Here is a 55206-nt window from a genome sequence, read left to right as displayed (position 1 = left end):
CACCTGGATTTTGGTGTCCGGATGGCGCCATATCTCATGGTCGCCCTTGGCGGGCCTATAATATTCGTAACCGGCACTACGCAGGATCTTCTTCAAGCGCGGGCCGATTTCGACCATCACGCGGCCTGGACGATGTCCGATACGTGGACTTCCATATCGATCCGAAGCTCTTCTTCGGTCTCGAGGAAATCGGGCACGAGCAGTTTCAGGCGCTCGCGCAGGGCTTCAATGGTGTCGGCCTCGGTGACGATCCCGGCATCGGTGGTCGAACTGGCCCACCAGACGCCGGCGTCGTCGTCGCGAAAAACCTCGAACTTCACGATCCGCATGGTCCGCTCCTTTCGGCGCGAGACCATAGCACGCAGCGCAGCGAAACTCACCGCCCTCAGAACCGTAGCCTTCTCGCCCGCTTGACCATCGGGATCTCGTGGATCTTGTCGAGGAGTTCGTCCGTGATCGCCTCGTCGAGCGCAACATAGCAGATCGCGTCGCCGCCGGGCTTGTCGCGGCCGAGCGCGAAGGTCGCGACATTGACCCCGGCCTCGCCGAGCAGCGAGCCGAACTGGCCAATGAAGCCCGGCTTGTCTTCGTTGCGGACATAGAGCATGTGCGGGGCGAATTCGGCATCGACCTGGATGTCGCGGATCTCGACGATGCGCGGCTTGCCGTCCTGGAACACCGTGCCGGCCGCATGGCGCGGCATGTCCTCGGCATCCACCACGATGCGGATGACGCTTTCGAGATTGCCGGCGACCTCGCGGGTCATTTCCTCGACGACGATGCCCTTCTCCTTGGCAACCATGGCCGCATTGACCATGTTGATCTCCGGCAGGAAGGGCCGCAGAACGCCGGTGATCGCGGCGGCCGAGATCGCCTTCAGGTTCAGGCTCGCGACCGCGCCCTCATATTCGATGCGGATGCCCTTGACCGGGGCCTCGGTGAGCTGGCCCAGGAAGGAGCCGAGCTTTTCGGCCAGCGCCACGAAGGGCTTGATCCGGGGCGCTTCCTCGGCCGAGATCGAGGGGAAGTTCACGGCGTTGGTGATCGCGCCCTTGAGCAGATAGTCGCTCATCTGCTCGGCGACCTGCAGGGCAACATTCTCCTGCGCCTCGTTGGTGGCGGCGCCGAGATGGGGCGTGCAGACGACGTTCTCCAGCCCGAACAGGGGATTGCTCTCCGCCGGCTCGACCGAGAACACGTCGAAGGCGGCGCCCGCGACATGGCCGCTCTTGATGAGATCGGCCAGCGCCTGCTCGTCGACGAGCCCGCCGCGCGCGCAGTTGATGATGCGCACGCCCTTCTTCGTCTTCGCCAGCGCCTCCGCCGAGAGGATGTTCTTGGTCATCGCCGTCATCGGCACATGCAGGGTGATGAAATCGGCGCGCCTGAGGAGATCGTCGAGCTCGACCTTCTCGACGCCGAGCGCGACAGCGCGCTCAGGGCTGAGATAGGGGTCATAGGCGATGACGCGCATCTTCAGGCCGACGCCGCGCTCGGCGACGATCGCGCCGATATTGCCGCAGCCGATCAGCCCCAGCGTCTTGGCGGTGATCTCGACGCCCATGAAGCGGTTCTTCTCCCACTTCCCGGCCTGCGTGGAGAGGTCGGCGGCGGGGATCTGGCGGGCGAGCGCGAACATCATCGCAATCGCATGTTCGGCGGTGGTGATCGAATTGCCGAAGGGCGTGTTCATCACGATGATGCCGCGCGCGGTGGCGGCGGGGATCTCGACATTGTCGACCCCGATGCCGGCGCGGCCGATCACCTTCAGCTTTGTCGCGGCCTCCAGCAGCTTGGCGGTGGCCTTGGTCGCCGAGCGGATGGCGAGGCCGTCATAGTCGCCGATCATCGACAGGAGCCTGTCCTTGTCCTTGCCGAGATTGGGATCGAACGTCACCTCGATGCCGCGATCCTTGAAGATCTGCACGGCGGCAGGCGAGAGGGCGTCGGAGATGAGAACGCGGGGGGCGGGGTTCGTGGTCATGGGGATGGCTTTCGGCTGGCGCGGCGCGCGGGCGCTCTGCGCTTGAATTCAGGGAAGGCACAAACAGCGCCGTCATCCTGGGCAAGCCGCGGAGCGGCGCAGACCGGGATCCATCCTAGGGCACCGCGGTGCTTTATGATGGATCCCGGGACTCCGCTCACGCGAAGCCCCAGGATGACGGGGAGAGTGTGGGGAGGGCGGGCGCCTCATCCGGTTGGAGATGGTCGGGTCAAGCCCGACCATGACGCAGCTGCTTACGCCGCCTTCTTCGCCAACCCCGCCTTCGCCTCGGCGAAGGCATAGGCCACCCAGGGCAGCAGCGCCTTGAGGTCGCGCGACTGGACGGTCGCGCCGCACCAGATGCGCAGGCCGGGAGGGGCGTCGCGGTAGTGGCCGAGATCGTAGCCGGCGCCGGCCTTCTCGATGATGCTCACCACCTGCTTGGCGAAGGCCGCCTGCGCGTCGGCCGGCAGTGCCGTCACGGCCGGGTCGGTGAAGGTCAGGCAGACGCTCGTGTTCGAGCGCGTCTTCGGCTTCACCGCGAGGAAGTCGATCCAGTCGTTCTCTTTCACGAATTTCGCGATGACGCGCAAATTGCCGTCGGCGCGCTTCACCAGGCCGTCGAGCCCGCCGACCTTCTTGGCCCAGGCCAGCGCATCGAGATAATCCTCGACCGCGAGCATGGAGGGCGTGTTGATCGTCTCGCCCGCGAAGATCCCCTCGATCAGCTTGCCGCCGGAGGTCATGCGGAAAATCTTCGGCAGCGGCCAGGCCGGCTTGTAGGTCAGCAACCGCTCGACCGCGCGCGGCGACAGGATGATCATGCCATGGGCGGCTTCGCCGCCCAGCACCTTCTGCCAGGAGAAGGTGGTGACATCGAGCTTGGGCCAGTCGAGCTTCTGGGCAAAGGCGGCGGAGGTCGCGTCGCAGATCGTCAGCCCCTCGCGGTCCTCCGCGATCCAGCTCGCATCGGGCACGCGCACGCCGGAGGTCGTGCCGTTCCATGTGAAGACGACGTCGCGGGTCTTCGTGTCGATCTTCTTCAGGTTCGGCAGCTCGCCATAGGGCGCCTCGATGGTGCGGACATCCGTCAGCTTGAGCTGCTTGACGGCATCGGTGACCCAGCCGGCGCCAAAACTCTCCCAGCTCACCATGTCGACGCCGCGCGCGCCGAGCAGCGACCACATCGCCATTTCGACGGCGCCGGTGTCGGAGGCCGGTACGATGCCGATTCGGTAATCGGCGGGCACCTGCAGCACTTCTCGCGTGAGATCGATCGCGCGCTTGAGCTTGTCCTTGCCGATCTTGGCGCGGTGCGAGCGGCCGAGCGCGGCGTCACCCAGGGCTTTGAGGGACCAGCCGGGGCGCTTGGCGCAGGGGCCGGACGAGAAATGCGGCACGCGCGGCAGCGCGGCCGGAGCCGTGTTCGTCATCGTTTGTCTCCATCCTTACAGATGGGCGCGCCACGGTGGGGTGGCGTGTCCCGTCGATGGGGGTAAGGGGGGAGGGGGCGGGGTGTCAAGATGGGCTGCTTCGGTTCGCTCGGCCCGCCTTTACACCTGCTCCGTCATTCCGGGGCTTCGCGCAGCGAAGAGCCCGGAATCCATCGTAAGGTTGGACGGTGCCCTATGATGGATTCCGGCGCTGCGCCGCTTCGCGGCTTGGCCGGAATGACGGTGCGAGTTCTGGATTGTCGGCGAAGATAGGGCGCCCGACGCACCGAAACCCCCGGCCGGCTGATCGCCGCGGGGTTTCGGGCTGGACGAAGCGTATCCAAGGGGATGCGCGGGGCGAGATGGCGTCGCAGTCGACGGCTGCGTGCCGATGTCGATGTCGAATGTCTGTGTCGAAGCAGCGCCAACAGCCGCCACCTCGCCCCGCGCACGGGTGTTTGATGCCGCCAGATCGCCTTCTGGTTATCCGTGTCACAGGTCGCGCGGCCTGACTCACCCGCGCGATGGCGATCCGCGCCTCCGCCGCCCTCAGCCCGCAACGGCCTCGACCGACGAAACCGCAAACCCCGCCCGGCCGCACGATGCCTCGCGACAGCCCCCTTGGTCGGGCGGAGCGAGGGGAGAATAGGCATGGGGCCCGGGGGGCGGGGATAAGAGTTGCGGCTCAACGTCATGCTCGGGCTCGACCCGAGCATCTCATGACCAGAAGCCTCCTGCGCCTCATCCTGCCTGAGATTCTCGGGTCTGCGCTGCGCTCCGCCCGAGAATGACGCGCCCTTCCCTTCTCCCCTTGCGGGAGAAGGTGCCCCGGCAGGGGCGGATGCGGGGTCGGGCCGACCTTGATCGGTTTTGCAAACGGCGAAAACCGGCCAGCGCAAAGCGACCCCTCATCCGTCTTGGCTTCGCCGAGCGCCCTTCTCCCGCAAGGGGAGAAGGGTTCCCCGCGCCCTTCGCCGCCGCGCACCGGAACCCCGACGCGAGAACCCTCTCCCGGAGGGAGAGGGCAGGGTGAGGGGATGGACGCTCTCCGTAGAGGGCTCGCCCTCACCGCCGCATGCGGTCGGCTCGCCGCTTCTCTGGTCGAGGGGCTGGAACGCGGCATCCTACCGTGAAAATAATGAAAACTACAGCCGCCCGATTTGAGAGGATACAGCTGCAACATTGATTCTTTTGATCCAGCGAGAAAATTCTCTGTCTAGTATGTCCACTCTCCCAATATGGCTTTGAAGGTCGTTCGTGCTTCTGTTGAGCGTATCAAATCGCGAAAAATTCGGTTCAAGACCTTTTTCGCCCTCTGTTTTTTGACGCTCACGATTCTCTTTTCGAACCATCTCAAACCAAATCAAAAACTCCCTCACATAACTAATGTAATCGCGATCAATATTTCTAATAAACCAATAGTAAACCGGAAATATGCCAGATGAAGAAAGTAGCAAATCTTTTGGAATAAACACGTCCGCCATAACATCAAGAACGTCAATAACACGACGACTCGCAAGCTCAAGCTTATCTCTATCAATAGAGCTGTTTTGCGCGAATTCATCAAGGTTTGTCTTCTTGGTCGCAGCTATCTGTTTTTCATACTCAAATAATAATACTTTAGCTGCGGCGTTTAAATCGCCGGCTCTCGTCACGCCAAATTTAATATTTTCTAAGAAAAAATCATGGTAAGCGAGCGTTCGGATAATTTCCGGAACCGGCCCTACAATTGCGTTACGAACCTCCGCGCCAGTTAGCGGTTTCGATCTATTCAGTCGTACAAATATATCATGAATATCCTTCTCATCTTCAGCAAATACGCTCATAATATCAAGAGAAGCATTTTCAAAATCATCTGCTACGGAGGGGTACACTCTTTTGAGGTCTTTTAAGCTAAGCCCAGACAGTTTTAGATCAGGGTGCTTTCGGTGCTTGAAATTCCCAGCAAGAGTTATTTTATTATCGAAAAAATCGAAAACAGCCTCAAGTCTCTGCTTTCCGTCAATAATGGCATAAGGTAGGCGAGCTAAATTTAGAGACGACTGACCAAATTGGAAATCAGCCAAATATAATTTTGGAACATCGAATCCGTTTATAATCGAGTCGACAAGATAAGATTTATCCGAATCGGACCACAATCTGCCTCTCCTTTGATACGGAGGATTGAAATCAATCTGAGAACGGTTCTTCGACCACCAGATCAGGGTCATTGGCTTGTGGGGCGAAATTCTTAGGATAGTCATGATAAATCCTCAAAAGCCAAAAGACCGCCGTAGCTCCAAAGATAATCCGTGAAGGTCCGGATAGACGGTAGAATCAGATACTCCCTTTCTGAAAAGCGATTCAGCTATTGAATCGACATGATCCTTTCCGATAATGATTTTTTGCAACGAACTATCTGGAAATTTTTCTTCTTTATAAACAACAGACATGCACTGCGTGCCTTTTCCAAACAAGGCAAACATACCTCTTTGCGCTACTATTCGCGCGCTATTATGAGTACCATGAATCATAACGGCGATATTCTTACGGTCGTCTATATCAACAACTGGACTATAACCTTTTACTTGCTCCTTAGTTGAATCTAATATTTCACCATTATACGAAATATCCTTGAGAGCCCATTTATTCCATAATATGGGATTCAGCATCCAAACAGCAACCGATTCCGAGACCTTGCTCTTTTTGTCCCTCTGTGCAGACGTTAGCGCAAAATATAGAGCGACGAATGGACTCTCGGTCCAGTCTAGCAACCTAGTGGGTATACCATAATGCTGCATATAAAACATTCTTTCCCACTCATCAGAAAATCCTTGCTGTACAAAAGGCGGTGATCTCTGCATAAATTTAGCAGAGATCTCTCTTTCCATTCTATGAAGATCTTCCGCTTTTTTTGTTTTGGGATGACGAAACAAACTAGGCGTTAGACTATAATTTTCTTTTCCTGACCCTCTATACCAAGCGGATTTGTGTGCTGACTGAAACGATTCGACAATATTCATTATTTCAGAAAATGTTTCAGCAGTGTGAGTAATGACTGTTCCAGGCATCTCGCTCCCCTTTAAGCACAGGGGTACCCAAACCGAGATGTATTGCAAGCGATAACGACGTATCCGCCGCCCTCTACCCCCTCCGTCTCCCACCCCGCTCCTCCCCAGCTCCCTTCGGCCGCGCCTCCACCCTCGGCCCCATCTCGTCCAGCGTCGGCACTTAAAGCACGAGGAACCCCTCTCCTGTAAGGAGAGGGGTAGGGGAGAGGTGACGGCCGCTGGACCAGCGAGACACAAACTTAACCGCTGCTGACCTCAGCCTCATGCGGCAACTGGCCGTCACCTCTCCCTGCCCTCTCCTTACAGGAGAGGGTTCTGCGTCGAGGTTCCGGCCGCCGCGCGGATGGCGGCGATGACGGCGTCGCGGTCGTTCAGCACCGCCTCGTTGCGAAAGCGGATGACCATGAAGCCGTGGCGCTCGATCTCCGCTGTGCGTGCCGCGTCGTAGTCGCGCTCGACATCATGCTGCGCGCCGTCGAGTTCGATGACGAGCTTGCGCTGGAAGCAGAGGAAATCGACGGTGTAACCGAGCAGCGGCACCTGGCGCTGGAATTTGAGCCCGTCGAGGCGGTGGGCGCGCAGGAGGCTCCAGAGGATGTCCTCGGGGGTGGTCGATTGCCGGCGGAGTTTTCGGGCGAAGGTTTGTCGCTCGGTTGCCATGGTCCCTCGCTGGTGAACCGGCCGTCACCTCTCCCCTGCCCCTCTCACTGATCTCGGGCCTGCCCGAGATCAGCACTCAGAGTGTCGAAGTCGGCAACAGCCGACTTCGATGCAGGAGAGGGGTTCCTCGCGCCTTATCCTCAGAGAGGATCGCCTTAACTCCGCCGCCGCCCACCGCGCTGCTCCCCAGCCCCCACCGGCCGCTGCTCCGTCCTTGGCCCCATCTCGTCGAGCGTCGGCTTTTTCGGCCGCGCCCGCGACACCGGCTTGCCCTCGCCGCCGCCGAAATTATGCGGGCCCATGTCGGCGTCGGTGGGTTTGCGGGCGCGGGTCGGCAGGTTGGCGCTGTCGCCGTAGGAGCGCTCGCCCTTGTAGCGGCCGGCGGAGGCCTCGACATCGCTCTGGCGGGCCAGCGGATCGTCGGAGATGGCGAGTTCGGTGGCCTGGAGGCGCTTGATCTCGTCGCGCAGGCGGGCGGCGGTTTCGAATTCGAGATCGGCCGCGGCCTCGCGCATGCGCTTTTCGAGATCGGCCAGCGCCGCCTTGAAGTTGTGCCCGGCGGCCGGCGTGGCCAGCCCGGTGTCGACGGTGACATGGTCGCGCTCATAGACCGAGCCCAGGATGTCGCCGATGGCGCGCTTGATCGTCTGCGGCGTGATGCCGTGTTCGAGATTGTAGGCGACCTGCTTCTCGCGGCGGCGCGCGGTCTCGGCCAGCGCGCGCTCCATCGAGCCGGTGATGTGGTCGGCATAGAGGATGACGCGGCCGTCGACATTGCGGGCGGCGCGGCCGATGGTCTGGATCAGCGAGGTCTCGGAGCGCAGGAAGCCCTCCTTGTCGGCGTCGAGAATGGCGACGAAGCCGCATTCGGGAATGTCGAGCCCCTCGCGCAGCAGGTTGATGCCGACGAGGACATCGAAGGCGCCCAGGCGCAGATCGCGCAGGATCTCGATGCGCTCGATCGTGTCGATGTCGGAATGCATGTAGCGCACGCGCACGCCGTTCTCGTGGAGATATTCGGTGAGGTCCTCGGCCATGCGCTTGGTCAGCACGGTGACGAGCGTGCGGTAGCCCTGCGCCGTGACCTCCTTGATCTCGTCGAGGAGATCGGCGACCTGGTGCTTGGCGGGGCGGATCTCGACGGGGGGGTCGATCAGCCCCGTCGGGCGGATGACCTGCTCGGTGAAGACGCCGCCGGTCTGCTCCATCTCCCAGGTGCCGGGCGTCGCCGAGACATGCACCGATTGCGGGCGCATCGCGTCCCATTCCTCGAAGCGTAAGGGTCGGTTGTCCATGCAGGAGGGCAGGCGGAAGCCGTATTCCGCCAGCGTCGCCTTGCGCCGAAAGTCGCCGCGATACATGCCGCCGATCTGCGGCACGGTGACATGGCTCTCATCGGTGAAGACCAGCGCATTGTCGGGCAGGTATTCGAACAGGGTCGGCGGTGGCTCGCCCGGCTTGCGGCCGGTGAGATAGCGCGAATAGTTCTCGATGCCGTTGCAGGAGCCGGTGGCCTCGATCATCTCGATGTCGAAGGTGCAGCGCTGGTCAAGCCGCTGCGCCTCGAGAAAGCGGCCCATCGAGTTGAGCTCGTCGAGCCGGCCCTTGAGCTCCTGCTTGATGCTCTTCACGGCCTGCGTCAGCGTCGGGCGCGGCGTGGTGTAGTGCGAATTGCCGTAGACCTTGACGAATTCGAGGTCGGCGGTCTTCTGCCCCGTCAGCGGGTCGAACTCGGCGATGCTCTCGATCTCGTCGCCGAACAGCCCGATGCGCCAGGCGCGGTCCTCATAGTGGGCCGGGAACAGCTCGATGACATCGCCGCGCACGCGGAAGCTGCCGCGGGTGAAGTCGTGCTGGGTGCGCTTGTATTGCAGCGCCACGAGATCGGCGATGAGCTGGCGCTGCTCGACGCGCTCGCCCAGCTTGATGCCGAAGGTCATCGCCGTATAGGTCTCGACCGAGCCGATGCCGTAGATGCAGGACACCGAGGCCACGATGATGACGTCGTCGCGCTCGATCAGCGAGCGCGTCGCGGAATGGCGCATCCGGTCGATCTGCTCGTTGATGGAGGATTCCTTCTCGATGAAGGTGTCCGAGCGCGGCACATAGGCCTCGGGCTGGTAGTAGTCGTAATAGGAGACGAAATACTCGACCGCATTGTCGGGGAAGAAGCTCTTGAACTCGCCATAGAGCTGCGCCGCCAGCGTCTTGTTGGGCGCCAGGATCAGCGCCGGGCGCTGCGTCTTCTCGATGATCTGCGCCATGGTGAAGGTCTTGCCCGAGCCGGTGACGCCGAGCAGCACCTGGTCGCGCTCCTGGCGGGCAATGCCGTCCACGAGCTCGGCGATCGCGGCCGGCTGGTCGCCGGCGGGCTCGTATTCCGAGTTCATCCGGAAGCGGATGCCGCCTTCGGATTTGTCGGGGCGGGGCGGACGATGCGGCGTCCAGGCCCGGCCGGGCTCGATGAAGGGGTTGCCGGTCTCCAGCAGCGTCTGCAGCGAGGTCGCGGTCGCGGCCGCCGCGCCCTCGGCGCCGAGAAAGGCGGAATCGGCTTTCTTGCCGAGCTTCTTGGTCGGCTTGTCGGCGCCGGGCCGCGCCTTGGCGCCGGGCACGTTTTTGCCGGGATCGGCCGCGTAGCCGGCCTGCGGCTTGTCGGAGAAGCCGGCCGCGCCGCCGGGCACGGCCTTGCCGCGATTGATCGCCGGGTTGAGCAGATCGGCGAGATAGCCTTCGAGCGGCTTCAACTCCTGGCGCGAGGCCTTGGAATTGGGCGTGCGCGCGCTGGAGGGCTTTTTGGCGGGTTTGGCTTTGGCGGGTGTGTCGGACATCCTGGCAATATGGGGCGTATCCCCGCCGCGCGCGAGAGGGCAAGGCGCATGGGAGGGCGCACTGGTGACGGGAGTTGGCAGGAGCATGGTGGCGCCATTCTCGGGCTTGCCCCGAAAATCCCGAGCCGGACGAGAAGTGGGCGCCGCCTCAGTGAGCCTCCAGCTCGCTGTGCGACTTCAGAGCCTTCGCTCCATCCGCCTGCCGGACCAGATAGGCCGGCTTGTCCTGCGAGGCGTTGCGGCGGATGCGCTTGCCCTTGATCGTGCGGCTGACGGGCTTGGTGAAGACCGCCTCGATTTCGCCCTCGGCGGTGCCGCTGCCCCAGTGCCAGCGGACGGCGGCGCCCTTGCGCAGCGGTTCTGTCATGCGGTGTCTCCGTGATCGCCGATCGTTGCCCGGTGCAACGCGCCGGGGCCGGCCGGGTTCACGGGCTGGAGGCGTCTTGCCCTGAGCCGTCGCGCGCTTCCAGCCACGCCACCATCCCCGCCGCCGCGGCGACACCCGTCGCGAAACAGCCCTGCAACAGATAGCCGCCGGTGGGCGCCTCCCAGTCGAGCATCTCGCCGGCGACGAAGACGCCCGGCAGGCGGCGCAGCATGTAGCCGGCATCGATCTCGGAGGCCTCGATGCCGCCGGCTGTCGAGATCGCGCGGTCGATCGGCATCGTCCCGGTCAGGCACAGGGGCGCGGATTTGATCGCCGCCGCCAGCGCCTCGGGCGCCTCGTCGAGCTTGCCCCCAACGCTGTCGCGCAGCACGGCCACGGCCGCGGGCGAAAGGCCCGCCGCCTTGCGCAGATGGTTGCTCAGCGTTTCGCCCGGGCGGCGCTTGCCGAGCTTTTCGGTCAGGCGGGCAATGTCGAGATCGGGACGCAGATCGATTTCGAGCCGCGCCGAGCCATCCCGGGCGATGGCCTCGCGCAACGGACCCGACAGGGCGTAGATGGCGCCGCCTTCAAGACCATGGGCGTCGATCATCGCCTCGCCAGCTACCTCTTTGCCGGCAAATCGAAGCGTGATCCGCTTCAGCGGTGCGCCCGCAAAGCGCTCGCGCAGTGTGTCCGACCACGTCACGGCGAAACCGCCATTGGCCGGGCGCAGCGGCGAAACGGCGACGCCCTGGCCCGCGAGCAGCGGCACCCAGCCGCCATCGGAGCCGAGTCGCGGCCAACTCGCGCCGCCAAGCGCCAGCAGCGTCGCATCGGGTGCGAGCGTGAGCGCATTTCCATCGCGGTCCTCGAAGGCCAGCGCGCCGTCGTCGTTCCAGCCGGTCCAGCGCCGGCCGGCTTCGAGCCGCACCCCGAGCCCGTCGAGCCGGCGCAGCCAGGCCCGCAGCAGCGGCGAGGCCTTCATCGCCTTGGGAAAGACGCGCCCGCTGGTGCCGATGAAGCTCTCCGCGCCAAGCGCGTCGGCCCAGTCCCGCAGCGCCTGCGGCGGGAAGGCGGCGATCGCCGGCTCCAGCAGGGTCCGCGCTGCGCCATAATGCGGCAGGAAGGTTTCCAGCGGTTCGGAATGGGTGAGGTTGAGGCCGCCGCGCCCGGCGAGCAGGAATTTGCGCGCGGGCGAGGGCATGCGGTCATGGAGCGTGACGTGATGGCCGGCCTGGGCCAGCCGCTCGGCCGCGATCAGCCCCGCGGGGCCGGCGCCGATGATGGCGATGTCTTTGTGCATCGGGCCGGCTTGCGCCGTGAAGCCCTAGCGGTCAAGCGATACATCCAGCCGATGCGCGCCGTCGGCCCGGGCGGAGCGGAGCGCAGACCCGGGACCCATTCTGGAATGGTTCAGGCATGGATCCCGGATCGGCGCGGCTTCGCCGCTTGTCCGGGATGACAGCGCGGATGAGAGGCAGCGTGAACAAACGCCCTCACACCCGGGCAAACGTCTCGTCGAAGGCGTAACCCGCGCCGCGCACGGTGCGCAGCGGGTCCTTGGCGTCTCCCGGCGTGATCGCCTTGCGCAGGCGGCCGACATGGACGTCGACCGTGCGCTCGTCGATATAGACGTCGCGGCCCCAGACCGCGTCGAGAAGCTGGGCGCGGGAATAGACCCGGCCGGGCGCCTGCATCAGGAATTCGAGCAGGCGGAACTCGGTGGGGCCGAGATGCAGTTCGAAGCCCGAGCGGCGGACGCGGCGGGTGGTGCGGTCCAGTTCGAGATCGCCCGCGGTCAGCAGGCCCGCGACATGGCCCGGCTTGGCCCGGCGCAACAGCGCCTGGATGCGTGCGATCAGTTCCGGCAGCGAGAACGGCTTGACGACGTAATCATCGGCGCCGGTGGCTAAGCCCCGCACGCGCTCGGTTTCCTCGCCGCGCGCGGTCAGCATGATGATCGGCACCCGCTCGGTGTCGCGGCGCGCCCGCAGACGGCGGCAGAGCTCGATCCCCGACAGCCCGGGCAGCATCCAGTCGAGCAGGACGAGATCGGGGGTGTGATCGCGTAGATGCAGTTCGGCATCGTCGCCGCGCGCGACGCTATCGACCACGAAGCCCTCAGCCTCGAGATTGTAGCGCAGGAGCAGGGTGAGCGGCTCCTCGTCCTCGACGATCAGGATGCGGGCGGGCATGGCGCGACTTTTCCGAATGATGGGCGGTACAGGGCGTCAGCCTCGGGCTTGACCCGAGGCTCGCAGGACCAGAGGGTTCTGGTTTCCGAGACGGCCGGGTCAAGCCCGACCATGACGCTCATGTGTTCTACTTGCCTGCCACCGCCTCGACGCTGATGTCGGTGGTGTCGAATTTGGGGCGGTTGAGATCAAGCGATTCGCCGGTGACCAGATAATGGATCGTCTCGGCGATGTTGGTGGTGTGGTCGCCGATGCGCTCGATGTTCTTGGCGCAGAACAGGAGATGGGTGCAGAAGGTGATGTTGCGCGGATCTTCCATCATATAGGTCAGGAGCTCGCGGAACAGCGAGGTGTAGAGCGCGTCGATCTCGCCGTCACGATGCCAGACCTCGAGCGCCTTCTGCTCGTTGCCGACGGCATAGGCGTCGAGTACATCCTTGAGCTGAGCCTGGACGAGGCGGCTCATATGCTCGAGGCCGACCACGGCGCGCGGCGGCGGCTGGAACTGGCCGGAGATCGCGACCGCCCGCTTGGCGATGTTCTTGGCGAGATCGCCAACGCGTTCGATGTCGGAAGCGATGCGGATCGCCGAGATCAGCTCACGCAGATCGTGAGCCAGCGGCTGGCGCCGGGCGATGGTCAGCACCGCGCGCTCCTCGACGTCGCGCTGCAAATTGTCGAGGCGCTGGTCGGCCGAGATCACCTTCTGGGCGAGCGAGGTGTCGCGCCGCACCAGTGCGACGGTGGAATCGCCGAGCATGCGCTCGGACATGCCGCCCATCTCGGCGAGGCTGCGGCGCAGCGCCTCGAGATCGGCATCATAGGAGCGGACGGTATGTTCGGTCATCGCGGCAAGATCCTTTGAAAGCGAGGCGGAGGCGACGGGCGATCAGCCGAATCGGCCGGTGACGTAGTCCTGCGTCTGCTTCTTGCTCGGGTTCATGAAGATCGTGTTGGTCGGCGCGAACTCGATCACCTCGCCGAGATACATGAAGGCGGTGTACTGCGAAATGCGCGCCGCCTGCTGCATGTTGTGCGTGACGATGACGATGGTGAAGTCGGTCTTGAGCTGCTCCAGCAGGTCCTCGATTTTGCCGGTCGAGATCGGGTCGAGCGCCGAGGTCGGCTCGTCGAACAGGATCACTTCCGGCTTCTGCGCGATGGTGCGCGCGATGCACAGGCGCTGCTGCTGGCCGCCCGACAGGCCCATGCCCGAGGTCTTGAGCTTGTCCTTGACCTCGTCCCAGAGCGCGGCGCGGCGCAGCGCGCCCTCGACACGGTCGTCCAGCTCGGACTTCGGCGGCTTCTCGTAGAGACGGATGCCAAAGGCGACATTGTCGTAGATCGACATCGGGAACGGCGTCGGCTTCTGGAAGACCATGCCGATGCGCGAGCGCAGCTCGTTGACGTCGACATCGTTGGAGATGACGTTGCGGCCGTCGAGCATGACCTCGCCGGTGGCCCTCTGCTCGGGATAGAGCGAGTAGATCCGGTTGAAGATGCGCAGCAGGGTCGACTTGCCGCAGCCCGAGGGGCCGATCAGCGCCGTGACGTGGCGGTCACGGAAGTCGAGATCGATCGCCTTCAGCGCCTTGTGCTCACCATAGTAGAAATCGAGGTTCTTGACCTTGATCCGGACGGGAGCATCGGCATCGAGCGTCTGGGGGCTGAGTTCGAGGGTGGAGAGCATCGAAGGGTTCCTTCGGGTCGGACGCGGTGGTCGCAGGATGACGGTGTGGCGGAATGACTTGGCGCAGGCTTATTTGGCGCCACGCACGATGCGACGGGCGACGATCGAGAGCACGAGGATGGACATGGTGATGATCAGCGAGCCGGCCCAGGCGAGCTGCTGCCAGTTCTCGTAAGGCGCAGAGGCGAACTGGTAGATCGTCACCGGCAGGTTGGAGACGCCGCCCAGAAGGTCCGGCGAGAACCAGAACGAGTTGTTGAGCGCGGTGAAGATCAGCGGCGCGGTCTCGCCGGCGATGCGGGCCAGCGCCAGGAGGATGCCGGTGACCATGCCCGATTTGGCGGCCTTCCAGGTGATCGAGGTGATCACGACCGAGGTCGGCGCGCCGAGCGCCGAGCCGGCCTCGCGCAGCGGGCCGGGCACCAGGCGCAGCATGTCCTCGGTGGTGCGCACGATGACCGGGATCGCGATGATGCCAAGCGCGACGCCGCCGGCCCAGCCCGAATAGCCGCCGAGCGGCTCGACCAGGATGACGTAGACGAACAGGCCGATCAGGATCGACGGCGCCGAGAGCAGAATGTCGTTGATGAAGCGGATCAGGTCGGCGAGCTTCGAGCCCTTGCCGTATTCGGCGAGATAGGTCCCGGCCAGCACGCCGATCGGCGTCGCGATGGCGATGCCGAGGAAGGTCAGGATGATCGAGCCGACGATGGCGTTGGCGAGGCCACCGCCCTGCGAGCCGGGGCCCGGCATTGTCTGCGTGAAGGTCGCGACCGACAGGCCGCCGATGCCCTTCACGATCAGCATGCCGAGGATCCAGAACAGCACGAAGATCGCGATCATCGTGAAGCTGGCGGTGATGATCCGCATCGCCTTGTCGGCGACGCGACGCGACTTGCGGACGCGGCCCCAGGTCGATGGCGGCAGTTCGCGCACGGTGGAGGGGGTGGCCAGGCTCATGATCTTCAACCCGCTCAGAAGGCTTTGACGCGTGCGACGAGGATGCGCGCGATGACGAGGACGACGAAGGTGACGAAGAACAGGATGCAACCCAGCGCGATCAGCGCGTTCAGCTGCAGGCCGATGGCTTCGTTGAATTCATTGGCGATGCGCGAGGCGATGGTCGAGCCTGGATCCATGATCGAGGCCGAAAGCCGGTTGGCGTTGCCGACGACGAAGGTCACCGCCATGGTTTCGCCCAGCGCCCGGCCGAGACCCAGCATGATCGCGCCGATGATCGAGACACCAGCCTGCGGCACCAGCACATGGCGCACCACCTCCCAGGTCGTCGCCCCGATGCCGTAAGCGCTCTCGCGCAGCACGGAGGGGATCTGGTCGAGCATGTCGCGCACGATCGAGGCCACGAAGGGGATGATCATGAAAGCCAGGATGATGCCGGCCGTCAGGATGCCCAGGCCCGAAGGCGAGCGCGAATACAGGATCGTGCCGACGATCGGCATGCCCTCGACGATATTGGACAGGGGCTGCTGCACGTAAGCCGCAAACAGCGGCACAAAGACGAACAGGCCCCACATGCCGTAGATGATCGAAGGCACGGCGGCGAGCAGCTCGATGGCGGTCGAGACAGGCTGCTTGAACCATGGCGGCGCGAGCTGCGTCAGATAGACTGCGATTCCCAGCGACAGCGGGACGCCGATGACCAGGGCCAGAAAGGCCGTCGAGAGCGTCCCGGCGATGGCCGGCCAGGCGCCGTAGACATCGGCCTGCGTGTCCCATTGCGTGCCGGTGATGAAGCCCAGGCCCATCGCGCGGAAGGCCGGCCAGCCGCCGATGACCATCGACAGCATGATGCCGGCGAGCAGCAGCAGCACGAACAGCGCCGAGAGGAAGCTGGCATTGCGGAAGATGAGGTCGAAAGTGCCCTTCGGCGTCTTGCGCTGAACATGCGCGGCCGGAATGCTCATAGGGTCGGTCACGGCAGTCATCCGTGGAACTCCGGTCTTAAAGCCAATGGGATAAAATTATGAGTGAGGCGAGGCTCTGGGCCGAACCCTCATCCCCAACAGCGAGCGCCTAGCAACCGCTGCTCGGGATGAGGGTCGCGCGAGACGTCGAACCCTTGTCGAGAAAGAGAAGCGGGGTTTCCCCCGCTTCTCGATGTGTTTGATGATCAGAACACGGGCTTGCTGGAGGCGTCGGTGATGCCCTTCCAGCTGGCGCGGATCTGGTCCTTAACATTGGCAGGCATCGGAACGTATTCGAGTTCGACGGCGAGCTTGTCGCCGTTCTTGTAGGCCCAGTCGAAGAACTTAAGCGCGGCAGCGGACTGCTCGGGCTTGTCGGCCTTCTTGTGCATCAGGATGAAGGTGGCCGAGGTGATCGGCCAGGCTTCGGCGCCGGGCTGGTTGTTGATGATGATGCCGAAACCGGGAGCTTCATTCCAGTTGGCATTGGCGGCGGCCGCCTGGAAGGACTCGGTCTCCGGAACCGGGAACTTGCCATCGCGGTTCTGGACGAGGCCATAGGCCAGCTTGTTCTGCTTGGCATAGGCATACTCGACATAGCCGATCGAGTTGGCGATCTGCTTCACCGAAGCCGAGACGCCCTCATTGCCCTTTCCGCCGATACCGACCGGGAACTGCACCGAGGTGTTGGCGCCGATCTTCGACTTCCAATCCGGCGAGACGCGCGACAGGTAGTCGGTCCAGACGAAGGTCGTGCCCGATCCGTCCGAGCGATAGACGACGGTGATGTTGGCGTCGGGCAGCTTCACGCCCGGGTTCAGAGCGACCAGCTTCGGGTCGTTCCACTTCTTGATGGTGCCCTGATAGATCTCGGACAGCATCTCGCCGGTGAACTTGATCTGGCGGGCTTCGACGCCGGCGATGTTGATCGCGGGGACGAGAGCGCCCATCACGGCCGGGAACTGCAGAAGGCCGTCCTTCTCCAGGTCTTCGCCCTTCAGGGGCATGTCGGAGGCGCCGAAATCAACGGTCTTCGACTTGATCTGGCGGATGCCGCCACCCGAGCCGATCGACTGGTAGTTCAGGCCGATGCCGGTGTCTTTCTTGTAGGCTTCCGCCCACTTAGCATAGATCGGGAAGGGGAACGTCGCGCCGGCGCCGGTGATGTCGGCAGCCTGAGCCACGCCGGACAGACCGATGGTAGCGGCCGCGAGAATGAGAATTTTGCGCATGAGATGTCCTCTCTGGGTCGCAGGTTAGCGACCCGTTCAGAACACTTTCTGCATGACAGCTTCATGACATCCGGCGATTCAGGTGGTCATGAAGCTGTCATATACGGTTAACGTCTGTGGCTCAGGGCTTGCGCGGCGGAGCGCCGAAACGCGGCAGCACCGCACGAAACGTCGCCCCCTGGTCGAGCGCGCTTTCGATCGTCAGCCTCCCGCGATGGCGCAGCACGATATGCTTGACGATGGCAAGGCCCAGCCCCGTCCCGCCGGCTTCGCGGCTGGCGGCGGTGTCGACACGGTAGAAGCGTTCGGTCAGGCGGGGCAGGTGCTCGGGCGCGATGCCCGGCCCGTCGTCGCGTACGCCGACGCTGGCTTCGAGCGGGCCGTCCTCGACGGCGATCACGACTTCGCCACCGCGCTTGCCGTATTTGATCGCGTTCTCGACGAGGTTCTCCATCAGCCGGAGCAGTTCGTCGCGATCGCCCGCGACGCGGACGGGGTCGGCCGGTGCCTGCAAGGTCAGCGTGACCTCGCGTTCGCGCGCCATCAGCGTCAGCGAATCGACGATCTCGCGCGAGATGCCCGTGAGATCGACCGGGGTTTCGGGGGCGAGGTGGGCGCGCAGTTCGATGCGCGACAGGGAGAGCAGATCATCGACGAGACGGGCCATGCGCAGGCCCTGTTCGCGCATGATCGTCAGGAAACGGTCGCGTGCGCCGGCATCGTTGCGCGCCGGCCCCTGCAGCGTCTCGACGAAGCCGAGCAGGGACGCCAGGGGCGTGCGCAGCTCATGGCTGGCATTGGCGACAAAATCGACGCGCATGCGCTCCGTCACGCGCTGCTCGCTCAAATCCTCGAAGGTCAAAAGCACCGGCCGCCGCCAGACCGCGCCTCCCAGCGCCGCGATGTGGATGCGGAAGGTGCGCTCGACGGGCACGCGTTCGACGAGTTCGATGACCTGGCGGCCGCCCTGCCGGGCAGCGCCTTCGATCGCCTCGATCAGATCGGGATCGCGCATCACCAGCGCCAATGGCTGGCCGATCTCCAGCGCCGGCATCAGGCCGCGCATGGCCGGGCTCAGCGCCTGGGCGATGCCCTGCCCGTCGAGCAGGACGGCGGCCGAGCCGATCGCCTCGACGAGGTCCAGCGTCGCGCGGGCAGTTGGATCGACGGCTTCAGGCATGGAAACGACCTCGACGCGCTTCACGTCACGGCCGAGGGGCTGGCGGCGGATGCGGGATGCCTTTCCTGATCCCAAGCCCGGCGCGCGTCAATTCCCTTCGCCGGCGAGGCGGGCTAGGCTCGCCTGCCGATCCAGGAGTGAACCGATGGCCAAGAGTCCGTCCGCCAGCAAGGCTAAAGGCACGATCCGCCTCGTGCCCAAGACCGAGCGTCCGCCGCAGCCCGAGAGCGGGGCGAGCGAGGACGCGACAAGCGAGAGCGACGCGGCGCGCCAGGCCGTGGCGCGGATGGGGTTCAACATCGAGGCCAAGACGCTGCCCGACAGCATCGTCGATGCAGCCTTCCGCAGCGGGGATTATCCTTATGGCAAGCGGATGAAGCGCAAGCGCTACGAGGCCGAACTCGCGCCGCTGCAGATCGAGTTGCAGAAGCTCGCGACCTGGGTGCGTGCGCAGGGCGAGCGCATCGTCATCGTCTTCGAGGGGCGCGACGGCGCCGGCAAGGGCGGCACGATCAGCCGCTTCACCCAGCATCTCAACCCGCGCCAGGCGCGGGTGGTGGCGTTGTCGAAACCCTCCGACATCGAGGCCGGGCAATGGTATTTCCAGCGCTATGCTGCGGAGATGCCGACCGCCGGCGAAATCGTCTTCTTCGACCGCTCCTGGTACAACCGCGCCGGCGTCGAGCGGGTGATGGGCTTCTGCACGCCGCAGCAGACCGACGCTCTGCTGCGCGAGGCGCCCGCTTTCGAGGGCATGCTGACGCGTGACGGCGTCCGGCTGATCAAGCTGTTCATCACCATCGGGCCCGAAATGCAGATGCTGCGGCTGCATGCGCGCTGGCACGATCCGCTCAAGCGCTGGAAGCTGTCGCCGATCGATTTCGAGGCGATCCCGCGCTTCAGCGCCTATTCCGAAGCCTTCGACGAGATGCTGACCCGCAGCACGAGCGACTTTGCGCCCTGGCATGTCGTGCGCGGCAACGACAAGCTGCGGGCCCGGCTGAACGCCATTCGCCATGTCCTGCTGGCGGTCCCCTATGAGGGCCGCGACGACGACGCCATCGGCGCGCTCGACACCAAGGTCGTCGTCGCGGTCAAGGATTACCTGCACAAGGGCGGCGAGAACGGGAAGAGCTAAAACGGGAAGAGCTGAACCCGGAAGAGCTGAGCGGCCGAGCGTCGCAGCGTATCGCGCCGCAGCGGTCGCTGTCAGCCCTCCGCCTTCGCCACGGCCTGGCGCAGCCGCGCCAGCGCCTCGGTGGCGCCTGCCTTCACCGTCGGTTCGGCCGACTGCGCCTCCTTGGCGATCATCTCGCTGAGGGCGGGAATCGTGATCTCGGCGCGGGCCGCAGTCAGTTTCAGCACGGCATTGGCGATGATGTTGGGCCAGAACGCCGCCCCGCCCTTGGCCAGCCCCTTGGCCTTGCGGCCCTCGAATTCACGGGTGAGCTGTTCGGGGGTCTTCTGGGCCATGGACGTCAAACCTGTTTTGGGGAGGGCGGCCGGTCCTATCACAATCGCCGGCCGATGCCTTCCCCGTCCGCTTCGCGTCCATCGCCCGTGTCGATCGTCACCGCATGGCGGCTCGTCGATCGCAAGAAAATGGGCCCGGTCTTTCGACCGAGCCCCGGTAGGCTTCGTCAATCAGTAGCGATCGTAGCGCGGCCGATCGCGACGATCGTAGCCGCGGGAATAAGGCGGCGGGCCGCCACGGCCATAGCCGTAGCCGCGTTCGCGATAGCCGCGGCGCTGCTGCATTTCCTGGGTCCGCCGGATCTCCCACATGCGGTGTTCCCGGTTGTGCCGAACATAAGTGGTCTCAAGCTGGTCGAGAGCCGGCGAGCCCTGGAACGTCTCGCTCGCGGCAGCCGGCGTGATGGCCGCTCCGAGCGCTATGGCCGTTGCAATCAGAAGATGGCGCATGATGGGTGTTCCTCGGTTTCTTGGTGCCCGATAGAACCGGGTGATGACGGAACGTCGCGTGAACGAAAAAGTTCAGTCTCGTTCATCGACACACATCTCCACAACCTGCGCGTGCGAGGGTTGAGCCGCACCCAGGGGCAGAATCTGATCATGATCTGAGCGGCCCCCCGCCGTGCTCTTCTCCGGCCAGGTGCATGGCGTCATTCCAGGTGCCGGCGGCGCCGTTCCCGATGCGGACGGCGCCCTTGCCGGACGGGCGGGGCTGCCTTAACCGGGAGGCCCTTTCCCCCGCCTGCCGTCCTGGCCCGCATGATCTTGTTGCCGACATGACCGTAACGCTGACCCAACGCTATGCCGCTCTTGTCGAATCCGGAGCGATCGAGCGCGATCCGGCGCAGGTTGCGGTGGTGAAGCGGCTGGCCGCGCTGGCGGAGGTGCTGGCAACCCAGCGGCTGGCCCAGAAGAGCAGCGCGCTCGGCTGGCTCTTCGGCAAGAAGACCGCCGCGAAGGACCTGCCCAAGGGGCTCTATCTCTGGGGCTCGGTCGGCCGCGGCAAGACCATGCTGATGGACCTCTTCTACGAGTCGGTCACCGTCCCGCAGCGGCGGCGGGTTCATTTTCACGAATTCCTCGCCGATGTGCATGGCCGCATTCATGCCTATCGGCAGAAGCTCAAGGCCGGTCAGGTTAAGGAGCCCGATCCCATCGGTCCCGTGGCGGCGGATCTCGCCAAAGAGGCGCGGCTGCTCTGCTTCGACGAGTTCACGGTGACCGATATCGCCGATGCGATGATCCTGGGGCGGCTTTTCACCGCGTTGTTCGCCGCCGGGGTCGTGGTGGTCGCGACCTCGAATGTCGAGCCGTCGCGGCTCTATGAGGGCGGGCTCAACCGCGCGCTGTTCTTGCCCTTCGTCGCGCTGCTGGCCGAGAAGGTCGAGGTGCTGAAGCTCGAGGCCCGCACCGATTTCCGCATGGAAAAGCTCGGCGGCGCGCCGGTCTATCGCGTGCCGGCCGATGCGGCGGCGCAAACTGCGCTGGATGACGCCTTCCGCAAGCTCTCGGGCGTGGCGCGCGGGCAAAGGCTCGTGATCGACGTCAAGGGCCACGATCTCGTTCTGCCGCAGGCTGCGAGGGGTGTGGCGCGGGCGGGTTTCAGCGACCTCTGCAGCAGGGCCTATGGCGCGTCCGATTACATCGCGCTGGCGCAGCGCTTCCACACGCTGGTGCTCGACGATATTCCCGTGCTGGCGGACGATCAGCGCAATGAGACCAAGCGTTTCATCATCCTGATCGATACGCTCTACGAGCATCATGTGAAACTCGTCGCCTCGGCGCAGGCAGAGCCGCACGAACTCTACCGGGCCACATCAGGCCGCGAGGCCTTCGAGTTCGACCGAACCGTGTCGCGGCTGATCGAGATGCGTTCCGACGATTATCTCGGTCTGCCGCATGGCCGGGCGGATTCAGCGGCTTCAGGCGACAGCGGCGGGCTGGTGGAGACATAAAGGCCATGCCCATGCGCGAGCCGAGCGAGACCCGCATCCTCACGGTCGCCAGCGAGCATCTGCGACTGCATGGGCTCAAGCGCTTCACCGTGGTCGCGGTCGCCGAAGAGGCGGGCATGACCCATGCCAATGTCTATCGCTACTTTCCCTCCCGCGCCGCGCTGGTGGACGCGGTCGTCGATGTCTGGCTGAAGGCGACAGAGCGGCGCCTGGCCGACATCGCCGATGGGCCCGACCCCGCCGACGACAAGCTGGAGCGGCTGATCCTGGCGCTGGCCAAGGCCAATCGCGATTTGCTGACCGAGGAGCCGCATCTGTTTGCGGCCCTGTCGCTCGCCGTGGCAAAGCGCCATGCGATCTCGCGACGCAACCGTGCCAGGGTGCGGGCGCTGTTCGAGCGGGTGATCGACGAGGGCATCGCCTCAGGCAGCTTCGAGCCGCGCGACCGCGACCGGGCGATCGCCTTCGTGATCGACGCGACGCATCGCTTCATCCACCCTGCCGCGCTGGAGCTGGAATCGGATGTGCCTCAACAGTCGATCGACGGTCGCCTGGCGACCTTGATCCATGTGGCGTTGCGGGTGCTGATCACAGGCGTCGTCTGAAAAATCCGATAACAAATGACAAAATCTGTAACTTGTCATCGCGACGATTTGCCGGCGAATGGACGATGGTGGTCGCAAGGGAGCGGCCAAGCTCTTGATAACGCTGAGAGAGCCGGCAATCATGCGAAATCAATCCCATTTTTGCCGGCGGCGATGGGAATATCGCGCAAGGCTTGCGGCAAAAGGCCCTCTTGGGCCAAAGGAACCGACGGTTTCGCCGGTTCTCCGGCATTTCACAGCGTCAGGACAAAGGACTAGGCAATGGCCCGCAAGAAGATCGCCCTCATCGGGGCCGGCCAGATCGGCGGCACGCTCGCCCACCTCGCCGGCTTGAAGGAACTCGGCGACATCGTGCTTTTCGACATCGCCGACGGCATCCCCCAGGGCAAGGGCCTCGACATCGCCGAGTCCTCTCCGGTCGATGGCTTCGACGCCGCCTACAAGGGCACGTCTTCCTATGAGGACATCAAGGGCGCCGATGTCATCATCGTCACCGCCGGCGTGCCTCGCAAGCCCGGCATGAGCCGCGACGATCTGATCGGCATCAACCTCAAGGTGATGAAGGCCGTCGGCGAGGGTATCAAAACCTACGCCCCCAAGGCTTTCGTGATCTGCATCACCAACCCGCTCGACGCGATGGTCTGGGCGCTGCAGAAGTTCTCGGGCCTGAAGCCCAACATGATCTGCGGCATGGCCGGCGTGCTCGACTCGGCGCGCTTCCGCCACTTCCTGGCCGACGAGTTCCAGGTCTCGGTCAAGGACGTCTCGGCCTTCGTGCTCGGCGGCCATGGCGACGACATGGTGCCGCTGGTGCGCTATTCGGGCGTGGCCGGCATCCCGCTGCCTGATCTCATCAAGATGAAGTGGACGACGCAGGAGCGCATCGACGCCATCGTCGACCGGACCCGCAAGGGCGGCGGCGAGATCGTCAACCTGCTCAAGACCGGCTCGGCCTTCTATGCGCCGGCCGCATCCGCCATCGCCATGGCCGAGAGCTATCTCAAGGACCAGAAGCGCGTGCTGCCGGCGGCCGCCTCGCTCAAGGGCCAGTACGGCGTGCGCGACATGTTCCTCGGTGTGCCGGTCGTGATCGGTGCCAAGGGCGTCGAGCGCGTCGTCAAGATCCGCCTCAACAAGGCCGAGCAGGAGATGCTGTCGAAGTCGGTGGCTTCCGTTCAGGGCCTGATCGAAGCCTGCAAGGCCATCGATTCGTCACTGGCGTGAGATAGAGCGAGTGGCGAGATGGCGAGTGGCGAATAGTTCGCTGGCCATCCTCCACTTGCCGTTCGCCATTCGCCACTCGCTTCCCAAGGAAAACCTCGCATGAACATCCACGAATACCAGGGCAAGGCCGTCCTCAAGGAGTTCGGCGCGCCCGTCTCCGCCGGCTTCCCCGCGCTGACGGTGGCGGAAGCCGTCGAGGCCGCCAAGAAGCTGCCCGGCCCGCTTTATGTCGTGAAGAGCCAGATCCATGCGGGCGGCCGCGGCAAGGGCAAGTTCAAGGAACTCGGCCCTGATGCGAAGGGCGGCGTGCGCCTCGCCAAATCGGTCGAAGAGGTCGAGAGCCACGCCAAGGAAATGCTCGGCAACACGCTCGTGACCGCGCAGACCGGCGACGCCGGCAAGCAGGTCAACCGCCTCTATATCGAGGACGGCTCGGACATCTCGAAGGAGTTCTATCTGTCGGCGCTGGTCGATCGCGAGACCTCGCGCGTCGCCTTCGTCGTCTCGACGGAAGGCGGCATGGACATCGAAGCCGTCGCCCATGACACGCCGGAGAAGATCGAGACTTTCTCGGTCGATCCCGCCACCGGCATCATGCCCCATCACGGCCGCAGCATGGCCCGCATCCTGGGCCTCTCGGGCGACCAGGCCAAGCAGGCCGGCGCGGTTCTCGCCCAGATCTACACCGCGTTCGTGGCCAAGGACATGGACATGCTGGAGATCAACCCGCTGATCGTGACCACGGCCGGCCAGATCAAGTGCCTCGACGCCAAGATCTCCTTCGATTCCAACTCGCTCTATCGTCACCCTGAGGTCGTTGCCCTGCGCGACACCACGGAAGAGGACGAGAAGGAGATCGAGGCCTCGAAATATGACCTCGCCTATATCGCGCTCGACGGCACGATCGGCTGCATGGTCAACGGCGCCGGTCTCGCCATGGCGACGCTCGACATCATCCAGCTCTACGGCGAGAGCCCTGCCAACTTCCTCGATGTCGGCGGCGGCGCCTCGGAAGAGAAGGTGACGGCGGCGTTCAAGATCATCACCGCCGATCCGAAGGTGAAGGGCATCCTCGTCAACATCTTCGGCGGCATCATGAAGTGCGACGTCATCGCGCGCGGCGTCATCGCGGCGGTGAAGGCGGTCGGGCTTCAGGTTCCGCTGGTCGTGCGCCTGGAAGGCACCAACGTCCAGGAAGGCAAGGACATCATCACGTCCTCGGGCCTCAACGTCATTTCGGCCGACGATCTCGACGACGCCGCGCAGAAGATCGTCGCCGCGGTCAAGAAGGCCTGAGGAGCAACCATGTCCATCCTGATCGACAAGAACACCAAGGTCATCTGCCAGGGCTTCACCGGCAAGAACGGCACCTTCCACTCCGAGCAGGCGATCGCCTATGGCACGCAGATGGTCGGCGGCACCTCACCGGGGAAGGGCGGTTCGCTCCATCTCGGCCTGCCGGTCTTCGACAGCGTCCATGAGGCCAAGGCCAAGACCGGCGCCACGGCGTCGGTGGTCTATGTGCCGCCTCCGGGTGCGGCCGATGCGATCTGCGAGGCGATCGACGCCGAGATCCCGCTGATCATCTGCATCACGGAGGGCATCCCGGTGCTCGACATGGTCAAGGTTAAGCGCTCGCTGATCGGCTCCAAGTCGCGGCTGATCGGGCCCAACTGCCCCGGCGTCGTGACCGCCGGCGAATGCAAGATCGGCATCATGCCAGCCAACATCTTCAAGACGGGTTCGGTCGGCATCGTGTCGCGCTCGGGCACGCTGACCTATGAGGCGGTGTTCCAGACCACGCGCGAGGGTCTCGGCCAGACGACGGCCGTCGGCATCGGCGGCGACCCGGTCAAGGGCACCGAGTTCATCGACATGCTGGAGATGTTCCTGGCCGACGAGAAGACGACCTCGATCGTGATGATCGGCGAGATCGGCGGCTCGGCCGAGGAAGACGCCGCGCAGTTCATCAAGGACGAGGCCAAGCGCGGCCGCTCCAAGCCGATGGTCGGCTTCATCGCCGGCCGCACGGCGCCTCCGGGCCGCCGCATGGGCCATGCGGGCGCGATCATCTCGGGCGGCAAGGGCGGCGCGGAAGACAAGATCGCGGCCATGGAAGCGGCCGGAATTCGGGTCTCGCCCTCGCCGGCGCGCCTTGGAAAGACCTTGGTCGAGGTGTTGAAGGGCTGAGGCCCGAAGAGCGGCAAAAGGGCGTCATGGTCGGGCTTGACCCGACCATCCCTCCCCGAGCCACGCTCCCGCAGAGATGCTCGGGTCAAGCCCGAGCACGACGACGTAGCAGGCAGGCAGGAAAAGGGTAGAAACGACCATGGCTCGCCAGGATATCAATGAGGCTCTCGCGCAGACGGGTTTCCTCTATGGCGGCAATGCGGCCTATATCGAGGACCTCTATGCCCGTTATCAGGCCGACCCCAAGTCGGTCGATGAGCAGTGGCAAGGCTTCTTCGCCGGCCTGAAGGATGATGGCCAGTCCATCATCCAAAATGCCAAGGGCGCGTCCTGGACCAAGCCGAACTGGCCTGTCCATGCCAATGGCGAACTGGTTTCAGCCTTGGACGGCAACTGGGCCGTGGTCGAGAAGGTCGTTTCCGACAAGCTCAAGGGCAAGGCGCAGGCCAAGGGCGTCGAGATTTCGGCGGCCGATGTGCAGCAGGCGACGCGCGATTCCGTCCGCGCCATCATGCTGATCCGCGCCTACCGGATGCGCGGCCATCTCCATGCCAAGCTCGATCCGCTCGGCATCGAAACCGCCGACAATTCCGGCGAGCTCTCGCCACAGGCCTTCGGCTTCACGGAGGCCGATCTCGACCGCAAGATCTTCATCGACAACGTGCTCGGCATGGAGTTCGCCACCATCCGCGAGATGGTTTCCGTTTTGCAGCGGACCTATTGCAGCACGGTCGGCATCGAGTTCATGCATATCTCCGACCCCGAGCAGAAGGCCTGGCTGCAGGAGCGCATCGAGGGTCCCGACAAGGAGATTGCCTTCACCAAGGAAGGCAAGAAGGCGATCCTGAACAAGCTCGTCGAGGCCGAGGGCTTCGAGAAGTTCATCGACCTGAAATACACCGGCACCAAGCGCTTCGGCCTCGATGGCGGCGAGTCGCTGATTCCGGCGCTTGAGCAGATCATCAAGCGCGGCGGCGCGCTCGGCGTGCGGGACATTGTCTTCGGCATGGCCCATCGCGGCCGCCTGAACGTGCTTACCCAGGTGCTCGGCAAGCCGCACCGCGCGCTGTTCCACGAGTTCAAGGGCGGCTCGTTCGCGCCCGACGACGTCGAGGGTTCGGGCGACGTCAAGTACCATCTCGGCGCCTCGTCGGACCGTGAGTTCGATGGCAACAACGTCCACATCTCGCTGACCGCCAATCCCTCGCATCTCGAGATCGTCGATCCGGTGGTGCTGGGAAAGGTGCGTGCCAAGCAGGACCAGTTCGGCGACGTGGTCGAGCGCTCCAAGGTGCTGCCGCTGCTGCTACATGGCGATGCCGCCTTCGCCGGGCAGGGCGTGGTCGCCGAATGCCTCGGCCTTTCGGGGCTGAAGGGCCATCGGACGGGCGGCTCGATCCATTTCATCATCAACAACCAGATCGGTTTCACGACCTATCCGCGCTTTTCGCGTTCCTCGCCCTATCCGTCCGATGTGGCGAAGATGGTCGAGGCTCCGGTCTTCCATGTGAACGGCGACGATCCGGAAGCGGTGGTCTTCGCCGCCAAGGTCGCGATCGAGTTCCGGCAGAAGTTCCACAAGCCGGTCGTGATCGACATGTTCTGCTATCGCCGCTTCGGCCATAATGAAGGCGACGAGCCGGGCTTCACCCAGCCGCTGATGTACCGCAAGATCCGCAGCCACAAGTCGACGTTGGAGCTGTACTCGACCAAGCTCGAGGCCGAGGGCGTGATCGCGCCCGGCGAACTCGACGAGGCGCGCGCCGCCTGGAAGGCCAAGCTCGAGATCGAGTTCGAGGCCGGCCAGGCCTTCAAGCCCAACAAAGCCGACTGGCTCGACGGCCGCTGGGCCGGCATGAAGGCGATCCGCGCCGACGAGGACGATCCGCGGCGCGGCGCGACCGGCGTCGATGCGGCCGTGCTCAAGGAGATCACCGAGAAGATCACCTCCGTCCCGCCGGGTTTCAACGTTCACAAGACGATTCAGCGTTTCCTCGACAACCGCCGCAAGGCGGTCGAGACCGGCAAGGGCATCGACTGGGCGACCGCCGAGGCGCTGGCCTTCGGTTCGCTGCTGCTCGACGGCAACCCGGTTCGTCTCTCGGGTCAGGACAGCGAGCGCGGCACCTTCTCGCAGCGCCATTCGGTGCTGATCGACCAGGAGACGGAAGCCCGCCACACCTCGCTCAACCATATCCGGGACGACCAGTCGCGCTACGAGGTCATCAATTCGATGCTCTCGGAAGAGGCCGTGCTCGGCTTCGAATATGGCTACACGCTGTCGGAGCCGAACGCCCTGACCTGCTGGGAGGCGCAGTTCGGCGACTTCGCCAACGGCGCCCAGGTGGTGTTCGACCAGTTCATCTCGTCGGGCGAACGCAAATGGCTGCGCATGTCGGGCCTCGTCTGCCTGCTGCCGCATGGCTATGAAGGGCAGGGTCCGGAGCATTCCTCCGCCCGTCTCGAGCGCTTCCTGCAGATGTGCGCCGAGGACAACATGCAGGTCGCCAATTGCTCGACGCCGGCGAGCTATTTCCACATCCTGCGGCGGCAGCTGAAGCGCGACTTCCGCAAGCCGCTGATCCTGATGACGCCGAAGTCGCTGCTGCGCCACAAGCGCTGCGTCTCCGATCTGGCGGACCTTGCCGAGGGCTCGACCTTCCATCGCGTGCTGCATGACGACGCCGAGCGCGGCAACTCGACGACGAAGCTGGTCAAGGATGCCAAGATCCGCCGGGTCGTGCTCTGCTCGGGCAAGGTCTATTTTGACCTGCTGGACGAGCGCGAGAAGCGCGGTATCGACGATGTCTACCTGATGCGCGTCGAGCAGCTCTATCCGTTCCCGCTGAAGTCGCTGGCGCAGGAACTGGCGCGCTTCAAGGGCGCCGACGTGGTCTGGTGCCAGGAAGAGCCGAAGAACATGGGCTCGTGGACCTTCGTCGAGCCCTATCTCGAATGGGTTCTGGGCCATGCCGGCTCGAAGTCAAAGCGGGCCCGTTATGTCGGGCGCCCGGCCTCGGCAGCGACCGCCACGGGCCTGATGTCGAAGCATCTCGCCCAGCTCAACGCCTTCCTGGACGAAGCCTTCGCAGGCTGACGACCAGCCACCGACGCCAGACAAAGACAGCAAAAAGCAGAGGCCTGACATGGCGACCGAAATCCGCGTACCCACCCTCGGCGAATCCGTCTCCGAGGCGACCATCGGCAAGTGGTTCAAGAAGCCGGGAGACGCTGTGAAGGCCGACGAGCCTCTGGTCGAGCTCGAGACCGACAAGGTGACGCTCGAGGTCAACGCGCCGGCCGCCGGCGTGCTTGGCGAGATCGTCGCCAAGGAAGGCGATACCGTCGGCGTCAGCGCGCTTCTGGGCATGATCTCGGCCGGCGAAGGGAAGGCAGCTGCGCCGGCGCCCAAGGCTGACGATAAGAAGGCCGATACGGCCGTGGCTCAGGCCTCGGGCAAGGCCGGCGAAACGACGACCGCTGCCGCCGAGACCAAGGCTGCCGAAGTCGCCGGCGATACCGAAATCAAGCCCGCGACCAAGGCCGCCGATTCCGGCCCGGCGGTCGGCCGGCTGGCCGCCGAGAGCGGCGTCGATCCCGCGAAGGTTAATGCATCCGGCAAGGATGGCCGCGTCACCAAGGGCGATATGCTGGCCGCGATCGCGACCGGCCCGGCCGTGGCATCCTCGACGCCCGCCGCGCCTGTCCAGATGCGCGCGCCGTCGGCCCCCGACGACGCCTCGCGCGAAGAGCGCGTCAAGATGACCAAGCTGCGCCAGACCATCGCGCGCCGCCTGAAAGAAGCCCAGGCCACGGCCGCGATGCTGACCACCTTCAACGAGGTGGACATGTCGGCCGTGATGAGCCTGCGCAACCAGTACAAGGATGTGTTCGAGAAGAAGCACGGCGTGAAGCTCGGCTTCATGGGCTTCTTCGTGAAGGCCTGCGTGCAGGCGCTGAAGGAGATCCCCTCCGTCAACGCCGAGATCGACGGCACCGACATCGTCTACAAGAACTACTACCATGTCGCGGTTGCCGTCGGCACCGACAAGGGCCTGGTGGTGCCGGTGGTGCGCGATGCTGACCAGCTCTCCATCGCCGGCATCGAGAAGGCGATCGGCGCGCTCGGCAAGAAGGCCCGCGAGGGCGCCCTCAAGATCGAGGACATGCAGGGCGGCACCTTCACCATCTCGAATGGCGGCGTCTATGGCTCGCTGATGTCGACGCCGATCCTGAACGCGCCGCAATCGGCGATCCTGGGCATGCACAAGATCCAGGAGCGCCCGATGGTCGTCGGCGGCCAGATCGTGGTGCGGCCGATGATGTATCTCGCGGTCTCCTATGATCACCGCATCATCGACGGCAAGGAGGCCGTGACCTTCCTCGTCCGCATCAAGGAGGCGCTGGAGGACCCGGCGCGGCTGGTGCTGGATCTCTGAGGCGGGTCTTTCGTCCGAATGCCGACGATCGCGATCATCGACGGCGTTCGGATCGTGATCCATCTCAAGGATCATCTGCCGCCTCATCTCCACGCGATGTTCGCGGGGCATGAGGCGCAGATTTCCATCGCGACCGGCGACACACTCAACGGGTCGTTGCCGCCGGCCAAGGCCAAAGCAGTCAAGGCCTGGCTGACTTCACATCGCGAACAGGTCGCCTATATCTGGGTCGAGATCAGGGAAGGCCGCTACAGCGGAGGCCAGATCACATGAAGTACCGGATCAAGGACGTCGAAGCGGTGCGCTACCCGGTCGTCCGGGTCACCTTCGACGACGGGTTGTCGGGCGAGTACGATCTGACGGGCTCGATCGGGCCGGCGGCGTCGTCCGCGCCTTTCCAGGATCGCGCCTTTTTTGAAACCGTCGCGGTGGATTTCGATGGGCGTTCCTTCGGCTGGAACCTCGACGAGATCGGTCACGAGATCGATTTCTGCTCCGACGCGGCCCGCATCACCATTGAGACCGCCATGGTCGAGCAGCTTGCCGCTCATTACGCTGCCGGCCGTTCCGCCGCCGAATAATCGCCAATCCAAAGAGAACCCATGTCCTACGATCTCGTCATCATCGGAACCGGCCCCGGCGGCTATGTCGCTGCCATCCGGGCGGCCCAGCTCGGCCTCAAGGTCGCCGTGGTCGAGAAGCGCAAGACCTTCGGCGGCACCTGCCTGAATGTCGGCTGCATCCCCTCCAAGGCACTGCTGCATGCCTCCGAGATGTTCGAGGAGGCCGGCCATACCTTCCCGGCGCTGGGCATCGTCACGGCGAAGCCCGAACTCGATCTCAAGCAGATGATGGTCCACAAGCAGGAGACGGTGGATGCCAACGTCAACGGCGTCGCCTTCCTTTTAAAGAAGAACAAGGTCGAGGCCTTCACCGGCACGGCCAGCATTCCCGGCGCCGGCAAGGTCGTGGTCACGGCCGAGGACGGCAAGACCCAGGAGCTCGAGACGAAGAGCATCGTCATCGCCACCGGTTCGGAGGCCGCCGGCCTGCCGGGCGTCACCATCGACGAGAAGACGGTGGTGACCTCGACCGGCGCGCTCGAACTGACCGCCGTGCCGAAAGAGCTCGTCGTCGTCGGTGCTGGCGTGATCGGGCTCGAGATCGGCTCGGTCTGGAGCCGGCTCGGCGCCAAGGTCACCGTCGTCGAATATCTCGACCGGATCCTGCCGGGCCTGGACGAGGAGATCGCCAAGCAGTTTAGCCGCATCCTGCAGAAGCAGGGCTTCGAATTCGTCCTGGGTTCCAAGGTGACCCAGGTGGAAACGGCGGAGACGGGCGGCGCGACCCTGACCATCGAGCCCGCCGCGGGCGGCGAGGCCAAGACGCTGAGCGCTGACATCGTGCTGGTCGCGATCGGCCGCCGGCCGAACACCGACGGGCTGGGTCTGGATGGTGCGGGCGTCGCCATGGAGCGCGGCCGCGTCGTCATCGACGACCATTTCAAGACCAACGTCGCCGGCATCTACGCGATCGGCGATGTGGTGCGGGGGCCGATGCTCGCTCACAAGGCCGAGGATGAAGGCGTCGCGGTGGCCGAGATCATCGCCGGCAAGCATGGCCATGTGAATTACGACGCGATTCCCAGCATCGTCTACACGGCTCCCGAGGTTGCCGCGATCGGCAAGTCCGAGGAAGAACTCAAGGCGGCGGGCGTCGCCTATAAGGTCGGCAAGTTCCCCTTCACCGCCAATGGCCGCGCCCGGGCGATCCGGCACACCGACGGCTTCGTCAAGGTTCTGGCGGATGCGCAGACCGATCGCGTGCTCGGCTGCCACATCATTGGCCCCCATGCCGGCGACCTGATCGCCGAAGTGGCGGTGCTGATGGAGTTCGGCGGCTCGTCGGAAGACCTCGCCCGCACCTGCCACGCCCATCCGACGCTGTCGGAAGCGGTCAAGGAAGCGGCGATGGCCGTGGAGAAGCGCCAGATCCATATGTGAGGGGGCGTTTTTTTACACGGAGTGCTTCAGCCCGCCTGCGGCATGATCCTCTTCATGAAGCCGTCGAACAGCGGTACGGTGAAAGCCGTATCGCCGTGCGACGGCGCATAGATCATGCCTTTTGCGATCAAGCTGTTCCGCAGCGGTGCAACGGCGGTAACCTTGCGACCCAGCTGCTCCGCGATGTCGCCTGATCGATGCGGACCGGGGCCGAGTTCGGCCATAGCTCTCACGTAGAGCTTTTCGGAAGGGGTCAGTCGATCGAAGCGCACGCGGAAGAAACTCGCGTCGAGTTCCGCGAGTGCGTTGATCGTGGCTTGCTTTGCATCCTCCGTATCGATCGGTGAGGCGTCGGCCACGTCCCAGCTGTGCTTACCCCATTCCTGAAGGAAATAGGGATAGCCTAGCGTCTGGTCGATGATCGCACCGACCGCAGCGGGTTCGAATGAAACGCCCTCCTTGTCCGCCGGGATGCACAGCGCCTTTGTTGCCGCTGCGACGTCCAGCCTGTCTACGTGGACGAAGGTGAAAAGCCGTTCGGCGTAAGACTTTGCGCGACCGGTCTGGCCGACGAGCTGGGGCAGGCCAGCCGCCATCATCGTGACGGGCAACTGCATCTGACTTGCCGCATGCAAGGCCATGATAAGGGACGCCAACTGCTCTTCGGGAACATATTGTAGTTCATCGATATAGAGTACGACTGCCGTATTGGCGGCACGCGCGGCCTCTCCAATCGTGCGCAGCAGCGCTGTGAGATCGCTGTCGAGGTCGCCACTGTCTGCCAAGCCTCTTTCCGGCTCGACATCGATGCCGATCTCGATATCCCCGTATTTTAGCTTCATGGCCCCGACAAACCCGGCGAGGCCTGAAAGCGCACGCCCTATCGCGGCTTTGGTCGCTTCAACGTGGCTTAAGCGTAAGAGCGTGGCTCTGATGGCCGGCGCAAGCGCTGCCGGTAGCGAACGCCCCTCCGGAGCCTCGATCTGGACACCCTCGATTCCGCGCGCCTCCGCATCGATGCGGATACGATTGAGAAGGACAGTCTTCCCGACGCCGCGCAGCCCGTAGAGAATGAGGCTGCGGCTCGCACGGCCTGCTCGAATGCGGTCGAGCGCGATCGCCGCATCCTCGATCAGCTTGTCGCGGCCTGCCAGTTCCGGTGGCGGTGTGCCAGCGCCAGGAGCATATGGATTGGTGCGCGGGTCCATCTATCGCGATCTTATGCAGGTTTATCGATTTTCGATAAACCTGCATAAGATCGGTATGTTGGCAAGTGCCCGGACTGCAGATCAGTCTCGTCTCGCCTTGAACGCCGTCAGCGTGTTGCGCAGCAGGCAGGCGATCGTCATAGGGCCGACGCCGCCGGGGACCGGGGTAATAGCGCTGGCGACCTCCACCGCTTCCGCGAAGGCGACGTCGCCGGTGAGCTTGCCGTCGGGCAGGCGGTTGATGCCGACATCGATGACGGTGGCGCCGGGCTTGATCCACTCGCCTCTGACGAAGCCGGGGCGGCCGACGGCGGCGACGACGATGTCGGCGCGGCGCACCACGGCGGGCAGATCCTTCGTGCGCGAATGCGCGATGGTGACCGTGCAGTCCGCCTGCAGCAGCAATTGCGCGACGGGGCGGCCGACGAGTTCCGAGCGGCCGATCACCACCGCCTCCAGCCCCGCGAGCGAAGGCCGGACGTGGCGCAGCAGCAGCATCGAGCCCAGCGGCGTGCAGGGCACGAGCAGATGCTCGGGGTCGACCTTGCCGCCGGCGAGGCGGCCGGCATTGAGCGGGTGCAGCCCGTCGACATCCTTGGCGGGGTCGATCGCGTCGATCACGGCGGCGGTGTCGAGATGCTTCGGCAAGGGAAGCTGCACAAGGATGCCGTCGACCGCGTCGTCGGCGTTGAGTTCCGCGAGCTTGGCGAGCAGGCTCTCCTGGCTTGTGTCGGCCGGCAGGCGGTGGGCGACCGAGTTCATGCCGACCTCGACGGCGAGCTTCTCTTTTGATGCGACATAGACGCGGCTGGCCGGATCGTCGCCGACGAGGACCACATGCAGGCCGGGCACCTTGCCGCTCGCCGCCTTGATGCCGGCGACCTCCGTGGCGATCTGCGCGCGCAGGGTGGCGGCGATGGCCTTGCCATCGATCAATGTGGCCTGCGGCATGGGACATTCTCCATCGGCTTGGAGCCGCCGTCATGCGGCGCCGGCTTGCCCGCCGTCAAGCGCGCCGGTATCGATCATGCATGGCGACGCCGATGGAGAGTTCGAGCCCGTGAAGACCGGTTATGCCGTGCTGCCTGAGATGTCCGTCTATCGCCTAACCGGTGCGCGCGCGCCGCTCTGCCTCGTCGAGGCCGGCGGGCTCGCCGCCGACCGCGATGGGCTGACCTTGGTCGACATCGCGGTCGAGGAGGGGCGCATCGGCTCGATCCTGCCCGCGGGAACCGAGAGCGTTGCCGACGGGCCCGTCGTCGATCTCGACGGCGGCATCGTGCTGCCGCGCCTGGTCGACGCCCATGTCCATCTCGACAAGGGCCATATCTGGCCGCGCCGGCCCAATCCCGATGGCAGCTTCATGGGCGCGCTCAACAGCGTGATGGCCGATCGCGAGGCGAACTGGTCAATTGTGGATGTGCGGGCGCGGATGGATTTCGGTCTGCGCTGCGCCTTCGCGCATGGCACGGCAGCGTTGCGCACCCATATCGATTCGCTCGGCAAGCAGATCGGGATCACCTGGCCGGTGCTTGCTGATCTGCGGGCGGAGTGGGCGGGGCGCATTGCGATCCAGGGCTCGCCGCTCTTCGGCATCCAGTTCGCACTGGATGAGAACCATATGCGCGACGTGGTCGCGGCGGTGAGGGCGCATGGCGACGGGTTGTTCGGCTGCGTCAGCTACATGATCCCCGAACTCGACGCGGCGCTGGATGTCATCTTCCGCACCGCGATCGAGAACGGCTTCGATCTCGATTTCCATGTGGACGAGACCAACGACCCGGCCGCGCGCTCGCTGGAACACATCGCCGATGCCGCGATCCGGCATCGGTTTACCGGCAGGATTCTGGCGGGGCATTGCTGCTCGCTGGCGCTGCAGGCGCCCGACGTCGAGGCCCGCATCGTCGCCAAGGTGCGGGAGGCCGGCATCGCCGTGGTCTCGCTGCCGATGTGCAACATGTACCTGCAGGATCGCCAGCCAGGCCGCACCCCGCGCTGGCGCGGCGTCACGGCGCTGCATGAGCTGAAGGCGGCGGGTGTGCCCGTGATGATCGCGTCCGACAACACCCGCGACCCGTTCTATGCCTATGGCGATCTCGACCTGATCGAGGTGCTGCGCGAGGGCACGCGTATTCTCCAGCTCGATCATGCCGGCGGCGACTGGGCGGATGCGGTGGCGCGGACGCCTGCTTCCATCATGGGGCTGGACGGGAAGGGTGTGCTGTCGCCCGGCGGCCCGGCCGACCTGATCCTGACCCGCGCGCGGGACTGGACCGAGTTCTTCGCCCGCCCGCAGGCGGACCGCACGGTGCTGGTCGCCGGCCGCGCGATCGACACGACCCTGCCGGACCATCGCGAGCTGGATCATCTGATGGGTGGGCGGTCGTGATGCGCTCCGCGTCGTTTCAGCCCCGACGTCATCCTGGGCGGCCGAAGGCCGTCCCGGGATCCATCATAAAGCTCGACAGTGCCCTCCGATGGATCCCGGCGCTCCGCTTCGCTCGCGCCAGGATGACGGTGGAGGTTACTGAGCGAGCGGGCCCAGCGTCGGGAACACGGCAGCCATGACCACCCGCTACGACATCGCAGCTCTCAAGACCCGTCTCGGCTCCATCCGCAGCGAGGACAATCCCGCGCTGGTGAAGCAGAAGAGCCGCGACTTCTTCTGGTACTCGCCGGTGCTGAAGCGCCAGCTCGACCATGTCACGGCCGATCTCGTGGTTTCGCCGGTGAGCGAGGCGCAGGTGCTCGAGGTGCTCGCCGCCTGCCATGCGCTCGGCATCCCCGTGACGCCGCGCGGTACCGGCACCGGCAATTACGGCCAGGCGATGCCGCTCTCGGGCGGGGTGCTGCTCGATCTTTCAGGCTTCGACCAGGTGCTCGACATCGCGCCCGGCCGCTATGTCGCGCAGCCCGGCGCGATCATGGCGCGGATCGACGAGCAGACGCGCAGCGCTTCGCGGCAGGAGCTGCGGCTGCACCCCTCCACCTATCAAACGGCCTCGATCGGTGGCTTCATCGCCGGCGGCTCCGGCGGCGTCGGCTCGATCAAATGGGGCGGCCTGCGCGACTGGGGCAACATCATCTCGCTCAAGGTCGCGACGATGGAGGCGACACCGCGCATTCTCGAGCTCCAGGGCGAGGATCTGCACAAGGTCGCGCATGCCTATGGCACCAACGGCATCATCACCCAGGTCGAGATGCCGCTGGCGCCGGCTTATGAGTGGGTCGATGCGATCCTCGGCTTTTCCAGCCTGCGCGCTGCGACGGAGTTCGCCAACAGCCTCGGCGAGCAGGATGGGCTCGCCTTGAAGAACCTCTGCGTCGTCGCCGCTCCCGCACCGCACGACTATTTCTTGCGCCACCGCAAGTTCCTGCCGCGCGACAGCCATCTCGTCATCGTCATGGTCGCCGATTTCGCCGTCGAGTCGCTGCTGGCCTATGCGCGCCGCTTCAGGGGCTCGGAGCTGCTGATGCGCTCCGACAGGCTGTCGCCCGAGGAGGCCAAGGGCCTGCCGCCGGCTTACGAACTCGGCTGGAACCACACCACATTGCGGGCGCTGCGGGTCGATCCGGCGATCACCTATCTGCAGGTGCTCTATCCCTTCCCCAACCAGGTCGATCTGGTCGACCGCATCCATGCGCGTTTCGGCGACGAGGTGCTCTGCCATCTCGAATTCGTACGCTTCGACGGCAAGGTCACCTGTTTCGGGCTGCCTTTGGTGCGCTTCACCACGGAGGAACGGCTGGAGGAGATCATGGCGATCCATGAGGAGATGGGCGCACCGATCTTCAACCCGCATCGCTACACGCTGGAGGAGGGCGGCATGAAGCAGACCGACGAGGCGCAGCTTGCCTTCAAGCGCGAGGCGGACCCGCAGGGGTTGCTCAATCCCGGCAAGATGATCGCCTGGGAGGACCCGTCCTATGACTACCGCGCGGGCGGCACCTTCCTGTTCCGCAGCCTCTCGGAAGCCGGGGTCGGCTAAGGATGCGGGTGCTGGTCCTCTATGCCCATCCCAACCCGGAGAGCTATGGCGCGGCGCTGCATGCCGCGGTGATCGAGGGGCTGGCGGCAGCGGGGCACGAGGTCGATGATTGCGACCTCTATGCGGAAGGTTTCGACGCCGTGCTGAGCCGGGCGGAGCGCCTCGGCTATCATGATCTCGACAGCAACACGCTCCCAGTCGCTTCTTATGTCGCGCGCTTGCAGGCGGCCGAGGCGCTGGTTTTGTGCTTCCCGGTCTGGAATTTCGGCTATCCGGCGATTCTCAAGGGCTTCTTCGACCGCGTCTTCCTGCCCGGAATCTCGTTCAAGCTGGTCGATGGCAAGGTGCGGCCCAATCTCTGGAACATTCGCAGGCTGGCGGCGGTGACGACCTATGGCGGTTCGCGCTGGCGGGCGCTGCTGATGGGCGATCCGCCGCGCAAGGCTGTCTGCCGGGTGCTGCGGGCGGTCTGCCACCCCACGGCGCGGCCGCGCTATCACGCGCATTACGACATGAACCGGGCGACGCCTGACAGCCGGGCCGCCTTCCTCGCGTTGATCGGGGAAAAGATGCGCCACCTGTGACGGTTGCGCGCGGAACCGTCATCATGCTGTTATCTCGGCAGGCGAACAGGCAGCCGGCGAAAAAACTTCCTGATCCGCATAAGGATCGAGCTGTGGACCGAGTTTCCGACCTGACCCAGAACAAGACATTGCCCAAGACCACGATCGAGCCCGAGACGAGCCGAGGACCGCGCGAGATGACCAAGGCACTCGAAAAGAGCGTCGGCCGGGCCCTGCTCGTGACGGCACGGCTGCATCGTGCACGGATGGGCGAGCGACTGAACGCACTGGGTCTGTTTCCCGGCCAGGAGCAGGCGCTGAAGGCGCTGCAGCCGGCGCCGATGACGATGGGCGAGCTTGCGACGCTGCTGCGCGTCAAGCCGCCGACCGTCTCCAAGACCATCGGGCGGCTGTCGCTGCAGGGGCTGGTGACGCGCGAGGGTGGTGGCCGCGACGGGCGGCTGGTGCAGGTTGCGCTGACCGAGACAGGCCAGAAGACCGCGCTGGCGCTCGATGCGGTCTGGAACCAGGTCGAGGAAGAGCTGCTCGACAAGCTCGACGGCAAGGAGCGCAAGCAGCTTCGCCGGCTGCTGCGCAAGGCCGCCAAGGGTCTGTCGAAGGCCGGTGTCGAGGTCGACGATGCCGATGGCGATGGCGACGAGATCGACAGCGACGCCTGATGCCGGCCTCCGAGCTCTATGATGGATCTCGGCTGCGCCGCCGAGCCTGAGCCTTGGGCCGGCCAAAGGCCGGACCCGAGGGCGGCTTGTCCGGGATGACGCAGTGCTTCCAGACGAAATCATCAAATTCATGCCCTGACGGGCGCATGGACCTCATGCGCTCAACCGCTGGTCAGGGGCGGAAAATCGTTTAATTCTGCCAGCGTCATTCTCCCCGCGCATGACGGGAGCCGCCTTGGCCGCCGCCTCATCCCATCTCCCGGAAACCCGCCGCTCCCGTCTGATCGCGATCGGGCTGATTTGTGGCGCTGTGCTGTTCTTCGCCCTGCTCGATGCCAGCGCGAAATGGCTGTCGGACCATATGGACCCGGTGCAGGCCGTGTTTGCGCGCTATGCCGGCAGCATGGTGCTGGTGCTGATGCTGCTCAACCCCTGGAGCCATCCGGGCGTGCTGCGCACGAAGCGCCCGGTGCTGCAGGGCGTGCGCTCGCTGCTGCTGCTGGGATCGACGATCCTGAATTTCATCGCGATCAAATATCTCCAGCTCGCCGAGACGGTCTCGATCATGTTCGCGGGTCCGCTCCTGGTGGCGCTGGTCGCCGGCCCGCTGCTGGGCGAGTGGCCAGGCCCGCGGCGGCTGGCGGCGATCGCGGTCGGATTTCTGGGGGTGCTGGTGATCACCCGGCCGGGCTTCGGCGGGATGCATCCGGCGGCCATTCTCAGCGTCTTCGGCTGCATCTGCTACAGCTTCTATGCGCTGGCGACGCGGCAGCTGGCGGCTTTCGACCCGCCCGAGACGACGATGGTCTATTCGGGCGTCGCCGGCACGATCGGCATGCTGCCGTTGATCCCGTTCTTCTGGACGACGCCGCAGTCCCCCTTGGTCTGGGCGATCATGCTCGGCACCGGGCTCCTGGGCGGTTTCGGGCATTGGCTGCTGATCCTGGCCCATCGGCTCGCGCCGGCCACCGTTCTGGCGCCCTTCATCTATTCGCAGATCGTCTGGATGATTCTGCTCGGCTGGTTCGTCTTCGGCCAGTTTCCCGATCGCTGGACGTTTGTCGGCGCTGGCATCGTGATCGCGTCGGGCCTGTACCTGCTTTATCGCGAGCGGGTACGGAAGATACCCCAGGCGGCGGCGCGGATCGATTGAGACCTGCCCGCTCCTGCGCCATTGCGAGCGCAGCGAAGCAATCCAGGAGATGTCGTGCGGTGGCTCCGGATTGCTTCGCTGCGCTCGCAATGACGGATGAGCCTCAGACCGTGACCTGCGTCCCAACCTCGACCACCCGGCCGGTGGGGATCTGGAAGAAGCTCGTGGCGTCGGTCGCGCTCTTGGTCAGCGAGATGTAGAAGCTGTCCTGCCAGGCTGGCATGCCCGATTGCGGCGAAGCCTTGATCGAGCGGCGCGACAGGAAGAACGAGGTCGACATGATGTCGAACTTGAAGCCCTGCTTGCGCAGGATCGCCAGCCCCTTGGGGACGTTGGGGCTCTCCATGTAGCCATAGACCAGATCGACCCGCCAGAAATCGTCCGTGATGCGCGAGAGGCGGACGCGCTCCTCCTCGGCGATGCGGGGCGTATCGGCCGAGCGCACGGTCAAGACGACATTGCGCTCGTGCAGGACCTTGTTGTGCTTGAGGTTGTGCAGCAGCGAGGCGGGGGCCGTCTCGGGGTCGCTGGTGAGGAACACCGCCATGCCCTTGACCCGGTAGGGCGGGCTCTTGGAGAGCATGCCGACGAGCTCGAGCAGCGGGACATCGGTCTTGCGGGTCTTGTCGAACAGGATCTTGGTGCCGCGCACCCAGGTCCACATCAAGACGACGAGGACGACTGCGAGCAAGACCGGGACATAGCCGCCGCTGAACAGCTTGAGCATGTTGGCCGCGAAGAAGGCGACGTCGATGATCAGGAACGGCGTGACGACGGCCAGCGTCGCCAGCAGCGACCAGCGCCAGCCCTTCCAGATCACGATGAAAGCCAGCAGCGAATCGACCACCATCGCGCCGAAGACCGAGATGCCATAGGCGTGCGACAGGTTGGACGAGGACCGGAAGGTCCAGACCAGCAGCAGGACCACGATCAGCAGCATGATGTTGATGCGCGGGATGAAGATCTGTCCCGAGGTGGTCTCCGAGGTGTGGCGGATTTCAAGGCGCGGCAGCAGCCCGAGCTGGATCGCCTGCCGGGTCAGCGAGAAGGCGCCGGTGATCACGGCCTGGCTGGCGATGATCGTCGCGATCGTCGCCATGACCACGAGAGGCAGGATGAAGCCCTTGGGCGCGAGCTTGTAGAACGGGTTGTCGATCGCGGTGGGGTCCGACAGGATCAGCGCGCCCTGGCCGAGATAGTTCAGCCACAGCGCCGGAAACACCATCCAGATCCAGGCGCTGCGGATCGGGCCGCGACCGAAATGGCCCATATCGGCATAGAGCGCCTCGGCGCCCGTGACGGCCAGACAAACCGAGCCAAGGACGGCCAGTGACACGCCCGGATGGTCGAAGAAGAAGCGCGCGCCCCAATAGGGGTTGATCGAGGCGAAGACGCCGACATCGTCGGCGATATGATAGATGCCCAGGCCCGCCAGGGTGAGGAACCAGACCATCATGATCGGTCCGAAGAAATTGGCGACCTTGGCGGTGCCGCGGCTCTGAACCAGGAAGAGCGCGATCAGAATGCCCGAGGCTATCATCACGACATAGTCGTTCAAGGCCGGTGTGACGAGCTTGATGCCCTCCACCGCCGACAGAACCGAGATCGCGGGCGTGATCACCGCGTCGCCGTAAAACAGCGCCGCGCCCGCCATGCCGAGGAAAAGCACGACGCCGCCACGCATGCGCCCGAGCGCACGCTGCGCCAGGGCGACGAGCGTCAGCGTACCACCCTCGCCATTGTTGTCGGCCGACAGCAGCAGCACGACATATTTCAGGGTGACGACGATGACGAGCGACCACAGGATCAGCGACAAAACGCCGATAATGACCTCGCGCGGGACCGGCGTTGTCAGGGCGATGTCGATCGCCCCGCCATGCCCGCCTGCGGCGGCGCCGGTGGCGGCCAGCACGGTTTCGCGTAGCGCGTAGAGCGGGCTGGTGCCGATATCGCCATAGACGACGCCGAGCGCGCCCAGCGCCAGCGCGGCGTAACTGCCGTGACTGTGCTTGGCGGGGCTGGGATGTCCGTCGTCCAGGCCGAAACGGGAATCCTCCGCGCCATGGGTCGGGGGATTCGTCTGGTCATGCCCCATAGGGGTTCTCCGCGCGCGCTGCAGAGCAGCGGAAGGCCGGGGCCTCTAGCACACTGCCGGGAGCGCGCAAAGGCACTGTCATGCTTTCAGGACAAGGTCACGTCGCGCGAATGGACAGTTTCACTCGGCCGCATCGCTGCGCCCGCCGTAGCGTCGCGCCACATAATCATCGACCATCGCCTTGAATTCGGTGGCGATGCCGGGCCCTCGCAAGGTCTTGACCTTCTTGCCGTCGACGAAGACCGGTGCGGTTGGCTCCTCGCCGGTGCCGGGCAGCGAGATGCCGATATCGGCATGCTTGGACTCGCCGGGTCCGTTGACGATGCAGCCCATCACCGCGACGTTCAGGCTTTCGACGCCAGGGTAGCGCGTCTTCCAGGCAGGCATCGAGGCTGCGATCCAGTCCTGGATGTCGAGGGCCAGTTGCTGGAAGACGGTCGAGGTGGTGCGGCCGCAGCCGGGACAGGCGGCGACCTGGGGCAGGAAGGCGCGGAAGCCCATGGTCTGGAGCAGCTCTTGAGCTGCCTTGACCTCGAGCGTGCGGTCGCCGCCGGGCTCGGGCGTCAGCGAGAAGCGGATCGTGTCGCCGATGCCCTCCTGCAGCAGCACGCCGAGCGCAGCCGAGGAGGCGACGATGCCCTTGGAGCCCATGCCAGCCTCGGTGAGGCCCAGATGGATGGCGTAGTTCGAGCGGCGCGCCAGCATGCGGTAGACGGTGATCAGATCCTGCACGCCCGAGACCTTGGCCGAGAGAATGATCCTGTCGCGGCCCAGCCCGATCTCCTCGGCACGGACCGCCGAATGCAGGGCCGACTGCACCATCGCCTCGCGCATGATGGCGCGGGCGTCGAGCGGGCGGGGCTGAAGGGCGTTCTCGTCCATCAGCGCGGTCAGCAGTTCCTGGTCGAGCGAGCCCCAGTTGGCGCCGATCCGCACCGTCTTGCCGTGGCGGATCGCGAGTTCGACGATTTGCCCGAACTGGCGGTCCTTCTTGTCCTTGAAGCCGACATTGCCGGGGTTGATGCGGTATTTCGCCAGGGCTTCCGCGCAGGCCGGGTGGTCAGCCAGAAGCTTGTGGCCGATATAGTGGAAATCGCCGATCAGCGGCACGTCGATGCCGATCCGGTCGAGCCGCTCGCGAATCTTCGGCACGGCGGCGGCGGCCTCGTCGCGGTCCACCGTGATGCGGACGAGTTCCGAGCCCTGCCGGGCAAGGGCCGCGACCTGGGCGACGGTTCCGTCGATATCGGCGGTGTCGGTGTTGGTCATCGACTGGACGACGATCGGCGCGCCGCCACCGACCATCACATTGCCGACCATGACAGGCACGGTAAGATGGCGCGCCAGCGGGCCGGAATGCTCCGCCGTCAGCGCCGGAAAGGCCCGCTCGTTCATCGGCTGTGCCCCCTCGTGTCGAATCCGGTCATGTCTGCGCAGCCCGGCAATGCTCGCAACGGCCGACGATCTCGACAACCTGGTGCGAAGGCACGAACTGCCGCGACTGCGCGATGGCGGCCACCGCCTTCTTCATCGCGGGCGAGGAATCCTCGTCGACGCCGCCACAGGCCTCGCAGATCAGAAAGGCCACGACCTCGTCCGCGCCATGGCCGTGAAGGCAGGCGACATAGGCGTTGCGCGAGGAGAGCCGGTGGACGAAGCCCTGCTCGACCAGGAAATCCAGTGCGCGGTAGATCGAGATCGGCGCGATGCGGCGCCCGCCCGCGGGCGAGATCCGGTCGGCGAGATCATAGGCGCCGACCGGGCGATGGTCGGCATGCAGCGCCTCCAGCGCCTTGGCGCGGATCGGCGTCAGCCGCAGCCCGCGCTCGGCGCAGATGCGCTCCGCCCGGGCCAGTGCCTCGGCGGCATGGACACGGTGGTCATGTGCATGGCGGCAGCCGGCCTCGCCATGAGCGGAGTGATCATGGTCGGCATGGCTATGAGCGTGCGGCGGCTGCATGGGCGTCATGTTGCGTTGCAATGGGTCATCGGGCAACGTGCGGGTGTGTCCTGTTCAGGCTGCTGTGATGGCTGTCTATCATGGCGCCATTGCCTGGCTGCGCCCGAACCTAAGCATTTTCCAAGCGATTGTCAGGAGCCTTGACGCCAATGTTTCTCAAAGACCGCGCTGCCGCCATCACGGGTTCCACCTCGGGCATCGGGCTCGCCTATGCAAGGGCGCTGGCCAGGGAAGGCGCCCATCTTGTGATCAACGGCATCCTGCCGCCGGATGAGGCGGAGAAGCTCCGGGCTGATCTCGCTGCCGAGTTCGGGGTGACGGTTCTGTTCTCCTCAGCCGACATGACCAAGCCCGACGAGATCGCCGGCTTCATCGCCCAGGGGGAGGCCGCGTTCGGGGCGGTCGACATCCTGGTCAACAATGCCGGCATCCAGCATGTCGCCCCGGTCGACGAGTTCCCGATCGAGAAATGGGACCAGATCATCGCGATCAACCTGTCCTCGGCCTTCCACACGACGCGCGCCGCGCTGCCGAAGATGAAGGAGAAGGGCTGGGGCCGGATCATCAACACGGCCTCCGCGCATGCCTTCGTCGCCTCGCCGTTCAAATCGGCCTATGTCGCCGCCAAGCACGGAATTGCCGGGTTGACCAAGACGGTGGCGCTCGAAGTCGCCACCAAGGGCATTACGGTGAACGCCATCGCGCCGGGCTATGTCTGGACGCCGCTGGTCGAAAAGCAGATCCCCGACACGATGAAGGCACGCGGGCTGACCAAGGAGCAGGTCATCAACGACGTGCTGCTGACCGCCCAGCCGACCAAGGAGTTCGTCACGGTCGAGCAGGTCGCGGCGCTCGCCGTTTTCCTCTGCACTGACGCCGCGAAGTCCATCACCGGTACCATCCTGCCGATGGATGGCGGCTGGACCGCGGCGTGACCGGGCGCAAGAAGGCGGCTTCTCCGGTCCTCGGGCTCGCCGGCCCGAAGGCGCAGAAGTCGATCTCGCTGGCCTTGCAGGGCGGGGGCGCGCATGGCGCCTTCACCTGGGGCGTGCTCGACGCCATCCTCGAGGATGGGCGGCTTGCCATCGAGGCCCTGTCGGGCACCAGCGCGGGCGCAATGAACGCGGTGGTGCTGGCCGAAGGCTGGATTGATGGCGGCATTGACGGCGCCCGCGACAAGCTCGAGGCGTTCTGGCGAGCAATCAGCGTCGACGGCAAATATGGCGGCTCGGAGCGCTCGCTCATCGACACGATGCTCGGCGCCTGGGGCGGGTCCAATGGCGTGCCGCCGGGCATGATCTGGTTCGAGATGTTCTCGAAGGTGGCGAGCCCCTACGACATCAACCCGCTCAACATCAACCCGCTGCGCGGGGTGATCGCCGACCTGATCGATTTCGACAAGGTCCGCGCCTGCACGCAGGTGAAGCTGTTTATCGCCGCGACCAATGTGCGCTCCGGCAAGATCAAGCTGTTCAACGGCCCGGAACTGACCGCCGACCATCTGATGGCCTCGGCCTGCCTGCCGATGCTGTTCCAGGCGGTCGAGATCGGCAAGGAGGCCTATTGGGACGGCGGCTATATGGGCAATCCGGCGCTGTTCCCGCTGTTCTACGAGGCGGCGGGCGACGATATCCTGCTCGTCCAGATCAATCCGCTGCTGCGCAAGGACCTGCCGACCAAGGCGCGCGACATCCAGGACCGGCTGAACGAGATCACCTTCAACGCCTCGCTGCTGCGCGAACTGCGCGCGATCGACTTCGTCAACCGGCTGGTCGATGGCGGCAAGCTCGACAAGAACGAGTACAAGCGCGTGCTGATGCACCGGATCGATGGCGGCCCGCCGCTGGCGGAGATGACCTCCTCCTCGCGGCTCAACGCAGACTGGGATTTCCTGCTGCGCCTGCGCGATATCGGCCGCGCGGCGGCCAGGCGCTGGCTGAAGCGCAATTACGAGGCGATCGGCAAGGTCGGCACGCTCGACCTGAAGGCGGCGTTCTCGTAGCGCCGGTTGGGCGGCCTAAAGCGACAGCCGTCTTACGCTGCTTGCATGGACGATGGCCAGAATGCGGACACCCGACGGTGCCTCTTCATAGAGGATGACGTGCGAGCCATGGTCGTGCCGCCGGACACCGGGCGCGATCGTCTCCGCTTGGCGGCCCATGCGAGGCTGGCCGGCCAAGAGCTTAAAAACATGGTCGAGTTCGGCGAGGTAAGCCTCTGCCTGCGCTTCGCCAAACCGCTCGTAACCAAACAGCGCGAGGTCATAGAGATCGGCTTCGGCTCGCTTCGTCAGAGCGAAATCAGCCATTGCGGCCGGCCTTGACCTCCGCAGCGTGTTTGGCCTGTGCCAGGATCTCCGGCAGCGTCTTGTCACTGATCCCGCTGGCGCGCGATTCCGCCACGATGCGCTGCAGATCGGCCAGGGTCAGTTCAGGATGAGAGCGCCGCTCGCGATCGCGCCGGACCAGATCGCGGACATAGTCGCTCGTGCTGGCATATTCACCTTGCTTGATCTGCGCCTCGATCCATTCCTTCATCGGGTCGGGCAAGGAAATCGTCATCGTCGCCATGGCGCGCCTCCTTGTGCTAGGCTAATCCAAATAAGATCATTTCACAAATGATCTTATTTATCGCGGCATCGGAACGGGCCTCGCGAGGGCGTTCGGGCGCGGTTTGGAAATCCATCGAAAGGCGCTCCTGCATGTCCCAGCTTATCGTCACCGCCGGCCCCTTCACCTTCGAGGCCAAACTGGAACTGGAAAACGCGCCCAAGACCTGTGCCGCCTTCCTTCGGCACATGCCGTTCACCAGCAAGATCGTGCATGTGCGCTGGAGCGGCGAGGGTGTCTGGATGCCGCTCGGCGAGCTCGATTTCGGCGTTGGCTACGAGAACCACACCAGCTATCCGGCGCCGGGTCAGATCATCCTCTATCCCGGCGGCATCAGCGAAACCGAGATCCTGCTCGCCTATGGCGGCGTGCATTTCGCCAGCAAGATGGGCCAGCTCGCCGGCAACCACTTCATCACGCTGACCTCGGGGCTGGAGAACCTCTACACGCTCGGCCGCAAGACGCTCTGGGAAGGTGCGCAGGACATCAAGTTCGAGATGGTGTGACGTGGTTCGCTCGTGAAACACAACCGTCATCCCGGACGCAGCGAAGCGGAGCTCCTGAATCCATCATGGGGCACCGTCGCGTCCTATGATGGATCGCGGGGCTAGCCCGGGATGACGGTTTTGGGTTCCGAGCCTGGATGACCGGCGTCAGGTCGGCTGCGGCTCACTCTCCGGCTGCGGCCCGTCCGGCGCCTGACACAGCGCCAGCATGGCGCGGGCGATCTCGGCCTCGCCCATGATCGTCAGCGTCGCGCCGCATCTGGTGAGATGCGCGACCTCGGCGTCGGAATGGGCGCGCGCGACGATCGGCAGGGCAGGGTTGTCGCGCTGCGCCTGCTCGCAAACCTGGCCGGCCTCGAAGCTCTGAGGAATGGCGACGAAAAGGCGTCTGGCCCGCGCCAGGCCCGATGCGGCAAGCACGGCCGGATCGGCCGCGTTGCCGATCAGCAGTTCGGCGCCGTCGCGCCTGGCGGCCGCAACGGCTTCGGGCTGTTCCTCGATCACCAGCAGCTTTTCCCCGCGAGCGAGCAGGCCCGCGCCAAGCAGTGTGCCGACGCGGCCATAGCCGACGACGACCATGTGCCCGGACAGGGTGGTGGGGACGATATCGACATCGGGCGGCATTGGCGGCGGCGGCGCGGGTTCCGGCTCGACCAGGCCGGGCCTTGGCTTCTGCTTGGCCGAGGGGGATTCCACCGCGAAACGGTCGACCAGGGCAAAGAGCACCGGGTTGAGCAGGATCGAGAGGATCGCGCCGGCCAGGATCAGGTCGCGGGCCTGGGCGGGGAGGATCGCCAGCGAGACGCCGAGCCCCGCCAGGATGAAAGAGAACTCGCCGATCTGCGCGAGCGAGGCCGAGATCGTCAGCGCGACGCCGTTCGACTTGCCATAGGCGCGCATGATCAGCCAGGCGGCGAGCGACTTGCCAACGAGGATGATCGCCAATGTCGCCAGCAGGGGCCCCGGCGCGCGCAGCAGGATCGCGGGGTCGAACAGCATGCCGACAGAGACGAAGAACAGCACCGCGAAGGCATCGCGCAGCGGCAGGGATTCCTCCGCCGCGCGCTGGCTCAGCGGCGATTCGCTCAGGATCATCCCGGCGAAGAAGGCGCCGAGCGCGAAAGAGACGCCAAACAGGGCCGCCGCGATGAAGGCGACGCCCAGCGCCACCGCCAGCACGGCGAGCCGGAAGAGTTCGCGCGAGCCGGTATGGGCGACCCAATGCAGGATCCAGGGAATGACGCGCCGCCCGACGACGAGCATGAAGGCGATGAAGGCGACGACCTTCATCAAGGTGAAGCCGAGCACGCCCCACAAGCCGAGATCGAACTGGCTCGACCAGGGCGCCGCAACGCCGGGACGGGCGCCATTGAGGGCGTCGGCGACGGCGGGGATCATCACCAGCGCCAGCACCATGGCGAGATCCTCGACGATCAGCCAGCCGACCGCGATCTTGCCCTTCTCGGTCTGGACGAGGCGGCGCTCCTGCAGGGAGCGCAGCAGCACGACCGTGCTCGCGACCGACAGCGCCAGCCCGAAGACGAGGCCCGCCACCCAGGTCCAGCCCATCAGATAGCCCAGCCCCATGCCGAGCAGGGTCGCGACAGCGATCTGGACCAGCGCGCCAGGCACCGCGATCGCCCTGACCGAGAGCAGGTCCTTGAGGGAAAAATGAAGGCCGACGCCAAACATCAGCAGGATGACGCCGATCTCGGCGAGCTCGTTGGCGAGGTTCTGGTCGGCGACGAAGCCCGGCGTGAAGGGACCGACGGCGATACCCGCGACGAGATAGCCGACCAGCGGCGAGATCCGCAGTTTGTGGGCGAGCGCCCCGAACACGAATGCAAGCCCGAGGCCCGCGACGAGGATGGCGATCAGCGGGCCGTGATGCATGGTTCTCCCGGACGGATGCGCGGCGAAAGGCGAAAGGTCGAGCCGTGGACCATGCCGTCTGCCGCGCGCGAATTCAACCGCGGGCCGTCAGCCGCCTCGCCGCCCGCCTCGGGCTTGCCGCCTCAGGCCCTGGGCTTCTCCAGCAGGATCTGGCCCTGTTTCTGGACGCCGATCTTGAGCTTCTCGGCGAAGACGGCCAGCACCCAGGGCAGCATCATCTCGACGCGCACCAAGGCCTGCTCGACATCGAGCCGGCCTCTGACCGTGTAGCCCAGCGCGGCAACGCCGAAATGCAGCGTATCGCCCTCCCACCGTTCCTCGACGAGCTGCATCTTGACGAGGCCGAGCCGGTCGCGGATGCGGTCGATCCCCTCGCGCAGACGTGCCACGGCGCCCTCGCGGCCGAGATCATGGGAAACGGTGATGCTGACGGGCTTGGCCATGATGCTCCCTGCATGGGCAAAACTGCGGAGCGGTTCACAATGGTGATGCGGGAGCGGCTTTTCCAGACGGCGAGCGCGCGCGGCGCTGGAACAGGCCAAACCGGGATCAGCAACCGCGCGTCTGGAGACGGTGCTGGCCCTTGTCGGTGATGCGCCACCGCCCGCCCGCCGGCTCGACGAGGCCGCGGACCTTAAGAATCTGGAGCATGGAGACGTCGAAGACGAAATGGCTCGTCTGCTCCTCGATGCTTTCGAGGGCGATCCATTCGGGATCCGACATCACGCAAGAGTGCCGGATGAGGAGGTGCTGCGTGTCCGGCTTCTGATTCACGAGTATCTGATCCATGGGCCGCTCCTGGCGTTCGATGGGCACGAAGCAAGAGGTCACACGCAATCGAGGCCCCGTGATGACCGAAGATGGCGCAACGGTGGCTGGCCTGTTTCCGTGACGCGCGCGGCAACGGATAGCCATGCCCATGGCGGCTTTCTCGGCTTTGAGTTGGAACTCTGGCGCGGGTGAGCCGTTGCTTGGCCACGAGCTTCCGCATGGCGCCTGCACAGGGCCAGCCGGCGGTGTGCCTTCTCAAAGACCGCGTTCGACAATGGAGATATCGCGATGGCCACCATGAACAGCTTCCCGCCCGACGTGCCGAAGGATATGGACGAGGCGCGCGACGACATCGAGAGCACTGTCGGCACGGTGCGTGCCAAGGCATCCGACCTCGCCGACAAGGCGACCGAGACCGTCCGCGATGGCTATTACCGCGCCAAGGATGCGATCACCGAGACCGATCCGATGGAACTCGCCCGCGAAGGCGGCGAAGCCGTTCGTGATGCCGTTGAGCGCCATCCGCTGGCCGCATTCGGCCTGGGCGCTCTCAGCGTCGGCCTGATTGCTTGGGCCATGCTGCGCGACACGTCCCCCAGGGCACGGCTGGAGCGCTACGAGCCCGATTTTGGCCGGCTGCGCGGGCTGTTCGACAGCTATCGCAGCGAGGCGGTCGACACCGGCGAAAGCGCGCTCAAGAGCGGTGAAAAATGGTTGCGCAGCAATAGCTCGTCGGCTCGTGACCATGCTCGCGACTATGCCAGCCAAGCCCGTGACTATGCTGATTACGGCGGTCGCATGATTGCCAAGCGGGCCGAACGCGAGCCTGTCGCAGCCCTGCTGGGCGTTGGCATTGCCGTGTACTTCATCGGATCGCTGATCGCTTCGGCGACGACGAACGACGCGCCACCGGCACGCCGTCGTACCACCAAGCGTTGAGGGCTTACCAACCGGTGCGGTCGCCGCACCGGTTGCCTTCCAACGAACGAACAAAGCCCTGCCGCATCGCTGCGGCAGGGCTTTGTTGATCAGGTCCCGCCGGCTTCAGCCTGCGGCGCGAGGGTTCACCACCAGCCGCCGCCGTAGTAGCCCCGGCGATAATAGCCACGTCCGTAATAACCACGATTGGCCGAAGCCGCGATCGCGCCGCCGATGACACCGGCCGCGACACCCGCCGTGACCGCGCTGGCGGTTTCGCTGGAGGCGCGACGGTTCTCCACATAGTTGGCGGAGCGGCACTGCTGATACGCACGGGTGCCCGGACGGAAACCCTGCGACTCGCAGGTGATCTCAGCATCGGCAAGTGATTCCTGCGCGGTCTGGCAGCCGGCGAGCACCGCCGCCAAAGCTCCGACAATCAAAATGGTACGCATGTCTTGTTCCTTTTTGCAGCCTCCCATCGGCTGCCACGGACTAAAGTGCAGGAGCTAGGGGAGGTCAAGTAGAACAGCCGCGCCAGGGTTAAATCGCGATGCGAAGTTGCTGCAAAAGCAGCGTCACCCGGCGTGATCGGCACAGCCGGTCTCTGGCGTGAGGTTGCAAAAGGATCGTCAGCTGGATGCCCGTCATCCGGCCTTGCGCGCGGGTTTCTCGACCGGCTTGCCGGAGCGCGCGAGGCTTTCGATCTCGAGCGGCGGCATGCCTGATTTCTCGGCGATGATCCGGTCCTGTTCCATGATGGCGTCGCGCGCCGGCTCGTCGCCGTCCAACCCGCCGAGCAACTCGGTCGGCACCCTGCGGTTGGAACGGCGCGAACCGTCGACATAGACGACGTCGAACATCACGAACTCAGCCTCGAGCGGCTTCGATTTCTTGCGGGCCATCACAGGCTCCCTTCGACATTGGTGGACCGGGCTGCGCTCGACCTCGTCGCAGCGGCGCCTTGCGGGCAAGGCGCGAGGCGAAAAGCGCAACCGACCCGGGGGATGATGCGGCGACGCCTAGCCCAAGGACGGGCGCGGTGCAATCCGCGCAGCCGTGTCGAAATCGCGGGTGGCCCCGCATGGCGCGGGCTTGCCGAATGTCGCGGGACGCTCTTAGCTCTGCCTGCTTTGCCAGCTGGACGAGGGGCCTATCTTGCGAATTGCGTCATGAAGATCGTTGTTTTTGGCGGCTCCGGCTTTGTCGGGCTCAACATTGCCGAGGCAATGCTGCGTGCGGGGCATGACGTCGTCGGCTTCGACCGCGCGCCCGTGCCGCAGCCTGCGGCGGATGCATTCGCGCGTCTGCCGGGCCGGTTCGAGACGATGGTCGAGGATGTGACGGACGAGGCTGCGGTGGGCCAAGCCGTGCGTTTCGGCGTCGATCTCGTGGTGCTGGGTGCGGCGATCACGGCCGGCCGCGCCCGCGACGCCAGCGATCCGCAACGCATCCTCGAGGTCAATCTGCTGGCGCAGGTTCCGATCCTTGCCGCCGCCCGCGTCGCGGGCGTTCGCCGGGTGATCAATCTCAGCTCGGCGGCCGCCTATGGCGCGGCCGGCGACCGGCTTGCCGAACTGAACGAGGAGACGCCGGGCGATCCCGTCGGGCTCTACGCTATCACCAAATGGGCGAGCGAGCGCGTCGGCGCCCGGCTCGGCGATCTCTGGGGGCTCGACATCGTCAGCCTGCGGCTGAGCGGCGTTTTTGGACCCTGGGAGCGCGCGACCGGCGTGCGCGACACGCTCTCGCCGCACTGCCAGATCCTGGCGGCGGCAGTAGCGGGGGAAGCGGCGATCCTGCCGCGACCAGGTCTGCGCGACTGGGTCTATGCGCCCGACGTCGCCGATGCGGTGCTGGCCGTGGCGGGCGCTCCGGCGCTGGCACATGGTGTCTACAATGTCTCGACCGGGCGCCGGTTCACGCTGCTCGCCTGGGGCCAGCGGCTGGCGACGTCCTTCCCCGGCTTCATCTGCCGCCTGGCCGAACCCGGCGAGGTGGCGACGATCGATTTCCATGGGCCCTCCGACCGCGCGCCGCTGACGGTGGCACGGATCGCGCACGATCTCGGCTGGGCCGCGAAAACGGAGGATCTGGAGACGGCCGACCGGCTCGCCGGCTGGTGGCACACCCACGGACGGACCATGGAGACGGGACGATGAAGCTCGCCGGGAAGACGGCACTGGTCACGGGCGCGGGCTCCGGCATTGGCCAGGCGATCGCAAGGCTGTTTGCGACCGAAGGTGCGCAACTGGCGCTGATCGACCGCGACGAGGCCGGCCTTGCCGAGACGAAAGGACTGATCGTGGACGCCGGCGGGGCGGCGATCGTGCAGTGCGGCGATGTCGGCGAGGCGGGCTTCGCCGACGCGGCGGTGGCCGCCTGCGCCGCGCGCTTCGGCGGGCTCGACGTGCTGGTCACGGCGGCCGGCTTCTCCTGCGGCGGCACGGTGACGACGACGGCGCCTGCGGATTGGGACGCGGTGTTCCGGGCCAATGTCGGCGGCACCTTCCTGTTCGCCCGCGCAGCGATCCCCTTGATGCAGGCCCGCGGCGGCGGTGCGATCGTCACCTTCGCCTCGCAGCTCGCGCTTGCTGGCGGCCGGGGCAACAGCGCCTATATCGCCGCCAAGGGTGCCATCCTCAGCCTGACGCGGACCATGGCGCTGGATTATGCAGAAGACGGCATCCGCGTGAACGCGATCGCGCCCGGCGCCATCGACACGCCGATGTTGCGCCGGAGCTTCGCCCGCCATGCCGATCCGGAGCCGATCCGCGCGGCCTCGCGCGACCGGCATGCGATGAAGCGTTTCGGCCAGGCCGAGGAGGTGGCGCAGGGCGCCCTCTATCTCGCCAGCGATGCCTCATCCTTCAGCACGGGCACGACGCTCGTGGTCGATGGCGGCTGGCTGGCGGCCTGACCCGCTCGACAGGCTGGTCGAACGGCGCAACGTTGTCCGGCATGAAGGCTGCATCGAGGCGCGCATGAAACATGATGGCCTCTCCGTTCTCGAAAGCCGGGTCGCGGCCGATCTTGCCCGCACCGCCCATCCGCGCGCGCCCTGGCTGAAGCCGGTCATGGCGCCGGACGGCACGCGCGCCCATGACGTCATCATCGTCGGCGGCGGCCAGTCCGGCCTGGCCACGGCCTTCGGGCTCCTGCGCTCGCGCGTCGACAACATCCTGGTGCTGGACAAGGCGCCCGCCGGGCGGGAGGGACCATGGCGCTCCTATGCGCGGATGCACACGCTGCGCAGCCCCAAGGACTTCACGGGGCCCGATCTCGACATCCCCAGCCTGACCTACCAGTCCTGGCACGAGGCGAAGTTCGGCAGCGAGAGCTGGGATGAACTCGCGCTGATCCCCAAGGGCCATTGGGCGGATTACCTCGACTGGTTTCGGCATGTCACCGGCATCCCGGTCCGCAATGAGGCCGAGGTCGTCGATATCGCGCCGGTTGACGGGCTTCTGGCCGCGACGGTGCGCAGTGGCGGTGCGGAAACGGTGCTCCATGCGCGCAAGATCGTGCTTGCGACCGGGCAGGAGAGCATGGGCGACTGGAGCCTGCCCGCGCCGATCGCGGCGCTGCCAGCCTGCCGCCGCGCGCATTGTGCTGAGGACATCGACTTCGCCGCTTTGGCGGGCAAGCGCGTCGCGGTGATCGGCGCGGGGGCGTCCGCCTTCGACAATGCCGCGACCGCGCTCGAGGCCGGGGCCGCCGCGGTGCACCTGCTCTGCCGGCGGGCCGAGATCCAGGTGGTGCAGCCCTATCGCTGGCTGACCTTTCGCGGCTTCCTGCGCCATCTCGGCGATCTCGACGATGCCTGGCGCTGGCGCTTCATGAGCGCGGTGATGGGGCTGCGCGAGGGCTTTCCGCAGGCGACCTATGACCGATGCTCTGTCCACGAGGCTTTTCGCCTGCATTTGGGAGCACCCGTGCAGAGCGCCGTCGATGGGCCCGGTGGCGTCGAGCTGGCGACGCCCGCAGGCTCGGTTGCCGTCGACTTCGTGATCTGCGCCTCGGGCATCGAGATCGATCTGTCGGCGCGGCCGGAGCTGTCGCGTTTTGCAAGCAACATCGCCTCCTGGGCCGATCGCTATACGCCGCCCGAGGTCGAGCGCGACGACCGGCTCGGGCGCTTCCCTTATCTCGGCGACGACTATGCGCTGTGCGAGCGCGTGCCCGGCGCCACATCCTGGATCTCCGACATCCACCTGTTCAGCATCGCCTCGACGATGAGCTTCGGCGCCTCGGGCTCGTCGATCAACGCGATGACGACGGCCGTGCCGAGGCTGGTCTCGGGCCTGACGCGGGGGCTGTTTCGCGCCGATGTCGAGAAGCTCTGGGAGGAGTTCCAGGCCTATGATGTGCCGCAGGCGGTGGTGCGCTTCCCTCCCCCCGCTTGCGGTGGGGAGGGCTAGGGTGGGG

Annotated in this window: 54 protein-coding genes (1 of these 54 only partly in view); 23 read left to right on the top strand and 31 right to left on the bottom strand. The window is 65.2% G+C overall.

Features of this window, described 5'->3' with window-relative positions; all coding sequences use genetic code 11:
• From IP69_RS11270 to IP69_RS11200, 17 genes are all read right to left on the bottom strand, one after another.
• Positions 1 to 117, bottom strand: partial view of a type II toxin-antitoxin system HicA family toxin gene (locus IP69_RS11270; RefSeq protein WP_054142920.1) — the 5' portion only. 78 nt of this gene lie to the left of the window's left edge; only the first 117 of its 195 coding nucleotides appear in the window; it begins with the start codon at positions 115 to 117; the stop codon falls past the left edge of the window.
• Positions 117 to 329 carry a DUF1902 domain-containing protein gene (locus tag IP69_RS11265; protein ID WP_082359230.1) on the bottom strand — a complete coding sequence of 71 codons (213 nt, stop codon included), beginning with the start codon at positions 327 to 329 and terminating at the stop codon, positions 117 to 119. The genes IP69_RS11270 and IP69_RS11265 overlap by 1 nt, the downstream gene beginning before the upstream one ends.
• Positions 330 to 385: 56 nt before the next feature.
• Positions 386 to 1984, bottom strand: a complete 1599-nt coding sequence (serA, locus tag IP69_RS11260; RefSeq protein ID WP_054142918.1) for a phosphoglycerate dehydrogenase — start codon at positions 1982 to 1984, stop codon at positions 386 to 388.
• A gap of 254 nt (positions 1985 to 2238) precedes the next feature.
• Positions 2239 to 3417 (bottom strand): phosphoserine transaminase, encoded by a 1179-nt coding sequence (locus IP69_RS11255; protein ID WP_054142917.1) that lies wholly within the window; start codon positions 3415 to 3417, stop codon positions 2239 to 2241.
• 1145 nt (positions 3418 to 4562) lie between these two features.
• A complete protein-coding gene (locus IP69_RS21405) occupies positions 4563 to 5627 on the bottom strand; it encodes a DUF262 domain-containing protein (protein WP_282568236.1) in 1065 nt (354 codons plus the stop codon).
• A 42-nt stretch (positions 5628 to 5669) separates the two neighbouring features.
• A complete protein-coding gene (locus IP69_RS21400; RefSeq protein WP_082359227.1) occupies positions 5670 to 6467 on the bottom strand; it encodes an FRG domain-containing protein in 798 nt (265 codons plus the stop codon).
• 300 nt (positions 6468 to 6767) lie between these two features.
• Positions 6768 to 7127 (bottom strand): DUF559 domain-containing protein, encoded by a 360-nt coding sequence (locus IP69_RS11250; protein ID WP_054142916.1) that lies wholly within the window; start codon positions 7125 to 7127, stop codon positions 6768 to 6770.
• A 155-nt stretch (positions 7128 to 7282) separates the two neighbouring features.
• Entirely contained in the window at positions 7283 to 9955 is a 2673-nt protein-coding gene (uvrB, locus tag IP69_RS11245) for an excinuclease ABC subunit UvrB (protein WP_054142915.1), read from the bottom strand.
• 148 nt (positions 9956 to 10103) lie between these two features.
• Positions 10104 to 10322 carry a DUF2945 domain-containing protein gene (locus IP69_RS11240; protein ID WP_054142914.1) on the bottom strand — a complete coding sequence of 73 codons (219 nt, stop codon included), beginning with the start codon at positions 10320 to 10322 and terminating at the stop codon, positions 10104 to 10106.
• A gap of 58 nt (positions 10323 to 10380) precedes the next feature.
• Positions 10381 to 11625 carry a TIGR03862 family flavoprotein gene (locus IP69_RS11235; RefSeq protein WP_054142913.1) on the bottom strand — a complete coding sequence of 415 codons (1245 nt, stop codon included), beginning with the start codon at positions 11623 to 11625 and terminating at the stop codon, positions 10381 to 10383.
• A 193-nt stretch (positions 11626 to 11818) separates the two neighbouring features.
• The gene (gene phoB, locus IP69_RS11230; protein WP_054142912.1) at positions 11819 to 12517 is read right to left on the bottom strand and encodes a phosphate regulon transcriptional regulator PhoB; all 699 of its coding nucleotides are present in this window, start codon (positions 12515 to 12517) and stop codon (positions 11819 to 11821) included.
• A gap of 127 nt (positions 12518 to 12644) precedes the next feature.
• Positions 12645 to 13364, bottom strand: a complete 720-nt coding sequence (gene phoU / locus IP69_RS11225; protein WP_054142911.1) for a phosphate signaling complex protein PhoU — start codon at positions 13362 to 13364, stop codon at positions 12645 to 12647.
• 42 nt (positions 13365 to 13406) lie between these two features.
• Positions 13407 to 14207 (bottom strand): phosphate ABC transporter ATP-binding protein PstB, encoded by an 801-nt coding sequence (gene pstB / locus IP69_RS11220; protein ID WP_054142910.1) that lies wholly within the window; start codon positions 14205 to 14207, stop codon positions 13407 to 13409.
• Between the two features lie 69 nt (positions 14208 to 14276).
• Positions 14277 to 15167 carry a phosphate ABC transporter permease PstA gene (gene pstA / locus IP69_RS11215; RefSeq protein WP_054142929.1) on the bottom strand — a complete coding sequence of 297 codons (891 nt, stop codon included), beginning with the start codon at positions 15165 to 15167 and terminating at the stop codon, positions 14277 to 14279.
• Between the two features lie 14 nt (positions 15168 to 15181).
• Positions 15182 to 16153: a phosphate ABC transporter permease subunit PstC gene (pstC, locus tag IP69_RS11210; protein ID WP_054142909.1), complete on the bottom strand. Its 972-nt coding sequence runs from the start codon at positions 16151 to 16153 to the stop codon at positions 15182 to 15184.
• Between the two features lie 185 nt (positions 16154 to 16338).
• The gene (gene pstS / locus IP69_RS11205) at positions 16339 to 17364 is read right to left on the bottom strand and encodes a phosphate ABC transporter substrate-binding protein PstS (protein WP_054142908.1); all 1026 of its coding nucleotides are present in this window, start codon (positions 17362 to 17364) and stop codon (positions 16339 to 16341) included.
• Between the two features lie 121 nt (positions 17365 to 17485).
• On the bottom strand, positions 17486 to 18544 hold the full coding sequence (locus IP69_RS11200; RefSeq protein ID WP_082359229.1) for an ATP-binding protein: 1059 nt from the start codon (positions 18542 to 18544) through the stop codon (positions 17486 to 17488).
• Positions 18545 to 18689: 145 nt separating this feature from the next.
• Here IP69_RS11200 and ppk2 point away from each other — a divergent pair, with 145 nt between their 5' ends.
• Positions 18690 to 19682 carry a polyphosphate kinase 2 gene (ppk2, locus tag IP69_RS11195; RefSeq protein ID WP_054142906.1) on the top strand — a complete coding sequence of 331 codons (993 nt, stop codon included), beginning with the start codon at positions 18690 to 18692 and terminating at the stop codon, positions 19680 to 19682.
• Positions 19683 to 19753: 71 nt separating this feature from the next.
• Here ppk2 and IP69_RS11190 read toward each other — a convergent pair whose 3' ends face one another.
• A complete protein-coding gene (locus IP69_RS11190; protein ID WP_054142905.1) occupies positions 19754 to 20017 on the bottom strand; it encodes a hypothetical protein in 264 nt (87 codons plus the stop codon).
• Positions 20018 to 20188: 171 nt separating this feature from the next.
• Positions 20189 to 20467, bottom strand: coding sequence for a hypothetical protein (locus IP69_RS11185; protein ID WP_054142904.1), 279 nt, complete (start codon positions 20465 to 20467; stop codon positions 20189 to 20191).
• Between the two features lie 326 nt (positions 20468 to 20793).
• On the opposite strand from IP69_RS11185, the gene zapE reads away from it, so the two are divergent.
• From zapE to lpdA, 10 genes are all read left to right on the top strand, one after another.
• Positions 20794 to 21972, top strand: coding sequence for a cell division protein ZapE (zapE, locus tag IP69_RS11180; protein ID WP_054142903.1), 1179 nt, complete (start codon positions 20794 to 20796; stop codon positions 21970 to 21972).
• Positions 21973 to 21977: 5 nt separating this feature from the next.
• The gene (locus IP69_RS11175; RefSeq protein WP_248306801.1) at positions 21978 to 22577 is read left to right on the top strand and encodes a TetR family transcriptional regulator; all 600 of its coding nucleotides are present in this window, start codon (positions 21978 to 21980) and stop codon (positions 22575 to 22577) included.
• Positions 22578 to 22838: 261 nt separating this feature from the next.
• The gene (mdh, locus tag IP69_RS11170; protein WP_054142902.1) at positions 22839 to 23801 is read left to right on the top strand and encodes a malate dehydrogenase; all 963 of its coding nucleotides are present in this window, start codon (positions 22839 to 22841) and stop codon (positions 23799 to 23801) included.
• A 99-nt stretch (positions 23802 to 23900) separates the two neighbouring features.
• Entirely contained in the window at positions 23901 to 25097 is a 1197-nt protein-coding gene (gene sucC, locus IP69_RS11165; protein WP_054142901.1) for an ADP-forming succinate--CoA ligase subunit beta, read from the top strand.
• A 9-nt stretch (positions 25098 to 25106) separates the two neighbouring features.
• Positions 25107 to 25991, top strand: coding sequence for a succinate--CoA ligase subunit alpha (gene sucD, locus IP69_RS11160; RefSeq protein WP_054142900.1), 885 nt, complete (start codon positions 25107 to 25109; stop codon positions 25989 to 25991).
• Positions 25992 to 26130: 139 nt separating this feature from the next.
• Positions 26131 to 29088: a 2-oxoglutarate dehydrogenase E1 component gene (locus tag IP69_RS11155; RefSeq protein WP_054142899.1), complete on the top strand. Its 2958-nt coding sequence runs from the start codon at positions 26131 to 26133 to the stop codon at positions 29086 to 29088.
• Positions 29089 to 29137: 49 nt separating this feature from the next.
• Entirely contained in the window at positions 29138 to 30430 is a 1293-nt protein-coding gene (gene odhB, locus IP69_RS11150) for a 2-oxoglutarate dehydrogenase complex dihydrolipoyllysine-residue succinyltransferase (protein ID WP_054142898.1), read from the top strand.
• An 18-nt stretch (positions 30431 to 30448) separates the two neighbouring features.
• Positions 30449 to 30703: a DUF4160 domain-containing protein gene (locus IP69_RS11145; protein ID WP_054142897.1), complete on the top strand. Its 255-nt coding sequence runs from the start codon at positions 30449 to 30451 to the stop codon at positions 30701 to 30703.
• Complete coding sequence (locus IP69_RS11140; protein ID WP_054142896.1) at positions 30700 to 31011, top strand: DUF2442 domain-containing protein; 312 nt, start codon at positions 30700 to 30702, stop codon at positions 31009 to 31011. Before IP69_RS11145 ends, IP69_RS11140 begins: the two co-directional genes overlap by 4 nt.
• Positions 31012 to 31032: 21 nt before the next feature.
• On the top strand, positions 31033 to 32433 hold the full coding sequence (lpdA, locus tag IP69_RS11135; RefSeq protein WP_054142895.1) for a dihydrolipoyl dehydrogenase: 1401 nt from the start codon (positions 31033 to 31035) through the stop codon (positions 32431 to 32433).
• A 26-nt stretch (positions 32434 to 32459) separates the two neighbouring features.
• Here the strand turns inward: lpdA and IP69_RS11130 are convergent, their stop codons facing one another.
• Together IP69_RS11130 and folD are read right to left on the bottom strand one after the other, a co-directional pair.
• The gene (locus IP69_RS11130; RefSeq protein ID WP_054142894.1) at positions 32460 to 33641 is read right to left on the bottom strand and encodes an ATP-binding protein; all 1182 of its coding nucleotides are present in this window, start codon (positions 33639 to 33641) and stop codon (positions 32460 to 32462) included.
• 81 nt (positions 33642 to 33722) lie between these two features.
• The gene (gene folD / locus IP69_RS11125; protein WP_054142893.1) at positions 33723 to 34592 is read right to left on the bottom strand and encodes a bifunctional methylenetetrahydrofolate dehydrogenase/methenyltetrahydrofolate cyclohydrolase FolD; all 870 of its coding nucleotides are present in this window, start codon (positions 34590 to 34592) and stop codon (positions 33723 to 33725) included.
• 76 nt (positions 34593 to 34668) lie between these two features.
• On the opposite strand from folD, the gene IP69_RS11120 reads away from it, so the two are divergent.
• From IP69_RS11120 to IP69_RS11100, 5 genes are all read left to right on the top strand, one after another.
• On the top strand, positions 34669 to 36030 hold the full coding sequence (locus IP69_RS11120; protein ID WP_248306800.1) for a cytosine deaminase: 1362 nt from the start codon (positions 34669 to 34671) through the stop codon (positions 36028 to 36030).
• Between the two features lie 175 nt (positions 36031 to 36205).
• Positions 36206 to 37630 carry an FAD-binding oxidoreductase gene (locus IP69_RS11115; RefSeq protein ID WP_054142892.1) on the top strand — a complete coding sequence of 475 codons (1425 nt, stop codon included), beginning with the start codon at positions 36206 to 36208 and terminating at the stop codon, positions 37628 to 37630.
• A 2-nt stretch (positions 37631 to 37632) separates the two neighbouring features.
• The gene (locus tag IP69_RS11110) at positions 37633 to 38214 is read left to right on the top strand and encodes an NAD(P)H-dependent oxidoreductase (RefSeq protein ID WP_054142891.1); all 582 of its coding nucleotides are present in this window, start codon (positions 37633 to 37635) and stop codon (positions 38212 to 38214) included.
• Between the two features lie 92 nt (positions 38215 to 38306).
• Positions 38307 to 38873 (top strand): MarR family winged helix-turn-helix transcriptional regulator, encoded by a 567-nt coding sequence (locus IP69_RS11105; RefSeq protein WP_248306799.1) that lies wholly within the window; start codon positions 38307 to 38309, stop codon positions 38871 to 38873.
• Between the two features lie 235 nt (positions 38874 to 39108).
• Positions 39109 to 40026, top strand: a complete 918-nt coding sequence (locus IP69_RS11100; protein ID WP_248306798.1) for a DMT family transporter — start codon at positions 39109 to 39111, stop codon at positions 40024 to 40026.
• Between the two features lie 103 nt (positions 40027 to 40129).
• On the opposite strand, the gene IP69_RS11095 is transcribed toward IP69_RS11100, so the two are convergent.
• The 3 genes from IP69_RS11095 to IP69_RS11085 form a co-directional block, all read right to left on the bottom strand.
• Positions 40130 to 42121 carry a potassium transporter Kup gene (locus IP69_RS11095; RefSeq protein WP_082359226.1) on the bottom strand — a complete coding sequence of 664 codons (1992 nt, stop codon included), beginning with the start codon at positions 42119 to 42121 and terminating at the stop codon, positions 40130 to 40132.
• Between the two features lie 120 nt (positions 42122 to 42241).
• Entirely contained in the window at positions 42242 to 43516 is a 1275-nt protein-coding gene (gene ispG, locus IP69_RS11090) for a flavodoxin-dependent (E)-4-hydroxy-3-methylbut-2-enyl-diphosphate synthase (RefSeq protein WP_054142889.1), read from the bottom strand.
• Between the two features lie 28 nt (positions 43517 to 43544).
• Complete coding sequence (locus tag IP69_RS11085; protein ID WP_082359225.1) at positions 43545 to 44081, bottom strand: Fur family transcriptional regulator; 537 nt, start codon at positions 44079 to 44081, stop codon at positions 43545 to 43547.
• Between the two features lie 149 nt (positions 44082 to 44230).
• Here IP69_RS11085 and IP69_RS11080 point away from each other — a divergent pair, with 149 nt between their 5' ends.
• The gene (locus IP69_RS11080) at positions 44231 to 45016 is read left to right on the top strand and encodes a 3-hydroxybutyrate dehydrogenase (protein ID WP_054142888.1); all 786 of its coding nucleotides are present in this window, start codon (positions 44231 to 44233) and stop codon (positions 45014 to 45016) included.
• Positions 45013 to 46083 (top strand): patatin-like phospholipase family protein, encoded by a 1071-nt coding sequence (locus IP69_RS11075; RefSeq protein ID WP_054142887.1) that lies wholly within the window; start codon positions 45013 to 45015, stop codon positions 46081 to 46083. Before IP69_RS11080 ends, IP69_RS11075 begins: the two co-directional genes overlap by 4 nt.
• 15 nt (positions 46084 to 46098) lie before the next feature.
• On the opposite strand, the gene IP69_RS11070 is transcribed toward IP69_RS11075, so the two are convergent.
• Positions 46099 to 46389: a type II toxin-antitoxin system RelE/ParE family toxin gene (locus tag IP69_RS11070; protein WP_054142886.1), complete on the bottom strand. Its 291-nt coding sequence runs from the start codon at positions 46387 to 46389 to the stop codon at positions 46099 to 46101.
• Positions 46382 to 46651 carry a type II toxin-antitoxin system ParD family antitoxin gene (locus IP69_RS11065; RefSeq protein WP_054142885.1) on the bottom strand — a complete coding sequence of 90 codons (270 nt, stop codon included), beginning with the start codon at positions 46649 to 46651 and terminating at the stop codon, positions 46382 to 46384. Before IP69_RS11065 ends, IP69_RS11070 begins: the two co-directional genes overlap by 8 nt.
• Positions 46652 to 46782: 131 nt before the next feature.
• On the opposite strand from IP69_RS11065, the gene IP69_RS11060 reads away from it, so the two are divergent.
• On the top strand, positions 46783 to 47196 hold the full coding sequence (locus IP69_RS11060) for a DUF3830 family protein (RefSeq protein WP_054142884.1): 414 nt from the start codon (positions 46783 to 46785) through the stop codon (positions 47194 to 47196).
• Positions 47197 to 47343: 147 nt separating this feature from the next.
• Here the strand turns inward: IP69_RS11060 and ybaL are convergent, their stop codons facing one another.
• From ybaL to IP69_RS11045, 3 genes are all read right to left on the bottom strand, one after another.
• On the bottom strand, positions 47344 to 49089 hold the full coding sequence (gene ybaL / locus IP69_RS11055; RefSeq protein ID WP_054142883.1) for a YbaL family putative K(+) efflux transporter: 1746 nt from the start codon (positions 49087 to 49089) through the stop codon (positions 47344 to 47346).
• Positions 49090 to 49211: 122 nt separating this feature from the next.
• Positions 49212 to 49532 (bottom strand): polyhydroxyalkanoic acid system family protein, encoded by a 321-nt coding sequence (locus IP69_RS11050; RefSeq protein ID WP_054142882.1) that lies wholly within the window; start codon positions 49530 to 49532, stop codon positions 49212 to 49214.
• 106 nt (positions 49533 to 49638) lie between these two features.
• Complete coding sequence (locus IP69_RS11045) at positions 49639 to 49878, bottom strand: hypothetical protein (RefSeq protein ID WP_054142881.1); 240 nt, start codon at positions 49876 to 49878, stop codon at positions 49639 to 49641.
• Between the two features lie 270 nt (positions 49879 to 50148).
• Between IP69_RS11045 and IP69_RS11040 the strand changes: the two genes are divergently transcribed.
• The gene (locus IP69_RS11040; protein WP_054142880.1) at positions 50149 to 50799 is read left to right on the top strand and encodes a hypothetical protein; all 651 of its coding nucleotides are present in this window, start codon (positions 50149 to 50151) and stop codon (positions 50797 to 50799) included.
• A gap of 125 nt (positions 50800 to 50924) precedes the next feature.
• On the opposite strand, the gene IP69_RS11035 is transcribed toward IP69_RS11040, so the two are convergent.
• Both IP69_RS11035 and IP69_RS11030 read right to left on the bottom strand, forming a co-directional pair.
• On the bottom strand, positions 50925 to 51233 hold the full coding sequence (locus IP69_RS11035; RefSeq protein ID WP_054142879.1) for a hypothetical protein: 309 nt from the start codon (positions 51231 to 51233) through the stop codon (positions 50925 to 50927).
• 192 nt (positions 51234 to 51425) lie between these two features.
• Positions 51426 to 51683 carry a hypothetical protein gene (locus tag IP69_RS11030; RefSeq protein WP_054142878.1) on the bottom strand — a complete coding sequence of 86 codons (258 nt, stop codon included), beginning with the start codon at positions 51681 to 51683 and terminating at the stop codon, positions 51426 to 51428.
• 267 nt (positions 51684 to 51950) lie between these two features.
• Between IP69_RS11030 and IP69_RS11025 the strand changes: the two genes are divergently transcribed.
• The 3 genes from IP69_RS11025 (at position 51951) to IP69_RS11015 (ending at position 55199) form a co-directional block, all read left to right on the top strand.
• Positions 51951 to 52940 carry an NAD(P)-dependent oxidoreductase gene (locus IP69_RS11025; protein WP_054142877.1) on the top strand — a complete coding sequence of 330 codons (990 nt, stop codon included), beginning with the start codon at positions 51951 to 51953 and terminating at the stop codon, positions 52938 to 52940.
• Positions 52937 to 53698 carry an SDR family oxidoreductase gene (locus tag IP69_RS11020; RefSeq protein ID WP_054142876.1) on the top strand — a complete coding sequence of 254 codons (762 nt, stop codon included), beginning with the start codon at positions 52937 to 52939 and terminating at the stop codon, positions 53696 to 53698. Before IP69_RS11025 ends, IP69_RS11020 begins: the two co-directional genes overlap by 4 nt.
• 64 nt (positions 53699 to 53762) lie before the next feature.
• Complete coding sequence (locus IP69_RS11015; RefSeq protein WP_054142923.1) at positions 53763 to 55199, top strand: NAD(P)/FAD-dependent oxidoreductase; 1437 nt, start codon at positions 53763 to 53765, stop codon at positions 55197 to 55199.
• Positions 55200 to 55206 lie beyond the last annotated feature (7 nt).

The sequence above is a fragment of the Allobosea sp. AAP35 genome (assembly GCF_001295925.1).
Lineage (GTDB): Bacteria > Pseudomonadota > Alphaproteobacteria > Rhizobiales > Beijerinckiaceae > Allobosea.
The sequence above is the reverse complement of the archived record's forward strand: the minus strand, read 5'-3'. Positions and strand labels throughout refer to the sequence as shown.

Bases quoted from the DNA above. Each gene is read 5' to 3' on its own strand.
- IP69_RS11265 (WP_082359230.1), bottom strand. From the start codon at position 329: ATGCGGATCGTGAAGTTCGAGGTTTTTCGCGACGACGACGCCGGCGTC.
- serA (WP_054142918.1), bottom strand. From the start codon at position 1,984: ATGACCACGAACCCCGCCCCCCGCGTTCTCATCTCCGACGCCCTCTCG.
- IP69_RS11255 (WP_054142917.1), bottom strand. From the start codon at position 3,417: ATGACGAACACGGCTCCGGCCGCGCTGCCGCGCGTGCCGCATTTCTCG.
- IP69_RS21405 (WP_282568236.1), bottom strand. From the start codon at position 5,627: ATGACCCTGATCTGGTGGTCGAAGAACCGTTCTCAGATTGATTTCAAT.
- IP69_RS21400 (WP_082359227.1), bottom strand. From the start codon at position 6,467: ATGCCTGGAACAGTCATTACTCACACTGCTGAAACATTTTCTGAAATA.
- IP69_RS11250 (WP_054142916.1), bottom strand. From the start codon at position 7,127: ATGGCAACCGAGCGACAAACCTTCGCCCGAAAACTCCGCCGGCAATCG.
- uvrB (WP_054142915.1), bottom strand. From the start codon at position 9,955: ATGTCCGACACACCCGCCAAAGCCAAACCCGCCAAAAAGCCCTCCAGC.
- IP69_RS11240 (WP_054142914.1), bottom strand. From the start codon at position 10,322: ATGACAGAACCGCTGCGCAAGGGCGCCGCCGTCCGCTGGCACTGGGGC.
- IP69_RS11235 (WP_054142913.1), bottom strand. From the start codon at position 11,625: ATGCACAAAGACATCGCCATCATCGGCGCCGGCCCCGCGGGGCTGATC.
- phoB (WP_054142912.1), bottom strand. From the start codon at position 12,517: ATGCCCGCCCGCATCCTGATCGTCGAGGACGAGGAGCCGCTCACCCTG.
- phoU (WP_054142911.1), bottom strand. From the start codon at position 13,364: ATGACCGAACATACCGTCCGCTCCTATGATGCCGATCTCGAGGCGCTG.
- pstB (WP_054142910.1), bottom strand. From the start codon at position 14,207: ATGCTCTCCACCCTCGAACTCAGCCCCCAGACGCTCGATGCCGATGCT.
- pstA (WP_054142929.1), bottom strand. From the start codon at position 15,167: ATGAGCCTGGCCACCCCCTCCACCGTGCGCGAACTGCCGCCATCGACC.
- pstC (WP_054142909.1), bottom strand. From the start codon at position 16,153: ATGACTGCCGTGACCGACCCTATGAGCATTCCGGCCGCGCATGTTCAG.
- pstS (WP_054142908.1), bottom strand. From the start codon at position 17,364: ATGCGCAAAATTCTCATTCTCGCGGCCGCTACCATCGGTCTGTCCGGC.
- IP69_RS11200 (WP_082359229.1), bottom strand. From the start codon at position 18,544: ATGCCTGAAGCCGTCGATCCAACTGCCCGCGCGACGCTGGACCTCGTC.
- ppk2 (WP_054142906.1), top strand. From the start codon at position 18,690: ATGGCCAAGAGTCCGTCCGCCAGCAAGGCTAAAGGCACGATCCGCCTC.
- IP69_RS11190 (WP_054142905.1), bottom strand. From the start codon at position 20,017: ATGGCCCAGAAGACCCCCGAACAGCTCACCCGTGAATTCGAGGGCCGC.
- IP69_RS11185 (WP_054142904.1), bottom strand. From the start codon at position 20,467: ATGCGCCATCTTCTGATTGCAACGGCCATAGCGCTCGGAGCGGCCATC.
- zapE (WP_054142903.1), top strand. From the start codon at position 20,794: ATGACCGTAACGCTGACCCAACGCTATGCCGCTCTTGTCGAATCCGGA.
- IP69_RS11175 (WP_248306801.1), top strand. From the start codon at position 21,978: ATGCCCATGCGCGAGCCGAGCGAGACCCGCATCCTCACGGTCGCCAGC.
- mdh (WP_054142902.1), top strand. From the start codon at position 22,839: ATGGCCCGCAAGAAGATCGCCCTCATCGGGGCCGGCCAGATCGGCGGC.
- sucC (WP_054142901.1), top strand. From the start codon at position 23,901: ATGAACATCCACGAATACCAGGGCAAGGCCGTCCTCAAGGAGTTCGGC.
- sucD (WP_054142900.1), top strand. From the start codon at position 25,107: ATGTCCATCCTGATCGACAAGAACACCAAGGTCATCTGCCAGGGCTTC.
- IP69_RS11155 (WP_054142899.1), top strand. From the start codon at position 26,131: ATGGCTCGCCAGGATATCAATGAGGCTCTCGCGCAGACGGGTTTCCTC.
- odhB (WP_054142898.1), top strand. From the start codon at position 29,138: ATGGCGACCGAAATCCGCGTACCCACCCTCGGCGAATCCGTCTCCGAG.
- IP69_RS11145 (WP_054142897.1), top strand. From the start codon at position 30,449: ATGCCGACGATCGCGATCATCGACGGCGTTCGGATCGTGATCCATCTC.
- IP69_RS11140 (WP_054142896.1), top strand. From the start codon at position 30,700: ATGAAGTACCGGATCAAGGACGTCGAAGCGGTGCGCTACCCGGTCGTC.
- lpdA (WP_054142895.1), top strand. From the start codon at position 31,033: ATGTCCTACGATCTCGTCATCATCGGAACCGGCCCCGGCGGCTATGTC.
- IP69_RS11130 (WP_054142894.1), bottom strand. From the start codon at position 33,641: ATGGACCCGCGCACCAATCCATATGCTCCTGGCGCTGGCACACCGCCA.
- folD (WP_054142893.1), bottom strand. From the start codon at position 34,592: ATGCCGCAGGCCACATTGATCGATGGCAAGGCCATCGCCGCCACCCTG.
- IP69_RS11120 (WP_248306800.1), top strand. From the start codon at position 34,669: ATGCATGGCGACGCCGATGGAGAGTTCGAGCCCGTGAAGACCGGTTAT.
- IP69_RS11115 (WP_054142892.1), top strand. From the start codon at position 36,206: ATGACCACCCGCTACGACATCGCAGCTCTCAAGACCCGTCTCGGCTCC.
- IP69_RS11110 (WP_054142891.1), top strand. From the start codon at position 37,633: ATGCGGGTGCTGGTCCTCTATGCCCATCCCAACCCGGAGAGCTATGGC.
- IP69_RS11095 (WP_082359226.1), bottom strand. From the start codon at position 42,121: ATGGGGCATGACCAGACGAATCCCCCGACCCATGGCGCGGAGGATTCC.
- ispG (WP_054142889.1), bottom strand. From the start codon at position 43,516: ATGAACGAGCGGGCCTTTCCGGCGCTGACGGCGGAGCATTCCGGCCCG.
- IP69_RS11085 (WP_082359225.1), bottom strand. From the start codon at position 44,081: ATGCAGCCGCCGCACGCTCATAGCCATGCCGACCATGATCACTCCGCT.
- IP69_RS11080 (WP_054142888.1), top strand. From the start codon at position 44,231: ATGTTTCTCAAAGACCGCGCTGCCGCCATCACGGGTTCCACCTCGGGC.
- IP69_RS11070 (WP_054142886.1), bottom strand. From the start codon at position 46,389: ATGGCTGATTTCGCTCTGACGAAGCGAGCCGAAGCCGATCTCTATGAC.
- IP69_RS11065 (WP_054142885.1), bottom strand. From the start codon at position 46,651: ATGGCGACGATGACGATTTCCTTGCCCGACCCGATGAAGGAATGGATC.
- IP69_RS11060 (WP_054142884.1), top strand. From the start codon at position 46,783: ATGTCCCAGCTTATCGTCACCGCCGGCCCCTTCACCTTCGAGGCCAAA.
- ybaL (WP_054142883.1), bottom strand. From the start codon at position 49,089: ATGCATCACGGCCCGCTGATCGCCATCCTCGTCGCGGGCCTCGGGCTT.
- IP69_RS11050 (WP_054142882.1), bottom strand. From the start codon at position 49,532: ATGGCCAAGCCCGTCAGCATCACCGTTTCCCATGATCTCGGCCGCGAG.
- IP69_RS11045 (WP_054142881.1), bottom strand. From the start codon at position 49,878: ATGGATCAGATACTCGTGAATCAGAAGCCGGACACGCAGCACCTCCTC.
- IP69_RS11040 (WP_054142880.1), top strand. From the start codon at position 50,149: ATGGCCACCATGAACAGCTTCCCGCCCGACGTGCCGAAGGATATGGAC.
- IP69_RS11035 (WP_054142879.1), bottom strand. From the start codon at position 51,233: ATGCGTACCATTTTGATTGTCGGAGCTTTGGCGGCGGTGCTCGCCGGC.
- IP69_RS11030 (WP_054142878.1), bottom strand. From the start codon at position 51,683: ATGGCCCGCAAGAAATCGAAGCCGCTCGAGGCTGAGTTCGTGATGTTC.
- IP69_RS11025 (WP_054142877.1), top strand. From the start codon at position 51,951: ATGAAGATCGTTGTTTTTGGCGGCTCCGGCTTTGTCGGGCTCAACATT.
- IP69_RS11020 (WP_054142876.1), top strand. From the start codon at position 52,937: ATGAAGCTCGCCGGGAAGACGGCACTGGTCACGGGCGCGGGCTCCGGC.
- IP69_RS11015 (WP_054142923.1), top strand. From the start codon at position 53,763: ATGAAACATGATGGCCTCTCCGTTCTCGAAAGCCGGGTCGCGGCCGAT.